This window comes from Polaromonas sp. P3_B4 (genome assembly GCF_056402835.1).
In genome coordinates this window covers 2,653,396-2,709,388 of record NZ_JBFUGQ010000001.1, presented here as the reverse complement: position 1 = coordinate 2,709,388, position 55,993 = coordinate 2,653,396, and the positions used below count along the sequence as shown (strand labels likewise).

General features: G+C 60.9%; 53 protein-coding genes (2 of these 53 running past the window's edge). 33 read left to right on the top strand and 20 right to left on the bottom strand.

The window, feature by feature from the left end:
- The 4 genes from AC1DVV_RS12845 to infA form a co-directional block, all read left to right on the top strand.
- On the top strand, positions 1-2,367 hold the 3' portion of the coding sequence (locus AC1DVV_RS12845; protein ID WP_457282272.1) for a hybrid sensor histidine kinase/response regulator. 1,164 nt of this gene lie to the left of the window's left edge; only the last 2,367 of its 3,531 coding nucleotides appear in the window; its start codon lies beyond the left edge, outside the window; the stop codon is at positions 2,365-2,367.
- Positions 2,351-3,382: a response regulator gene (locus tag AC1DVV_RS12840; protein WP_457282146.1), complete on the top strand. Its 1,032-nt coding sequence runs from the start codon at positions 2,351-2,353 to the stop codon at positions 3,380-3,382. Before AC1DVV_RS12845 ends, AC1DVV_RS12840 begins: the two co-directional genes overlap by 17 nt.
- Before the next feature lie 469 nt (positions 3,383-3,851).
- Positions 3,852-4,088: a hypothetical protein gene (locus AC1DVV_RS12835; protein ID WP_457282145.1), complete on the top strand. Its 237-nt coding sequence runs from the start codon at positions 3,852-3,854 to the stop codon at positions 4,086-4,088.
- Between the two features lie 62 nt (positions 4,089-4,150).
- Positions 4,151-4,408, top strand: a complete 258-nt coding sequence (infA, locus tag AC1DVV_RS12830) for a translation initiation factor IF-1 (RefSeq protein WP_092132708.1) — start codon at positions 4,151-4,153, stop codon at positions 4,406-4,408.
- Between the two features lie 100 nt (positions 4,409-4,508).
- On the opposite strand, the gene AC1DVV_RS12825 is transcribed toward infA, so the two are convergent.
- Both AC1DVV_RS12825 and AC1DVV_RS12820 read right to left on the bottom strand, forming a co-directional pair.
- On the bottom strand, positions 4,509-5,864 hold the full coding sequence (locus tag AC1DVV_RS12825) for a dicarboxylate/amino acid:cation symporter (RefSeq protein WP_457282144.1): 1,356 nt from the start codon (positions 5,862-5,864) through the stop codon (positions 4,509-4,511).
- 120 nt (positions 5,865-5,984) lie between these two features.
- The gene (locus AC1DVV_RS12820) at positions 5,985-6,602 is read right to left on the bottom strand and encodes a DUF502 domain-containing protein (RefSeq protein ID WP_457282143.1); all 618 of its coding nucleotides are present in this window, start codon (positions 6,600-6,602) and stop codon (positions 5,985-5,987) included.
- A 269-nt stretch (positions 6,603-6,871) separates the two neighbouring features.
- On the opposite strand from AC1DVV_RS12820, the gene AC1DVV_RS12815 reads away from it, so the two are divergent.
- The 6 genes from AC1DVV_RS12815 (at position 6,872) to AC1DVV_RS12790 (ending at position 10,101) form a co-directional block, all read left to right on the top strand.
- Positions 6,872-7,036 (top strand): hypothetical protein, encoded by a 165-nt coding sequence (locus AC1DVV_RS12815; RefSeq protein ID WP_457282142.1) that lies wholly within the window; start codon positions 6,872-6,874, stop codon positions 7,034-7,036.
- Positions 7,033-7,404 (top strand): hypothetical protein, encoded by a 372-nt coding sequence (locus tag AC1DVV_RS12810; RefSeq protein WP_457282141.1) that lies wholly within the window; start codon positions 7,033-7,035, stop codon positions 7,402-7,404. Before AC1DVV_RS12815 ends, AC1DVV_RS12810 begins: the two co-directional genes overlap by 4 nt.
- The gene (locus tag AC1DVV_RS12805; protein WP_477667666.1) at positions 7,401-7,574 is read left to right on the top strand and encodes a hypothetical protein; all 174 of its coding nucleotides are present in this window, start codon (positions 7,401-7,403) and stop codon (positions 7,572-7,574) included. The genes AC1DVV_RS12810 and AC1DVV_RS12805 overlap by 4 nt, the downstream gene beginning before the upstream one ends.
- Positions 7,575-7,855: 281 nt before the next feature.
- Positions 7,856-8,095 carry a hypothetical protein gene (locus AC1DVV_RS12800; RefSeq protein WP_457282139.1) on the top strand — a complete coding sequence of 80 codons (240 nt, stop codon included), beginning with the start codon at positions 7,856-7,858 and terminating at the stop codon, positions 8,093-8,095.
- A 116-nt stretch (positions 8,096-8,211) separates the two neighbouring features.
- Positions 8,212-9,024 carry a hypothetical protein gene (locus tag AC1DVV_RS12795; RefSeq protein ID WP_457282138.1) on the top strand — a complete coding sequence of 271 codons (813 nt, stop codon included), beginning with the start codon at positions 8,212-8,214 and terminating at the stop codon, positions 9,022-9,024.
- A 354-nt stretch (positions 9,025-9,378) separates the two neighbouring features.
- Positions 9,379-10,101, top strand: coding sequence for a hypothetical protein (locus AC1DVV_RS12790; RefSeq protein WP_457282137.1), 723 nt, complete (start codon positions 9,379-9,381; stop codon positions 10,099-10,101).
- Between the two features lie 483 nt (positions 10,102-10,584).
- On the opposite strand, the gene AC1DVV_RS12785 is transcribed toward AC1DVV_RS12790, so the two are convergent.
- Positions 10,585-12,963: an ATP-dependent DNA helicase gene (locus AC1DVV_RS12785; RefSeq protein WP_457282136.1), complete on the bottom strand. Its 2,379-nt coding sequence runs from the start codon at positions 12,961-12,963 to the stop codon at positions 10,585-10,587.
- A 250-nt stretch (positions 12,964-13,213) separates the two neighbouring features.
- Between AC1DVV_RS12785 and AC1DVV_RS12780 the strand changes: the two genes are divergently transcribed.
- Positions 13,214-14,152, top strand: a complete 939-nt coding sequence (locus tag AC1DVV_RS12780; RefSeq protein WP_457282135.1) for a DedA family protein/thiosulfate sulfurtransferase GlpE — start codon at positions 13,214-13,216, stop codon at positions 14,150-14,152.
- A gap of 366 nt (positions 14,153-14,518) precedes the next feature.
- Positions 14,519-20,074 (top strand): PAS domain S-box protein, encoded by a 5,556-nt coding sequence (locus AC1DVV_RS12775; RefSeq protein WP_477667665.1) that lies wholly within the window; start codon positions 14,519-14,521, stop codon positions 20,072-20,074.
- 109 nt (positions 20,075-20,183) lie between these two features.
- Here the strand turns inward: AC1DVV_RS12775 and AC1DVV_RS12770 are convergent, their stop codons facing one another.
- Positions 20,184-20,633: a VOC family protein gene (locus tag AC1DVV_RS12770; RefSeq protein ID WP_457282133.1), complete on the bottom strand. Its 450-nt coding sequence runs from the start codon at positions 20,631-20,633 to the stop codon at positions 20,184-20,186.
- Between the two features lie 287 nt (positions 20,634-20,920).
- Here AC1DVV_RS12770 and AC1DVV_RS12765 point away from each other — a divergent pair, with 287 nt between their 5' ends.
- Positions 20,921-21,922 carry a transporter gene (locus tag AC1DVV_RS12765; RefSeq protein ID WP_457282132.1) on the top strand — a complete coding sequence of 334 codons (1,002 nt, stop codon included), beginning with the start codon at positions 20,921-20,923 and terminating at the stop codon, positions 21,920-21,922.
- Positions 21,923-21,972: 50 nt separating this feature from the next.
- Here AC1DVV_RS12765 and AC1DVV_RS12760 read toward each other — a convergent pair whose 3' ends face one another.
- Positions 21,973-22,374 carry an EF-hand domain-containing protein gene (locus AC1DVV_RS12760; protein ID WP_457282131.1) on the bottom strand — a complete coding sequence of 134 codons (402 nt, stop codon included), beginning with the start codon at positions 22,372-22,374 and terminating at the stop codon, positions 21,973-21,975.
- A gap of 264 nt (positions 22,375-22,638) precedes the next feature.
- Here AC1DVV_RS12760 and AC1DVV_RS12755 point away from each other — a divergent pair, with 264 nt between their 5' ends.
- The 5 genes from AC1DVV_RS12755 to AC1DVV_RS12735 are packed head-to-tail and all read left to right on the top strand — an operon-like array spanning position 22,639 to position 26,290.
- Positions 22,639-23,109, top strand: coding sequence for an ArsR/SmtB family transcription factor (locus AC1DVV_RS12755; RefSeq protein ID WP_477667664.1), 471 nt, complete (start codon positions 22,639-22,641; stop codon positions 23,107-23,109).
- On the top strand, positions 22,992-23,465 hold the full coding sequence (locus AC1DVV_RS12750; protein ID WP_477667663.1) for an SRPBCC family protein: 474 nt from the start codon (positions 22,992-22,994) through the stop codon (positions 23,463-23,465). Before AC1DVV_RS12755 ends, AC1DVV_RS12750 begins: the two co-directional genes overlap by 118 nt.
- A 54-nt stretch (positions 23,466-23,519) precedes the next feature.
- On the top strand, positions 23,520-23,897 hold the full coding sequence (locus AC1DVV_RS12745; RefSeq protein ID WP_477667662.1) for a VOC family protein: 378 nt from the start codon (positions 23,520-23,522) through the stop codon (positions 23,895-23,897).
- A gap of 57 nt (positions 23,898-23,954) precedes the next feature.
- Complete coding sequence (locus AC1DVV_RS12740) at positions 23,955-24,773, top strand: DUF899 domain-containing protein (protein ID WP_477667661.1); 819 nt, start codon at positions 23,955-23,957, stop codon at positions 24,771-24,773.
- Positions 24,770-26,290 (top strand): MFS transporter, encoded by a 1,521-nt coding sequence (locus AC1DVV_RS12735; protein WP_477667685.1) that lies wholly within the window; start codon positions 24,770-24,772, stop codon positions 26,288-26,290. Before AC1DVV_RS12740 ends, AC1DVV_RS12735 begins: the two co-directional genes overlap by 4 nt.
- A gap of 31 nt (positions 26,291-26,321) precedes the next feature.
- On the opposite strand, the gene AC1DVV_RS12730 is transcribed toward AC1DVV_RS12735, so the two are convergent.
- The gene (locus AC1DVV_RS12730; protein WP_477667660.1) at positions 26,322-27,149 is read right to left on the bottom strand and encodes a hypothetical protein; all 828 of its coding nucleotides are present in this window, start codon (positions 27,147-27,149) and stop codon (positions 26,322-26,324) included.
- Positions 27,150-27,471: 322 nt separating this feature from the next.
- On the opposite strand from AC1DVV_RS12730, the gene AC1DVV_RS12725 reads away from it, so the two are divergent.
- Positions 27,472-28,917, top strand: a complete 1,446-nt coding sequence (locus AC1DVV_RS12725) for a DHA2 family efflux MFS transporter permease subunit (protein WP_477667659.1) — start codon at positions 27,472-27,474, stop codon at positions 28,915-28,917.
- A 117-nt stretch (positions 28,918-29,034) separates the two neighbouring features.
- Here AC1DVV_RS12725 and AC1DVV_RS12720 read toward each other — a convergent pair whose 3' ends face one another.
- The gene (locus AC1DVV_RS12720; protein ID WP_477702393.1) at positions 29,035-29,277 is read right to left on the bottom strand and encodes a hypothetical protein; all 243 of its coding nucleotides are present in this window, start codon (positions 29,275-29,277) and stop codon (positions 29,035-29,037) included.
- Between the two features lie 127 nt (positions 29,278-29,404).
- Here AC1DVV_RS12720 and AC1DVV_RS12715 point away from each other — a divergent pair, with 127 nt between their 5' ends.
- From AC1DVV_RS12715 to AC1DVV_RS12695, 5 genes are all read left to right on the top strand, one after another.
- Complete coding sequence (locus tag AC1DVV_RS12715) at positions 29,405-29,581, top strand: DUF3606 domain-containing protein (protein WP_477702394.1); 177 nt, start codon at positions 29,405-29,407, stop codon at positions 29,579-29,581.
- A gap of 86 nt (positions 29,582-29,667) precedes the next feature.
- Complete coding sequence (locus AC1DVV_RS12710) at positions 29,668-30,114, top strand: hypothetical protein (RefSeq protein ID WP_477702395.1); 447 nt, start codon at positions 29,668-29,670, stop codon at positions 30,112-30,114.
- Positions 30,111-30,485, top strand: coding sequence for a GFA family protein (locus tag AC1DVV_RS12705; RefSeq protein ID WP_457282121.1), 375 nt, complete (start codon positions 30,111-30,113; stop codon positions 30,483-30,485). The genes AC1DVV_RS12710 and AC1DVV_RS12705 overlap by 4 nt, the downstream gene beginning before the upstream one ends.
- An 82-nt stretch (positions 30,486-30,567) precedes the next feature.
- Positions 30,568-30,951 carry an ArsR/SmtB family transcription factor gene (locus AC1DVV_RS12700; RefSeq protein WP_457282120.1) on the top strand — a complete coding sequence of 128 codons (384 nt, stop codon included), beginning with the start codon at positions 30,568-30,570 and terminating at the stop codon, positions 30,949-30,951.
- Positions 30,938-31,450: an SRPBCC family protein gene (locus AC1DVV_RS12695; protein ID WP_477702396.1), complete on the top strand. Its 513-nt coding sequence runs from the start codon at positions 30,938-30,940 to the stop codon at positions 31,448-31,450. Before AC1DVV_RS12700 ends, AC1DVV_RS12695 begins: the two co-directional genes overlap by 14 nt.
- A 13-nt stretch (positions 31,451-31,463) precedes the next feature.
- Here the strand turns inward: AC1DVV_RS12695 and AC1DVV_RS12690 are convergent, their stop codons facing one another.
- Complete coding sequence (locus tag AC1DVV_RS12690; RefSeq protein WP_457282270.1) at positions 31,464-31,694, bottom strand: SlyX family protein; 231 nt, start codon at positions 31,692-31,694, stop codon at positions 31,464-31,466.
- A gap of 362 nt (positions 31,695-32,056) precedes the next feature.
- On the opposite strand from AC1DVV_RS12690, the gene AC1DVV_RS12685 reads away from it, so the two are divergent.
- A complete protein-coding gene (locus tag AC1DVV_RS12685) occupies positions 32,057-34,804 on the top strand; it encodes a hypothetical protein (RefSeq protein WP_477702397.1) in 2,748 nt (915 codons plus the stop codon).
- A 116-nt stretch (positions 34,805-34,920) separates the two neighbouring features.
- On the opposite strand, the gene AC1DVV_RS12680 is transcribed toward AC1DVV_RS12685, so the two are convergent.
- From AC1DVV_RS12680 to AC1DVV_RS12655, 6 genes are all read right to left on the bottom strand, one after another.
- Entirely contained in the window at positions 34,921-35,934 is a 1,014-nt protein-coding gene (locus AC1DVV_RS12680; protein ID WP_477702398.1) for a lysylphosphatidylglycerol synthase domain-containing protein, read from the bottom strand.
- 78 nt (positions 35,935-36,012) lie between these two features.
- Complete coding sequence (locus AC1DVV_RS12675) at positions 36,013-37,452, bottom strand: amidase (RefSeq protein WP_477702399.1); 1,440 nt, start codon at positions 37,450-37,452, stop codon at positions 36,013-36,015.
- Positions 37,449-38,135: an amino acid ABC transporter permease gene (locus AC1DVV_RS12670; RefSeq protein WP_477668183.1), complete on the bottom strand. Its 687-nt coding sequence runs from the start codon at positions 38,133-38,135 to the stop codon at positions 37,449-37,451. Before AC1DVV_RS12670 ends, AC1DVV_RS12675 begins: the two co-directional genes overlap by 4 nt.
- On the bottom strand, positions 38,132-38,788 hold the full coding sequence (locus AC1DVV_RS12665) for an amino acid ABC transporter permease (protein ID WP_477702400.1): 657 nt from the start codon (positions 38,786-38,788) through the stop codon (positions 38,132-38,134). Before AC1DVV_RS12665 ends, AC1DVV_RS12670 begins: the two co-directional genes overlap by 4 nt.
- Positions 38,788-39,576, bottom strand: a complete 789-nt coding sequence (locus tag AC1DVV_RS12660; RefSeq protein ID WP_477702401.1) for an amino acid ABC transporter ATP-binding protein — start codon at positions 39,574-39,576, stop codon at positions 38,788-38,790. The genes AC1DVV_RS12665 and AC1DVV_RS12660 overlap by 1 nt, the downstream gene beginning before the upstream one ends.
- A gap of 73 nt (positions 39,577-39,649) precedes the next feature.
- Entirely contained in the window at positions 39,650-40,516 is an 867-nt protein-coding gene (locus tag AC1DVV_RS12655) for a substrate-binding periplasmic protein (RefSeq protein WP_477702402.1), read from the bottom strand.
- Positions 40,517-40,618: 102 nt separating this feature from the next.
- On the opposite strand from AC1DVV_RS12655, the gene AC1DVV_RS12650 reads away from it, so the two are divergent.
- Positions 40,619-41,767: a GlxA family transcriptional regulator gene (locus AC1DVV_RS12650; RefSeq protein ID WP_477702403.1), complete on the top strand. Its 1,149-nt coding sequence runs from the start codon at positions 40,619-40,621 to the stop codon at positions 41,765-41,767.
- Here AC1DVV_RS12650 and AC1DVV_RS12645 read toward each other — a convergent pair.
- From AC1DVV_RS12645 to AC1DVV_RS12620, 6 genes are all read right to left on the bottom strand, one after another.
- Complete coding sequence (locus AC1DVV_RS12645) at positions 41,691-43,139, bottom strand: sensor histidine kinase (RefSeq protein WP_477702404.1); 1,449 nt, start codon at positions 43,137-43,139, stop codon at positions 41,691-41,693. The two genes, AC1DVV_RS12650 and AC1DVV_RS12645, sit on opposite strands and share 77 nt — an antisense overlap.
- A gap of 738 nt (positions 43,140-43,877) precedes the next feature.
- Entirely contained in the window at positions 43,878-44,546 is a 669-nt protein-coding gene (locus AC1DVV_RS12640) for an NADAR family protein (RefSeq protein WP_477702405.1), read from the bottom strand.
- A complete protein-coding gene (locus AC1DVV_RS12635; protein WP_477707201.1) occupies positions 44,524-45,696 on the bottom strand; it encodes a phosphoribosyltransferase-like protein in 1,173 nt (390 codons plus the stop codon). The genes AC1DVV_RS12640 and AC1DVV_RS12635 overlap by 23 nt, the downstream gene beginning before the upstream one ends.
- A gap of 189 nt (positions 45,697-45,885) precedes the next feature.
- On the bottom strand, positions 45,886-47,205 hold the full coding sequence (locus AC1DVV_RS12630; protein ID WP_477707200.1) for a hypothetical protein: 1,320 nt from the start codon (positions 47,203-47,205) through the stop codon (positions 45,886-45,888).
- A 147-nt stretch (positions 47,206-47,352) separates the two neighbouring features.
- Positions 47,353-47,973: a hypothetical protein gene (locus AC1DVV_RS12625; protein ID WP_477701807.1), complete on the bottom strand. Its 621-nt coding sequence runs from the start codon at positions 47,971-47,973 to the stop codon at positions 47,353-47,355.
- Positions 47,974-48,066: 93 nt separating this feature from the next.
- Entirely contained in the window at positions 48,067-48,525 is a 459-nt protein-coding gene (locus AC1DVV_RS12620) for a hypothetical protein (RefSeq protein ID WP_477707199.1), read from the bottom strand.
- A 292-nt stretch (positions 48,526-48,817) separates the two neighbouring features.
- On the opposite strand from AC1DVV_RS12620, the gene urtA reads away from it, so the two are divergent.
- The 7 genes from urtA to AC1DVV_RS12585 form a co-directional block, all read left to right on the top strand.
- Positions 48,818-50,089, top strand: coding sequence for an urea ABC transporter substrate-binding protein (urtA, locus tag AC1DVV_RS12615; RefSeq protein ID WP_457282107.1), 1,272 nt, complete (start codon positions 48,818-48,820; stop codon positions 50,087-50,089).
- A gap of 271 nt (positions 50,090-50,360) precedes the next feature.
- Positions 50,361-51,944, top strand: a complete 1,584-nt coding sequence (urtB, locus tag AC1DVV_RS12610; RefSeq protein ID WP_477701805.1) for an urea ABC transporter permease subunit UrtB — start codon at positions 50,361-50,363, stop codon at positions 51,942-51,944.
- A gap of 14 nt (positions 51,945-51,958) precedes the next feature.
- Positions 51,959-53,077 (top strand): urea ABC transporter permease subunit UrtC, encoded by a 1,119-nt coding sequence (gene urtC, locus AC1DVV_RS12605; RefSeq protein WP_477701804.1) that lies wholly within the window; start codon positions 51,959-51,961, stop codon positions 53,075-53,077.
- Positions 53,074-53,958, top strand: coding sequence for an urea ABC transporter ATP-binding protein UrtD (urtD, locus tag AC1DVV_RS12600; RefSeq protein ID WP_477701803.1), 885 nt, complete (start codon positions 53,074-53,076; stop codon positions 53,956-53,958). The genes urtC and urtD overlap by 4 nt, the downstream gene beginning before the upstream one ends.
- A 9-nt stretch (positions 53,959-53,967) precedes the next feature.
- Positions 53,968-54,660, top strand: coding sequence for an urea ABC transporter ATP-binding subunit UrtE (gene urtE / locus AC1DVV_RS12595; RefSeq protein ID WP_477701802.1), 693 nt, complete (start codon positions 53,968-53,970; stop codon positions 54,658-54,660).
- Between the two features lie 156 nt (positions 54,661-54,816).
- Positions 54,817-55,662, top strand: coding sequence for a DUF817 domain-containing protein (locus AC1DVV_RS12590; RefSeq protein WP_477666024.1), 846 nt, complete (start codon positions 54,817-54,819; stop codon positions 55,660-55,662).
- On the top strand, positions 55,649-55,993 hold the 5' portion of the coding sequence (locus AC1DVV_RS12585; RefSeq protein WP_477701801.1) for a ribosomal maturation YjgA family protein. It continues 114 nt past the right edge of the window; 345 of the gene's 459 nt are visible here — the first part of the coding sequence; the start codon lies at positions 55,649-55,651; its stop codon lies off the right edge, out of view. Before AC1DVV_RS12590 ends, AC1DVV_RS12585 begins: the two co-directional genes overlap by 14 nt.

The following is a 55,993-nucleotide window of genomic DNA, read 5'->3' as shown; positions in this document are numbered from 1 at the left end:
TTCAACACGCTCATTGCCTTCATGCTGATGGAGATGAATGTGTTCCAGGCGCTGGGCGACGTGTTGGGGCTGTATTCGAACATCGCCATCGCATGGGTGATGGCTGTCGTCGCCGACCTGGTCGTCAACAAACCGCTGGGCCTTTCTCCCAAAGGCATTGAATTCAAACGGGCCCACCTGTACGACATCAACCCGGTCGGCGTGGGCGCCATGGCGCTGGCTTCGCTCTTGTCGGTCACAGCGCATCTGGGGCTTTACGGCGAAACGGCGCGGGCTTTTTCCGCGGTGATCGCCATGGGCACCGCATTTGTGACCGCGCCCCTGATCGCGTGGGCGACCCAGGGCCGTTACTACATTGCGCGCAGCTCCGGAGCGACTGCTTCCGACGGTTCTTACAAGCGCTATGCGACGCAGCAGTGTGTCATTTGCGAACGCGCCTACGAAGGCCCGGACATGGCGCACTGTCCCGCCTACCAGGGGCCCATCTGCTCGCTGTGCTGCACGCTGGACGCGCGCTGCGGCGACCTGTGCAAGCCGCACGCCAGCCTGTCGGCGCAGTGGTCGGGTGCGCTGCGCTGGCTGCTGCCGCGCCGCACCTGGCCTTACCTTGATACGGGCCTGGGCCATTTCCTGCTGCTCATGCTCATTATCGTGCCGCTGCTGGCCAGCGTGTTCGGCCTGCTGTACCACCAGGAAATCAGCGCGCTGGCGGACATCGAGCCTTCCGAGCCGGCTTTGCGTTCAGGTTTCATGAAGGCGTACATGGCCTTGCTGGTCATTGCCGGCCTTGTGGCCTGGTGGCTGGTGCTGGCGCATAAAAGCCGCCAGGTGGCCCAGGAAGAATCGAACCGCCAGACCCATTTGTTGATGCGCGAGATCGAGTCGCACCGGCAAACAGACGAGGCGCTGCAACAGGCCAAGCTGGTGGCAGAAGAGGCCCGCCGCCATGCCGACCAGGCCAACCAGGCGAAAAGCCGCTATATCAGCGCCATCAGCCACGAATTGCGCACGCCGCTCAACAGCATCCTGGGTTACGCGCAGCTGATGGGTGAAGACAACGCCATACCGCCGCACCGCAAACAGGCTGTCAGCGTCATCAAGCGCGGGGGCGAACACCTGCTTTCGCTGATCGAGGGAACGCTCGATATTGCCCGCATCGAGGCGGGCAAGCTCACGTTGAATGTCAAGCCCATGCATTTCGCCGACTGTGTGCACGAGATGGCCGGCATGTTCGAGCTGCAGGCCGCCGCGAAGGGTCTCGGGTTCCGCTTTGAGACCAGCGGTCATCTGCCGGAGCTGGTGCGAGCCGATGAGAAACGCGTTCGGCAGATTCTCATCAATTTGCTGGGCAACGCCATCAAGTTCACGGCGCAGGGCCAGGTGATTTTCAGGTTGCGCCATGCGCGCGAGATGGCCTACATCGACATTGAAGATACCGGCCCGGGCATGGGTGAGGCGGAGCTGTCCCGGATTTTTGAGCCTTTTGCGCGAGGGGCTACAGCCGGCCAAAGCGCGGAAGGCACACCGGGCGCCGGTTTGGGCTTGACGATTGCCAAGATGCTGACCGACCTGATGGGTGGCGAGATGACGGTGGTCAGCACCCCGGGCGAAGGCTCGATTTTCCGTATCCGGCTGTTTTTGCCCGAAGTGCACATGGCCGCAGGAGCCGTCAAGGATGCCGCCACCAAACCAGCCAGGCGCCAGCCGCGCGGCTATGAAGGGGTTCGCCGCAAGCTGCTGGTGGTCGACAACGAAGAGCCCGACCGTGAACTGCTGGTGCAACTGCTTGAGCCCATGGGATTTGAATTGCGTACCGCCGCCAGCGGTCACGATTGCATGGATCTGCTGGCCAGCGGGTACCGGCCCGACGTGATCTTCATGGACCTGGCCATGCCGGGGATCGATGGCTGGGAAACCCTGCGCCGTGTGCGTGCGTCAGGGCACGAGGACATTCATCTCGCCATTGTTTCCGCCAACGCATTCGACAAGGGCGCCGAGAACGATGCCGGCATCCTTCCCGAGGATTTCATCCTCAAACCGGTGCGCCATACCGAACTGATCGACTGGCTTGAACGGCGGCTGGCCCTCAAGTGGCGCTATGACCTTGCTGCGGATGACGGCGACCCTGTGGTCCAGGCCGTGCCACCGCGTGTACTGCCCGATGCGTCTCAACTCGCGGCCCTGCTCGAGGTCGTCAATCTCGGGTTTTACCGGGGCATCATGAACAACCTGGCAGAAATTGAACGGCAGCGGCCGGAGGCCGCGGCCTTTGTGGACGAAATGCGCGTGCTGGCGCGGCAATTTCAGTTTGAAGCCATGGGCCGCCAGCTAGCCAACAAGGAGACGGGCCATGAGCAGCGTGCTTGACGACGGACCAACGCTGGATCGAAAGCTGGACCGCACACTGGACCGGGCCAACAGCGATATCGTGCTGATTGTGGACGACGTGCCCGACAACCTGTCGGTCCTGCACGATGCGCTCGATGAATCGGGCTATACCGTCCTTGTGGCCACCAGTGGCGAGGCAGCGCTGCAGCGTGCGCTGCAGGCTTTGCCCGACATCGTTTTGTTAGACGCCATGATGCCCGGGATGGACGGCTTCGAAGTTGCCAAGCGCCTGAAGGCCATGGCTGAAACGGCGCACATTCCCATTATTTTCATGACCGGTCTCACGGAAACCGAGTACCTCGTGGCGGCCCTGGAAGCCGGTGGAGTGGACTACGTTACCAAACCGATCAAGCCCAAGGAAGTGATGGCACGCATGGGCGTGCATTTGCAAGGCGCCCGCCGTGCCAGGCAGGAAGCGCGGCAGGCAGGGCAAGCACGCAATGCGCTGGACGCTTTCGGCTACGCCAGCATCACGGTGCGCATGGGCGGTGAGGCAGACGGGAAATTGATCTGGCAAACGCCGCTGGCGCGCGACCTGCTCATGCGCTATTACGGTACGTCCGCGCCGCAAACACCCGAACCTGTACTCAACTGGCTGCGCCGCCACATGGCGGAGGCCGAGCGCCAGGTTGAGCCGCCGCGCCTGGCGGTGGAGCTTGGTCCGCGGCGCCTGACCTTCCGGCTGCACCAGCAGACCGGCGACGGCGACGGCGGCGGTGACTGGTTGATCGTCATGCGCGAAATTTCCGACGACGCAGTGGTGGAAGCCATGAGCCTGAGCTTCAAGCTCACCGCCCGAGAAGCTGAAGTGCTGTATTGGGTGGTCAAGGGCAAGACCAATCGCGACATTGGAGACATCCTGGGCTCTAGCCCAGCCACGGTCAAAAAGCATCTGGAACGGGTGTATGCCAAGCTGGGTGTGGAAACCCGCACCGCTGCCGCAGGTATGGCCATGAACCGCATACGGCAGCTGCATCCCCAGTTTGAGGGCTAGAGATAGAGCCCCCACGCTTGTCGCTTCGCGTACTGCGTTGCCCCCCGAGGGGGCCGCTGCGCCTGCGGCCCGGCAAAGCCGGCTCCGCGGCCCCTGGTTGCTAAGAATGAGCGGTTTGCGATGGCCGTATCAGGTAAAAAGCGTGATTTCCGCTGGGCGGTTACAATAAGAGCTTCGGTAAAGCATCAGCTTTTTTCATCGAGGCCTTTTCCCAACAGGCTTCCTTCTCAATTGCGGCGCTTCCCAGAGCCCGAATCCACAGTGTTTTCAGTGCCCATACAGCCCTGAACCCTCTCAACACTGTTCCGTTTTTCCGGCGAGCACTATTCCCGACAGTGCCACGCATGGCTCAACCAGCCCAGCCCCTGACAAGGGCCAGGTGGGTGGACACCGAACACCCGCCGGCTTGCTCGCAAGCCGATTACTCCTTATTTATCAAGCCGGGACACATACCCGGCACGGACTTTTTATGAACGTAGATCACACCAAAATCGCGGTGGGCAAGTACCTTGTCTCACCACTGGCCAAGCAGCAAGGCGAACGCTACGCTGCATCGGTCTCCATCCGCTCAGGCAGCGGCAGCGCCACGCACGACCGCGTGATGCGCTTCAGCGGCCTTTTCGACAGTGCGGCCGCGGCCGTGCATTACGCGACGGAACATGCCCTCGGCTGGATCCACGAGCGTTCGGCGCCGGCCTGCGCATAAGCCTTGCCAGCCCTTACAACAGACATCACTGACAATTTTTCCAATTCCCTAGGAGTTACATCATGGCCAAAGAAGAACTGATTGAAATGCATGGGCTGGTAGACGAAGTGTTGCCTGATTCGCGCTTTCGCGTCACGCTCGACAACGGCCACAAGCTCGTGGCCTATACCTCCGGCAAGATGCGGAAAAACCATATTCGTATCCTTGCCGGCGACCAGGTGTCGCTGGAACTCTCGCCCTATGACTTGAGCAAGGGCCGCATCACCTTCCGCCATATCGCTGGCCGTGGCCCAGGCCCGGCGCCGCGCCAGGCTCGCTAAACCGGCGGCTCGTCGCGCCCCAAAAAAGCACAAAGCCCGGCAGGCGGAGAATCCTCCGTTTGCCGGGCTTTGTTGTTTTCCCCTGAACTGTGAACAGGCCCTAGCGCCGGCCGGTCGCCATGTGCTCGGTCTTCTTGTTGATCAGCACTTCGGGCTCCTGGGCCTCGACCCAGGTTTCATGGTTGAGCCCGGCCTGGAGCCGCTCAGTGTCCAGATCATTCGTCCATTTGGCGACCACTATCGTGGCCACGCCATTGCCGATCAGGTTGGTCAGCGCCCGCGCTTCCGACATAAAGCGGTCAATCCCCAGAATCAGCGCCAGCCCGGCCACAGGCACGGTACCCACCGCCGACAACGTGGCGGCCAGCACAATGAATCCGCTGCCGGTGATGCCTGCCGCGCCTTTCGAAGTCAGCAACAGCACCGCCAGCAGCGTGAGTTCCTGCGTGAGGGTCATGGGCGTATTGGTGGCCTGCGCGATGAACACCGCCGCCATCGTGAGATAGATCGAGGTGCCGTCCAGGTTGAACGAATAACCGGTCGGGATCACCAGGCCGACGGTGGTTTTCTTTGCGCCCAGGTTCTCCATCTTTTCCATCATGCGCGGCAGCACGGACTCGGAGGACGAGGTGCCCAGCACGATCAGCAGCTCTTCCTTGATGTATTTGATGAACTTCCAGATACTGAACCCGTGCAGGCGCGCAATGGTGCCCAACACTACGAAGATGAAGATCAGGCAGGTCGCATAAAAAGCGGCCATCAGCTTGCCGAGCGACACCAGGCTGTCCACGCCATAAGCGCCTATGGTGAAGGCCATTGCGCCGAAAGCGCCTATGGGCGCCACCTTCATGATGAAGCCGACAATGGTGAACAGCACATGCGAGGCTTTTTCGACGAAGTCGAACACCAGCGTACCGCGCCCGCCGAAACGGTGCAACGCGAAGCCGAACATCACCGCGATCAGCAGCACCTGCAGAATTTCACCCTTGGCGAAGGCATCCACCACGGTGGACGGAATGATGTTCATGATGAAGTCGGTCGTGCCGACCATTTTCCCGGGGCCGGTATAGGCCGCGATGGCCTTGGTGTCCAGCGTGGACACGTCGACATTCATGCCTTCGCCCGGCTTGAACACGTTGACCAGGACCAGCCCGATGATCAGCGCGAAGGTGCTGACGACTTCAAAGTACAGCAGCGCCAGGCCGCCGGTCTTGCCGACCTTCTTCATGTCCTCCATGCCGGCGATGCCGATCACGACGGTGCAGAAGATGATGGGTGCGATCATCATCTTGATGAGCTTGATGAAGCCGTCGCCCAGCGGCTTCATGAGCTTTCCGGCCTCAGGGTAAAAATGCCCCAGCAGCACACCGGCGATCACGGCGCAGATCACCTGGAAGTAGAGCGATTTGTAAAGGGGTGGCTTGCGGCTTGTCTTCGTTGTCGTTGTGCTTGTCATGGCCGGGTCGCATCAGCGAATGCGCGGGTTGTGGGGGACGGATTCAATATAGCCCCGCCACGCGATTTGTCCATGTGGGAAACCACAGATAACAAATCTTTACGCCGCCCCGGCGCAAGCTCAGCCGGCCGGGCTGCCGCTGCCACTACCCGCGGCCGGCGGGCGGGCCATCCACGCAATCAGTGACGAGCGCATGGCTTCTTCCACCGACATGTCGATAGGCTGCACCCACTCCGTCGGCACAAACACCGTGTAGCCACCGATCATGTAGCCCATGGGTAAATAAACCGCGACACGCTCACCCGGAAGGAATCCGGAGGGCAGGTCGGCAAAGCTGCGGCGGGTGATCAGGCCCACGATTTCCATCGCGTGCCCAGGCATGCGCAGTATCACCACGCTTTGCTCGCCCTGCTTGCCCGAAGGTGAAAAGTAGTCGGCAAAACTCTTGAGCGACGAGTAGATGCTTTTGACCACCGGCAAATTGGTAAACGGCAATTCCGCAAAAGACAGCACTTTGCGCACACTTTGCTGGGATACCAGGAAGCCAATCGCCAGGATGGTCAGGATGCCGAACGCCAAGCCCATGCCGGGCAGGTAAAAACTGCCGATAAGAGGGCGCAGGATCCACAGGGCGGCAGTTTCCATCCATGCCAGGAAGATATAGAGGAGGTATACCGTCAGTGCCACCGGCAGGATGGTGATGAGGCCACGAAAGAAATATTTATAGAGGCTTTTCATGGGCTTTTCGTTGGCTTTTCGTTAAGGCGCGCTGCGCATGGTGCATTTTTCTGGCTAGCCTGCAATATAACCATTTCGCATGACACACCTCGCCAGGGAGGGTGTCGGCTTTCTCCTACATTTTCACGGTACTAATCACTGCCGGGTGTCACAGTCTCTTGCTTAAACTGTCGCAGTGCAGCCAATGCCCAACATTCGCCAAATTACCCGCAGCTGCTTTGACGCGATAACAAAATCAATCAACCCACGGCCCCAAGCCCAGCGCTGACATGAACCCGGACCCAGGTCTTCTTCCCGCTCACATCGTGCTTGCACCTGAGCAAGCGCCGATGCTGAAAGTTACCTTTCATTCCCTTGATATTTTTCGGCTGCGCTATCAACTGCGCAACAACGTCATGCCCGGCCATCACGGCCTTTTTCTAGGATATTTATGAGCCAATCCACGCTGGTCAATGCGCAACTCAATGTCCCCTTGCGTTCCCTTGCCCTGACAGTCGAAGAACCCGCGCCAGGCGAATTTTGCTGGCGCATCCTGGAGAGCCACGCGGATCCTCGGGTGTTTGAATCGGTGTCCTGCTCCGATATCAGTTTTGCCGCATATGACACTGCATTGGCCACCGGTTACGGCGAGTTGCAGCGCCTGATCGGTCCCGACCTGCAATACGGCCCGCGCAGCGATGAGCCTCAGCAGGTCGATCTTTTCGGTGCTGCCAGTTCTGCGAAGAAAAATACGGCGGCGGGCAGCCCGGAAATCCGTGCGGCGAGAGACACCGGCATCAAACCGGGTGCGGTACCTGCGTGAAACCCGATCTGCAAGCGGAGTACGTGCGGCTCCGCGCACAGCTTGAGGCCCTGGAGGCGGCGCCGGTAAAAGATTTTCCACGCATGGATCAGCTCATCGATGAGCTTGAGAAAATTCAGCTGGCCATCAAGGCCGAACACGGCCTCAAGGGCAACAATCCCAACGAATAGTCCGCCGGATAGATATGCAGGAACGGCAGCACCGCAGCATGGCAAGTGCGGCCCCACTCAGCGCAGAACGCGCAGGGAGCATGGGCGATTCTGAATCAGGCCCAGGTGTTTATATTGGTTCGGTGCGTAGCATTTTGTGACCTCGCTTGTCCTACACGACAGGCCGTACCGGACCGACGCCGTGTCCCAGTCTCCCCTCGTAAATTGGAATTAGCTGGCAATACGGCCAGCCATTTACCAACCCTGATTGCCTGTGATGGGCATGACTTAAGGAGCAAGACATGAAGTTTTCCAAATCCCTGGCCTCTGCCGTAGCCGCCGCCGCTGTTGTGAGCACCATTGGCCTGGCATACGCCCAGACCGAAACCCCAACGGCACCAGCTGCGCCTGCAGAGTCGTCCGGCCAGACCATGCAAAACCAGGACACCACCACCCCTAGCAGTGCGGCACCTGCCACCACGACTGAAAGCAACACGGCTGGCTTCCAGACCGAGCGCCCAGCACAAGCTGACCGCAACTAAACCCAGACCGTCATGCACCTTGGTGTGACACCGCTCCGGTTTGCCATGTCTTTTAAGGCGCGGCTTCCGGAGCGTTTTCACATGGCTGCCGGATCGTCATTGTTTTAGCGCAGGCCATGCGTCGTATTTTCATGAACATGTTTGCGTCGCCCACGCCCTCGGCCGGCGATGGGCCCGGCACCAGCCGCGCAGACGTTCTTGACGGCATCAAGCAAGGCATCTTGCTGGGCTCGGCACTGCTTGTCCTGACATTGCCGCTTTTTCATGCCCGTCCGGTTTCTTCTCCGGCCCTGAACCCCATCCCTTCCAGCGCCTTGCAGCTGGCGCCGTCTTTGCGCTTTGCCGATTTTGGTGAAGAGCCTGCGTCGGATGAGGCGCGGCAGGTTGCCAATTGGGTGGTTGCCTCGGGGGACAACCGCAGGCTTTTCTTTGTCATCCTCGACAAGATAAATACCAAGGTTTTTGTTTTCGAACCCTCCGGCAAGTTGCGCAGCGCCACGCCCGTGCTGATCGGTGCGGCGGTCGGCGATGATTCCGTGACCGGTATCGGCGGGCGGCCCATTGCGCAGGTGCAGCCCCACGAACGCACCACACCGGCGGGCCGGTTTATGGGGGAGCCTGGCCGCAACACCTTGGGCGAAGATGTTGTCTGGGTGGATTACGAAGCAGCTGTTTCCATGCACCGCGTGCGAACACTGGAGCCCAAAGAGCGCCGGCTGGAAAGGCTTGCGTCTCCCGGTACCGAGGACAACCGTATTTCCTACGGGTGCATCAACATGCCGGTGGCATTTTTCGAAGATGTACTCAAGCCCGCGTTCAATGCGAGCTATGGCGTGATTTACGTTTTGCCGGAAATCAAACCACTGGCTGAGGTTTTTCCTGCCGCCCATGCGCTTGCCGCAAAACAGGGGCTTCGCCCCGCCGCCTGACACCCGCCTGTTCGCTCCTTCGATCACCTCTCGCGAAGAGTGAGTTGTAACAACCCCCTGCGTACTGTTGCGCGCTCGCATCTTCAATGCGAAAAATGCCCGCATGTGGCCGCTGTTACCAAATTCCTGAGTAGCTAAATCTGGATGCAAAAAAAGCATGAATGACAATACGGCAAACGATTTATTGCTATTAAAAGCATAGCAAAAATCCAGAGGATTTCAGGGTTTTTCCGTTGTGAACATTTGCTTGCATCGCTAACATGGTGCAACCACAGCCGGGCTCCTACCCCAAAGGTTCGAGGCCGGCTTTTTCATGTGCTCCGCACATGGCAATGAATTCAACCCAGGATCAGGATGTTGTTCAAAGGAAAGGCACTGCGCGCAAAAACCGTCTGCACGGCGGCCCTTGCCTTTCTCGCTGCGATCCCTCTGTGGGCATCTGCCATTCCCGTAGATCCGCCCTTGGTACGCGGCCCGGAACCCGTGATGGCGGTGCCGGGCGCCGGCAGTTCCGCCGACATGACACTGGTCGCGGCATCGGCCGATGCACGCTACGCCCTGCGCTGGATCATGAACGCGCGCGATAACCAGGGCCTGCCATTTGTGGTGGTCGATAAAAAGGGTGGGCGCATTTTTGTGTTTGACGCCACGGGGCAATTGCGCGGTGCATCGCCGGCATTGACCGGCCTGACAGCCGGCGACCACACGGTGCCGGGCATGGAGCAGCGCAACGTTGCCAGCCTGCGCGCAGACGAACGCACCACGCCGGCAGGCCGGTTTGTTTCCGAACCCGGCCACAACCTTCACGGCGAGGCTATTGTGTGGATCGACTACACGGCCAAGCTGGCAATCCACCGTCTTCGCCCTGCGGCTCCGGCAGAACGCCGCGCCGAGCGGCTGGCTTCTGAAACACCTGACGACAACCGCATTTCGCTGGGATGTGTCGTAGTGCCCGTCAATTTCTACGAAACCGTCGTGAATCCCGTGCTGGGAAAAAGCCATGGCGTGGTGTATGTCCTGCCTGAAACCCAGCCCGTGCAGCGCATGCTGGGCGCGCTGCAATTCAGCCAGCGCTAAATCCTTATAAACAGCTTCGCTGACGCCTCTGCGCGCGTGGATGCTGCTGGCACCTGGCCTGTGAGTTGTGGCAACCGCCAAAATGGCGGACCGTATTCCTTGCTGATTGAGGTGGTAGGGTTGCTATCATTTTCGGAGCTTCTTGCGCCCGTCCCGATTGACCTGCAGGCCGATTTTCCTTGAGTTCCGGGTGTTTCCCTGCTGGACTTCAGGCGGCCGAGCCGCACAACTACACGCGCGTCAGCGATTCCTTACTTGCAGCAAGCCTTCAGGCTGGCATGGCCGCCCCCGGACGCAATCTACATTGAAGTTGTCTTCAATTTGACAACTTTCAGGAGAATCAAATGCCTCTCATTGCCTGGTTACTGGGTGTCCCCCTTAGTGTGGTTCTTATCCTCATGCTGCTGGGCGTGTTTTAGGCCCCGCATGGTGAGCGGCCTTCATGGCCGTGCAGGCAAAAGCCCGCGGACGCGGGCTTTTGCTTTAGTGATTCAGTGGGTGGGGCTCCGACAACGCCGCGGCCGGTTCCCGCCGCCTGGCGCGTAGCCGCGCCACCTTCCACCAGCCCGGCAGCAGGCTTTGTACTTCGGGCCGGGTGAAGCGGTCGTCCATGAGATAGACCACGCCGCGGTCCGAGGTGGTGCGTATGACCCGTCCGGCCGCCTGCACGACTTTCTGCAGGCCGGGATAGAGATAGGTGTAGTCGTAGCTCTGGGCCGCGCCGAAGTTGATGCCCATGCGTTCGCGGATCTGCTCGTTCACTGCATTGACCTGCGGCAAACCCAGTGTGGCGATGAACGCGCCTATCAGCCGGTCGCCCGGCAGGTCTATGCCTTCGGCGAACGAGCCGCCCAGCACCGCAAAGCCGATGCCTTGCGAGGCTGGCGTGAAGCGTGCCAAAAAGGCGTCGCGCGCGGCTTCTTCCATGCCGCGCGTCTGTTCCCACACGGGAATATGCGGGTAGCGCCGCCGGAACAGCGTGACCAGCTTTTGCAGGTAGTCATAGCTGCTAAGGAACGTCAGGTAATTGCCGGGCCGGCCCTCATACTGCCGAGCCATCAGGTCGACGATGGGCGAAAGCGAATCGTCACGGTGTTGAAAGCGTGTGGAGACGTCGCTTACCACCGAGACCTGCAATTGCTCGGCCAGGAAGGGCGACTCCACCTCTGTCCAGACCGTGCCGGCCGGCAGGCCCAGCGTGTCGGCGTAGTAGTTTTGCGGGCTCAGCGTGGCGGAGAAGAGTGCCGTCGACTGCGCGGCGGCAAAACGCGGCGCCAGGAAGGGCGCAGGCACCACGTTGCGGATGTTGAGCACCGCGAGCTGCTGGCCGAGTACCTGGCCCAGCGCGTCGCGGCCGGCTTCCTGCTGCAGCGTCACGTCAAACAGCGAGTGTTCGCCAAAGTCTTCAGCCATACGCGAAAAGTGCAGTGCCTCGAAATAAAAATCCTGCAGTTCGCCGTCCATGCGGGTCGGGTTGGCCAGCAGGAAGTCGGTGATCTGGGTCAGCGCCTGCGCCAGGGTTTTCAGAAAAGGTACGGGTAGCTCGGGATGGACCTGGTAGGCCTCGCCCCGCGCCTGCTGCGCCTCCTGCAATTCCAGCAGGCTGCGGTTGAGCCGCTCCAGTGCGCCGCGAACGGCGCGGGGCGCGGTAGCGTGCACCTGTTGCAGCTGCGCCTGACTCAGCGTGGCTGAGTACATCTTGCGCGCGCGCTCCACCAGGTTGTGCGCTTCGTCCACCAGCACGCCTACGCGCCACTGGTTGCCCACGGCCTGGCCGTGCAGCAGCGCGCTGGTGTCGAAGTAATAGTTGTAGTCGCCCACCACCACGTCTGCCCAGGTGACCAGTTCCTGGCTCAGGTAGTAAGGGCACACATGATGGGCCAGCGCCAGTTCACGCAGTGCTGCTTTATCGAGCGGGCCTTGTGCGGCGGCATGCTGCACCGCAGCGCTGCGCGCCTGGGGTAGCCGGTCGTAAAAGCCCTTGGCCAGCGGACAGGCGTCGCCGTGGCAGGCCTTGTCCGGGTGTTCACACGCCTTGTCACGCGCCACCAGCTCCAGCACGCGTAGCGGCAGGGCCGCCGTGCTGCCTTTGATGCGGTCCAGCGCATCGAGCGCCAGCCTGCGGCCCGGCGTTTTGGCCGCCAGGAAAAACAGCTTGTCGAGTTGCTTTTTCGGCACAGCCTTGAGCAGCGGAAACACCGTGCCAATGGTTTTGCCGATGCCCGTGGGCGCCTGTGCCATCAGGCAGGTGCCGGCCTGGGCTGTCTTGTAAACCGCTTCGGCCAGTTCACGCTGACCCGGCCTGAATGCAGGGTGCGGAAATGCCAGCGTGGCCAGCGCAGCATCACGCGCCTGGCGGTGTGCCAGTTCCTGGTTGGCCCAGGCCAGAAAGCGCTCGCACTGCGTTTCAAAGTATTCTTTGAGCGACGCGGCGGAAAAATGTTCGGTCAGCGGTGTTTCCTGCGTGCTGGCCACGTCAAGGTACACCAGTGTCAGGTTGACGTCCTGCAGCTTTTTGGCTTCGCAAAGCAGCCAGCCGTAAATCTTCAGCTGTGCCCAGTGCAGGTGCCGGCGGTTGTCGGCCATGGCGTGCAGGTCGCCCCGGAAAGTCTTGACCTCTTCAAGCTGGTTGCGTTCAGGGTCGTAGCCATCGGCACGGCCGCGCACCTTCAGGGTCTTGTACTCGCCCTCCAGGCTGACTTCGGCCTGATAGGACTCTGAAGACTCTGCACGGCGCGACGCCACCATGGCGTGCCCGGCCATGCCTTCCTGTGCGGAAGGTGATGGCGTAAAGCGCAGGTCCAGGTCGCCATGCTTGGCGGTGAACTCGCACAGGGCCCGGACAGCCACAAGGTATTTCAATCGGTAGTCGCTCTCTGAGTCACATGAACAGGGGAAGGGTTCATGGTAGCGCAGGCGCCGGGCGCCGCCTCCCAAAATCAGCCCAAATAACCCGAATTGCCCGAATTGTTCTCCCCATGGAAAAAGAACATTCACCGGGCCACCATTTACTGCTGCGCTGTAGCCGTCTACATTGCATCAATGGGCAACAAAAGCGGAGCTGAACGGCTTTGCAGCCCGCAACGACCCCCGCAGAAAGTAACGCGACTCCATGGAACAGATCATTGTGTGGCTCGAGCACTACGGGCTCGCCGCCGTTTTCCTGAATGTCGGGCTGGAACAGCTCGGCTTGCCGATTCCGGCCTATCCGGTGCTGATCCTCACCGGCGCGTTGAGCTTTAACGGCCAATACTCCGCAGCAGGCCTTATCTTCACCGCCGTGCTGGCTTGCCTGGCCGCGGACAGCGTCTGGTACTGGGCCGGCCACCGCTACGGCAGCCGTGTGCTGAAAACGCTGTGCCGCATTTCGCTGTCGCCCGACTCCTGCGTGCGGCAAACCGAATCCATCTTCACGCGCTGGGGTGTCAAGTCGCTCATCCTGGCAAAGTTCATTCCCGGGTTTGCTTCGCTCGCCACAGCGCTGGCCGGACGCACCGGCATTCCCTTCGGCCGCTTTCTGGTTTTTGATGCGCTGGGCGCAACGCTTTACGCCGGTGCCGGTGTGGGGATCGGCATGATTTTTCATGACGCGGTGGCCGACGTGCTGGCCATTTTCGAGCAGATGGGACGCATCGGGCTGATGGTGCTGCTGGCTGCGTTTGCGCTCTTCCTGGCGCACAAATGGTGGCAGCGGCAGCGCTTTTACCGGCAGCTGCGCATGGCCCGCATTTCACCGCAGGAGCTGCTGCAGCTCACACAGCAGAACAAGCCTGCCGTCATCCTGGACGTGCGCACGGAACTGGCGCGCGCCGGCGGCGGCATCATTCCCGGCGCGCTGGTCTGGTCGGACCTGGACCGAACCCGGGCATCGCTTGACATCCCGCACGATGTCGCCGTGGTCGTTTATTGCGCTTGTCCCAACGATGCTTCTGCAGCCCTGGTGGCCAAGCGCCTGATGGCGGCCGGGTTCAGCAATGTCAGGCCGTTGCACGGCGGGATTGATGCCTGGCAGGCGGCGGGGCTGGCGCTGGAATACCCCCAGACTGCCTGAGTGGAGTGGTGGTAATAATTGCCAAATACCGAACCGGCAATTCATGTAATTCCGAGGACCTATTAACTGCCGTCATAGGAGGTCTTAAGTATGCAAAAACCAGGCCAATCTAATCGAAGGCACGGCCAAAAGAAATCAGGGTGTTGTCCTATAGTGCAATTAAATGCAGCATTACACACTTGCAGGGCGGCAGCTACGGAAAGCGGGTCTTGATGGAGCCGCTCACCTTTGCAAAGAAAGTCACCACCGGCGGATGAACCCCAGTTTGCCAAGCGCATTCACCGCAGTCCACCGTGAGCCTGGCCTGATGGGGGCGCCCGTGCCCCTGCCGCGTCGGCCCGGCACGGTTACAGGTCAGGTGCCGCGATGAAACGCGACGAGACGGCAGAGCAGTCCCAGCAGCGCATACAGGCCGAAGCGCTTGCGCTGGCGGCCGCCAATGATGCGCTGAAGCTTGAAATCGTGGAACAGCAGCGCCTGGTCCAGGCGCTGAAGGACGACATCAGCGGGCTGCGCAGCCTGGCCACCATCTCGGCGGACTGGTACTGGGAGCAGGACGCGGAGTATCGTTTTACCGACTTCACTGCCGAGTACAGCAACAAGTCACAAGATGAGGATCTCGACAGTTCCGTCGGCAAATGCCGCTGGGAACTGCCTGGCGCCCTGCCGGTCACCATGTCATGGGAAGACCACCGCGCCGTGCTGGCTGCACGCAAGCCCTTCCGCGATTTCGAATACATCCGCGTTCTGGACGACGGCGTCGCGCATTATTTTTCCATCAGCGGTGTGCCGGTGTTCAACAAACATCAGGAGTTCGTGGGGTACCGGGGCATCACACGCGATGTCACGGCGAGCAGGCGTGCTGAAGAAAAAGAACGCAAGGTCGCCCGCCTGCTCGATGACATCGTTGAGAACCTCCCGGTCGCTCTTCACCTGAAATCCGCCACGGACCACCGCTTCCTGGCCTGGAACCGGGCCGCAGAAGAGCTGTACGGTGTCACCAGCGCAGAAGCGCTGGGCCGCACGGTTCATGATCTCTGGCCAAAGGCCCATGCTCACAATATGTACGCGGCGGATCTGAGCCTGATTGCTTCAGGCGAGAAGCAGGAGTTCCCTGACCGGCTTACCTACACAAGACACAGGGGCGCTATTCATGTCCACATGCGCAAGGTCCCGCTGAAGGATTCCAGCGGTGCGGTGACGCATGTCCTGGTCATCGCTGAAGACATCACCCAGCAGCTGGCCGACGAAGCGCGCCTGCGCAGCAGCGAGCGCCAATTCCGCAGCCTGACCAGCCTTTCGTCCGACTGGTATTGGGAGACGGATGAAAAATTCCGGTTCACCAAGTTGTCCGGTGGCAACACGGACGAAGCGAAGCGCGCGATCAATGAGCATCTTGGCAAGACACGCTGGGAGATCGACCACAGCCCGGTCAACAAGGAGCTCTGGGCCAACCACCGGGCCCTGCTGGAACGCCACGAAGTCTTCCGCAACTTTGAATACGAACGCGAAGAAAAAGACGGCAGGCGTGTGACCTTGTGTATCAGCGGGGAGCCCATGGTGGATGCCAACGGCCGCTTCACCGGCTATCACGGCGTGGGCACCGACATTACCGCGCGGCTTGAGGCCGAGGCCAAACTGCGTCGCAGCGAAGAGCGCTTTCGCAGCCTCACCGGTCTTTCGTCCGACTGGTACTGGGAACAGGATACAAATTTCCGCAACGTCTTTGTCTCCAATGATCCGCAACGCTTCTCCCTGGGAACCCAGGTCATTGGAGAGGGGCAATGCCGATGGGACCTCCCCAATGCTGCGCCGCTTGTCGGTACATGGGACGAGCACAAGGCGGTGTTACAGGCGCATTTGCCGTTCCGCAATTTTGAATACCGGCTGACCAAGGAAGATGGCAGCGTCGTTTACCGCAGCGTCAGCGGGGAACCGGTGTTTGGCGACGAAGGAACCTTTGCGGGTTATCGGGGTGTGGGCGCCGACATCACGTCGCGCAAGGAAGTGGAGATGGCGCTGCGGGTCGGCGAGGCCCGCTTCCGGGCGGTTGTGGGTGCGCTGGCCGAAGGTGTGATCCTGCGGGACGCCCAAGGGCATATCGTTGATTGCAATGCCAGTGCAGAGCGCATCCTCGGCCTGGCCCTGGCCCAGCTCAAAGGCCAGACTTCGGTCGAGCCGGAATGGCAAAGATTCCGCGAAGACGGCACGCCAATGCCCAGGGAAGAGTGGCCCAGTGTTGTCGCCGTGCGTACCGGCCAGCCACAACTGAACCGTGTGGTGTGCCATCGCAGGCCCGACGGCAGCGAGTTCTGGGCACTGATCAACGTGCAGCCCCTGGTGGACGGGAACGGCGCTCCGTCGGGGTATGTCAGCACCATTACCGACATCAGCAAACGCCGGCAGGCTGAGCAGGAAATCGTCCGGCTGAACGTCAACCTGGAAAAGCGCGTGCTGCGCAGGACCGCCCAGCTGGAAGTCGCTACCCGGGAGATCGAGGCCTTCTCATATTCTGTGGCGCATGACTTGCGGACACCGTTGAGCACCATCGACGGATTTTGTGCGCTGCTTGAAAAAGCGGTTCCACCTGAGTCGGGGGAGCGCGCGCATCACTTCATGGGCCGCATACGCAGCAGTGTGCGCCGCATGGGTGAGCTGACCGACGGTTTGCTGTCCCTGGCCCAGTTGTCGCGGACCAGCCTGAACTGGGAGTCTGTCGACATCAGCACCGAGGCGGCCAAGATCATCAAGCAATGGACGGAAAACGATCCAGACCGGCGGGTGCGGATCACCGTCGAGCCCAACCTGTGGGGCCGGGCGGACGTTGCCTTGCTGCGTCAGGTGCTGGAGAACCTGATCGCCAATGCATGGAAGTTCACCTCGAAAAAACCGCACACCGAAATCCTGGTCGGAAAAGAAGCCGGGCCTGAGGACCAGGTGGTGTACTTTGTGCGGGACAACGGCGCCGGCTTCGACATGGCGTATGCCGACAAGCTCTTCGGCACTTTTGAGCGGCTGCATTCACCGGAAGAGTTCGCCGGCAGCGGCATCGGGCTGGCCACGGTCAAACGCATCATTACCCGTCACGGCGGAAAAATCTGGGCCAGGTCGGCGGTGGGTGAGGGCAGTACCTTTTATTTCACGCTCGGAGGCGAGCAGGCCGGGGCCATGCCGGCTGAGGGGGACGTGTTTGACGACTCAGGCGTTGCGCTGACGGACGGCGGCGCCAGTGCGTTCGAGGACGCCGGAGAAGTAAGTCCCAAGGGGGCCGGCCCCATCAGCACGGACAACGATGTCTTCACGGTCAGTGACCAACAGTTCAGCAATGCGTTTGAACATGCGGCCATCGGGATGACGCTGATCGGCATCGACTCGCGCCGGCTGAAGGTCAATACCGCTTTTTGCCAGATGCTGGGGTATTCAGAAGCGGAAATGCTGTCGCGCACCATCCATGACCTGACCCATCCCGACGACATTGCCTGGGACCTGGAGCAGCGCCGCAGGGCATTGGCCGGTGAAATCGAATCGTTCCACGTCGAAAAGCGCTACATCCACAAGTCCGGCCGCACTGTCTGGGGCTACATGAGCTGCTCCCTCGTGCGCGATGCGGACAGAAAGCCGCTTCAATTCATCGCGCAGATCCAGGACATCACCGAGCGCAAGCAGACCGAGCAGGTTCTGCGTGAAAGCGAGGAGCGCTTTCGCGCGCTCACCTCGCTGGCCTCCGACTGGTTCTGGGAGCAGGACGAAAACTTCCGCTTCGTCGAAGTTCCCGGCGAAGCCCCAAGCACCTCGGGCATTCCGAAAGCGGCCCATGGCAAGACTGCCTGGGAGCTCGACTACATCAACATCGAAGCCGGTGCGTTGGCCGAGTACAAGGCCACGATAGCCCGGCACGAGGTTTTCCGCGACCTTGAAAGTACCCGGCGCGACTCCAAGGGTCGGCTGCACTACTTCAGCATCAGCGGCGTGCCCAAATTCGACGCCAACGGAAAATTCACCGGTTACCGCGGCACGGGACGCGAAACCACCGAAATCCGTCGTGTCACCGAGGCCCTGCGCACCAGCGAAGCGCAGCTGCGCGAAATCACCGACACCGTGCCGGCCTGGATCACTTACGCCGACGCCGATCAGCGCTTGCGCTTCCATAACCGGGCCTACGAGGAAGTCTTCGGCATGACGCAAGCGCAGCTCGAAGGCAAGACCATCCGGGACATCGTGGGCGATGAGATGTACGCCCTGATCAAGCCCCGGGTGGAAGAGGTGCTGCAGGGCTACCCGGTGGTCTACGAGCGATCGCAGAAAACCGCCCGCGGCGGCACGCGCGACTACGTGATCAATTATTTCCCGCGCTACGGCGACGGCGACGACGAAGGCAAGGTGATCGGTTTCTACACGCTGGCCAATGACGTCACTGAACTCAAGCGCATTGACCGCATGAAGAGTGAATTTGTCTCGACGGTCAGTCATGAGCTGCGCACGCCGCTTACCTCGATCCGGGGCTCGCTGGGCCTGATCTCCGGTGGTGTTGCCGGCCAGCTGCCCGACGCCGTCAAGACGCTGGTGGGCATCGCGAAGACCAACTGTGAGCGCCTGATCCGGCTGATCAATGACATCCTGGACATCGAGAAGATCGAGTCCGGCAAGATGACCCTGGATTTTCAGGCCATCGAACTCAGGCCTTTGCTGGAGCAGGCGCTGGCCGCCAACGAAGGCTACGGCGCGGCGAAGAATGTGCATCTGCAGCTCGAATTTCCCGATGAAGACCTGCAGGTCAGGGTCGACAGCGACCGGCTGACGCAGGTGGTGACCAACCTGCTGTCCAACGCGATGAAGTTCTCCCCCGAAGGCGGCACGGTGGACATTCACGTGGCACGCAGCGAGACGGGCATACGCGTCGAGGTACGGGATCACGGGCCCGGTATTCCGGAGGAATTCCGCAACCGTATCTTCCAGAAATTCTCCCAGGCCGACTCCTCCGATACACGGCAAAAGGGCGGCACGGGTCTGGGCCTCAATATTTCACGGGCCATCATCGAGCGCCTGGGCGGCAGCATCGGTTTTAATACCGACGCCGGCGTCGGCACCACCTTCTTCTTTGAACTGCCCGAATGGGTGGATTCGCCGGAGCGTACTTCCGGTTTCTCGGCACTGGTCGAACAGCGGCCGCGTGTCCTGATTTGCGAGGACGACCCGGACATCTCCCGCCTGATCAGCATGATGCTCGACAAGGGCGGTTTTGACACCGAAATGGTGTACACAGCCAGGCAGGCCGTCGCGGAGCTGGCAAAAAGGCGGTATGCCGCCGTCACGATAGACCTGAAGCTGCCCGACCAGGACGGCATTGCGCTGATCAGGGCGCTGCGCGCCCAGCTGCATACACGCGACGTGCCGATCGTGGTGGTGTCGGCCTCGGCGGCCGAGGGGCGGATCCAGTTCAACGAGCAGTCCCTGACCGTATCGGACTGGCTGGAAAAACCCATCGACGAGAACATGCTCGTGCTGGGCGTGCGGCGCGCCATTGCCGGTTCGGTCGAAGCCCGCGCCGTCATCCTGCATGTTGAAGACGATCCGGACATCCAGCGCATCGCAGCGACCATTGCCCAGGGGTTTGCGACCTTCGTCTTTGCCGACACGGTGCAGGAAGCACGCGACAGGCTGAAGGAACAGCGCTTCGACCTGATCCTGCTGGACCTCAGCCTGCCGGGCGGCTCCGGCTGGGATTTGCTCAAGGACGTCGAGGCCATGGACGGTCCGCCGCCGGTGGTGATTTTCTCGGCGCTGGAGGTGGACAGGCTTCAGGCCACACGGGCAGCCGCCGTGCTGGTCAAGGCCAAAACCTCCAACACCGAGCTCCTCGAAACCTTGCGGCGCGTGCTCGGGCAAAGCAATTCTGCGGGATCGCCGACGGACGAAGCCTGAACCTGTACCGGGCCCGCGGCAGGCTACGGGGTTCCTGGCGCGCTAGTGAATAAATCCGGGATCTAGCCTTTACTGGCGGGCGCAAGCAGCTATATTTTTCATAGCAAATTCACGCAGAAGGCGTGGTCATCAACGCGGTATAGCGGCGCTGCATTTCCTCTGGCGACACGGTTTCAATGCTGTGCCCCACACTCCAGCGGTAGCCTGCCGGATCGCGAAAGCTGCCCGAGCGCTCACCATAAAACTGGTCTTGCGCCGCCATTTCCAGCGTGGCGCCGGCTTTCAGCGCACGCGCAATCACCTCATCGCAGTTGTCCACATGCAGATGCAGCGTGACGGTGGCCGGCGCGCCGGCATCCGGCGCCCGGGTGCCGTACTCCGGGAATTCTTCCGACACCATCAGCGTGGCGCCGTCAAAGTCCAGTTCGGCATGGCCGATGCGGCCATCGGGTTCTGTGAGCCGGAATTTTTCCGTGGCACCAAAAACCGAGATGTAAAACGCCATGGCCTTTGCAGCATTTTTGACATGAAGGTAGGCAAACAATTCGTGGGTGGCCATATCGTCTCCGTCGGTGATGTGAAGGAACCAGGCGAGGCCTGAGGTGCTGCCAGCCGGTCCTGAAATTATGAGGCGCATTGGAGCTCAGTGACAACCCGGCGTGCTGCGGGCATGCACCGCCCGGCCAGGCGCCTGAAGAACGCGGTCACGCCGCTGTCACCGAACCGTCATGCAAAGGCAACACACTGTATGACCGCCACTGCCCGGGGCAGGTCGCCGGATACCGGCTGCCGGTGCCTGTCGTGTCCGATTCACCCCATTTCTCGACTACTTCACGCCACTTCTGAATGGACATCACTTACGGCGCCGACAGAACCGGCCTGCTCTGCGGTTACAGGTTTGAAAACGGCGCGCCCGGCATCCCGGTAGATCTCCTGGAGGCGGCCGCCTGGCTGCAGGACGAAAGCCCCAAGGGAAAATCAGATTTCGTCTGGCTGCACTTCAACCTGAGTGACGCCGCGGCGGAGGCGAGCATCCGCAAGCATCTGCACGCGGTACCCGAGTTTTTCGAGGCTCTGCATGCGGGTTCAAGATCCACCCGCATAGAAGATGCGCACGACACACTGATTGCTGTCGTTAACGACGTGGCGTATGAATTCGCGTTTGACCCGGCTGAGATGTCCAGCCTGTGGCTGAACGTGGCGCCCCATATGGCGCTGAGCGCGCGCTCCCATCCCCTGCGTTCCATCGACCGCATGCGTGACGCCATCAAGAACGGCAAGCCGCTGGCGTCATCGGTGTCATTTCTGAACCAGCTGCTGCGCGAGCAGGGCGATGTGCTGGTGCGCATCGTGCGTGACGCCACTGTCCAGGTGGATGTGGTGGAAGACAAATTCCTGATCGGCCGGCTGCACAACCGCCGGGCTGACCTGGGCAAGCTGCGGCGGGTGCTGGTGCGGCTGCAAAGGCTGCTCGCGCCGGAGCCCGGTGCGCTTTTCCGCCTGCTGCGGCTGCCGCCGCCATGGGTCAGCGAGCACGACCTGGAGGAGCTCCGCCAGGCGACGGAAGAATTCTCATTGACCATCCGGGACATGTCCGAGCTGAAGGAGCGCATCAAGCTCCTGCAAGAAGAAATTGCCGCACAGGTCAGCGAGGAGACCAACCGCAGCGTCTTCATCCTGACGATGGTCACGGTACTGGCGCTGCCCATCAACATTGTTGCCGGCCTGCTGGGGATGAATGTGGGCGGCATCCCCCTGGCCGAGCATCCCCACGGCTTCATGGTGATCGTGGGGATCATTGGCGTTTTCACCGCCTTCGCGGCCTGGTATGTTTACCGGAAAAAATAGCTTTCACAAGCCATTTCCCGCATCACCATTTGCGCAAGCCGGCGCGTCGTTTACTGGGGTTTCGGCCCGTTCATGGCACGTTCAAATTCTTCGCGCGACAGCATGTTGTCCTTGTTGGTGTCGGCTTCGTCAAAGTGTTTGGAGACACCGCGAAAGTTGGACGCCTCATCGCGGCTGACTTTGCCGTTGTTGTCCTTGTCCATGAAACTGAACGCGCGCTCAAGGTCTCTGGCCGCGTATTTGGGAGTGGGGGAAGCCGCGGCAGCGGAGGGTTGCGATGCACCGGCCGCAGGCGCCGACGCAGCGGCGGCCGGGTCTGTAGCCTGCGCATGCCCACGTGGGGTGTACAGCATGGCTGCTGCGGCCAGGGCCAGTGCCACTGCACCCACGTAGCGGACTGCCACACGGCGGCCGGGCGTAGGGAAGGTTTGTTGCGGGCTGGACAAAATCATCGGGGTCGTGAACGGGGTCGTGAAAGGTGAATGAGGTGAATGGTTCATACCCTGATTGGATGTCAATTCACGTTTCAGTGCCAGCCAACTTGCAGGGTGTTTCGCCGCTTTACAGGGTAGGTGCAAGCCGACACATTTATTTGCACGCTCAAAAAAAAGCGCTTCACCCCGGCGGCCTGTCCACAAATCGTGCGTACATAAAGAAACAGATTTCCCGGGCCAACCGGGTTGACAAGCCCCATCATTTATCAAATACTAAGCCAAATGGTTAAGTATAAAAATGATGCGCAAGAAGAGACCCTGAACGCCGTATTTGCCGCACTGGCAGACCCGACGCGGCGCAAGGTGTTGCAGGCCCTGGAACAGGGCAACCTGTCCGTCGGCGAGCTGGCCCAGCCGCACGGCATGTCCCTGCCCGGTTTCATGAAGCACCTGCGGGTGCTGGAAGACGCCGGCCTGGTCAGCCGCGCCAAGGATGGCCGCGTCGTCAACCTGGCGATTTCACCCGAGCCCATGCAGGAGGCCGCCATGTGGCTATCCCGTTACGAGAAATTCTGGTCCGAGCGCCTTGACGCGCTGGGCCGCTACCTTTACCAGCAAGAGGAGTTGAACCCGCCATGGAAAGAAGCACAGCGCAAGGCAAACCGTCCGCCGGCCCGTCCGTCGACATCACCCGCCACTACCCCGTCGCTCCCGAAAAAGTCTGGCGCGCGTGGACCGACCCGCAAGCACTAGCGCAGTGGTTCGGCCCCGACCCGGCCGGCGTGGTGACCATTGCCGACATGGATGTGCGTGTGGGCGGCCGCTACCACATCCAGTTCGGCGTGCCGGGCGGGGAAACACACAACGTGAGCGGCACTTACCTCGAAGTCGAACCACACCGCAAGCTGGTGTTTGACTGGGGCTGGAAGAGCACACCGGAACGCGTGTCGCGGGTCACGGTCTCGCTCAAACCTTCCGGGGCCGGCACCGAGCTGGTGTTCAAGCATGAGCGCTTCTACGACCTGGCCGCACGCGACAGCCACAACGAGGGCTGGGCCGGCGCTTTCCTCAAGCTCGACAAACTGTTTGTTTCATCGGCTGTGACCTGAAAGTCACCCCAAACCACCACCTCTGTTCAGCCCCAACCCCAGGAGAGACGCACCATGCTTGCCAACCGAAACGCCATGGCCACCATCGCCGTCAAGGACCTTGCGGCGGCGAAGAAATTTTATGGAGGCACACTCGGCCTCACCCCGCTTGAGACCGCCGAGGAGGGCGTGCTCACCTACCAGAGCGGCACCGCCACTGTGGTGGTGTATGTCTCGTCTTTCGCCGGAACCAACAAGGCCACGTCCGCCACCTGGGGTGTGGGCGACGAGTTCGACAACATCCTGAAAGCGCTGAAGGCCAAAGGCGTTGTGTTTGAGCACTACGACATGCCCGGCATGACGCGGCAGGGCGATGCGCACGTAGCGGGCGACTTCAAAGGCGCCTGGTTCAAGGACCCGGACGGCAACATCCTTCACATCCTGAACCAATAGGCCACCGTTCCAGCAACTCGACCCTTCACTGAACTGACCGTATCCAGGGAGCCCGCCGTGACTTCAACCCCCGCAAACGCTGCCAACGCCGTTTTTCACTCCGTGGTATCCAAAGACGAATGGCTTGCCGCCCGCCAGCTGTTGCTGGCCCGTGAAAAAGAACTCACCGCCCACCGGGATCTGGTGAGCGCCGAGCGGCGCCGCTTGCCCTGGCTCAAGGTCGACAAGCCCTATGTGTTCGACGGCCCCGCGGGCAAGGAAACCCTTGCTGGTTTGTTCGAGGGGCGCAGCCAGCTCGTGGTCTATCACTTCATGTTCGGTCCCGGCTGGAAGGAAGGCTGCCCCAGTTGCTCCTTCCTTTCGGACCACATCGACGGCGCCTTGCCGCACCTGGCAGAGCGCGACATCACGCTGGCTGTGGTGTCGCACGCGCCGCAACCCCACCTGGCTGCGTTCCGCCGGCGCATGGGCTGGCGCTTCAAGTGGGTGTCGTCCTTCGGCAACGACTTCAACCACGACTACCACGTCTCCTTCACGCCCGAAGAGCTGGCCAGCGGAAAGTTTGACTACAACTACCGCATGAACGATGTCGACGGCGCTGGCATGCAAGAGCTGCACGGGGTCAGTGTGTTTTACCAGGATGGCCAGGGCAACATCTTTCACACCTATTCCAGCTACGCCCGCGGGGCGGACACGCTGGTGGGCGCCTACAGCTATATGGACCTCACCCCCAAAGGGCGCGATGAAGGCGGCTTGCCTTTCCCCATGGCCTGGGTGCGTCACCATGACAAATACGGCACTGGTCACGCGGGCCACGGCGCACCGGCCAGCCAGCCCGCGGCCGCGTGCTGTCACGCCGAGGCCGGCGCCGCATGACGGTGTCGCCCAAAGCCACGCGGCGCGACTGGATCGGGCTGGCCGTCATCGCGTTGCCGTGCCTCCTGTATTCGATGGATCTCACCGTGATGAACCTGGCGGTGCCGCACCTGAGCGCCGACCTCAAACCCACGGGCGCGCAACTGCTGTGGATGGTCGACATTTACGGCTTCATGATTGCCGGCTCGCTCATCACCATGGGCACGCTGGGCGACCGCATTGGCCGGCGCAGGCTGCTGCTCATGGGGGCTGCCGCGTTTGGCGCTGCGTCGGTGCTGGCGGCGTTTTCCACCACGGCTGAAATGCTGATCGCTACGCGCGCGCTGCTGGGCATTGCCGGGGCGACGCTGGCACCTTCCACACTTTCGCTGATACGCAATATGTTCCTCGACGCCGGCGAGCGCACTGTGGCCATTGGCGTATGGATCACCAGCTATTCGGTGGGGGGCGCGATAGGCCCGCTGATCGGCGGTGTGCTGCTTGAGCATTTCTGGTGGGGCTCAGTGTTCCTGGTCAGCGTGCCGGTGATGGTCTTGCTGCTGGTGTTGGGCCCGGTGCTACTGCCGGAATACCGCGACCCCGACGCCGGCCGGCTTGACCTGCTGAGCGCGGCGCAGTCGCTGGCGGCGGTGCTGGCCGTCATCTACGGCCTCAAGCGCATTGCGGAGGGCGGCCTGGGCTGGCTGGCCGTCGGCTGCATCCTCGCGGGTCTGGCGATAGGCGCGGCCTTTCTGCGCAGGCAGTGCCGGCTGGCCAGCCCGCTGATTGACCTGGCCTTGTTTCGTGTGCCGGCATTCAGCGCGGCCCTGGCCATCAACACCTTCTGCTTTTTCGGCGCGTTTGGCGCTTTTCTTTTCATCGCGCAGTATTTGCAGCTGGTGATTGGCCTGTCGCCGCTGGAAGCCGGCCTGTGGTCCGTGCCGTCGGCCTTGGGTTTTGTGGTGGGCTCCATGCTGGCACCTGTTATTGCGCGGCGCATCCGCGCCGGCCTGGCCGTCACGGGCGGGCTGGCGCTGGCGTTTGTGGGCTTTGGCGTGCTCACGCAGGTGAGTGGCGCCTCGGGCCTGGCCACGCTGGTCACCGGCAGCGTGATTTTTTCGCTGGGCCTGGCCCCGGTCGTGACCTTGGGTACCGACCTCATCGTCGGCTCCGCGCCGCCCGAGCGCGCCGGTGCGGCTGCGGCGATTTCAGAAACCAGCTCGGAGTTTGGCGGCGCACTCGGCATTGCTGTGCTGGGCAGCGTGGTGACGGGGGTCTACCGCCATGCAATGGAGGGCACTGTGCTCAGCGGTGTGCCGGCCGTAGCCGCAGAGGCAGCCCGCAGCACGCTGGGCGGCGCGGTGGCCGTGGCGGCTGAATTGCCCGGCGCCAGCGGTGCGGCCTTGCTCAGCACTTCACGCGATGCGTACGCCCAGGCCTTTCAGGTCACCGCCGGCATCAGCGCCGCACTGGTGCTGGGCACGGCCATCCTGGCCGCTGTCATGCTGCGGCCGGCCCGCACCGGTTCAGCCGCTTGACCAGCCTCGGAGCCAGCCCGTGTTGGAAACCTCAGAAGCGCACTTTCAGGAAAGCCGAGGGACCCTTGAGCTTGACGCGAAAGCGGGCGTTGCTGCTGTCGCGGTGCAGGTCGATATCGGTCAGGCCATAGTCCAGCACCACGCCCACATTCTTCAGGGGAAACCATTCCACACCCACCGCGGCGTTGTAGATCTCCCCGCGTACGCTGCCGCCGGTTTTCTTCACACCGGAGGCGTCGGCAAACAGCCGCAGGTCAGGGCTGATGGCGTGGCGAAGGCCGACTTCCAGCAGCGGCGCCACGGCGTCGTCGCTGTAGGTTTCTGCGATGGCGCCGGTGGTTCCGCCGATGGCTGCCGTGGCGCGCAAGTCCAGGCTGGCGCGGTAGTAGGCAGCGCCTGCGCCCAGGCCCAGCACGGTGTTGCCCGAACCCAGCCACCACTTGTAGGCCAGCTTGGCAAAGTCCAGCTTCACGTCCAGGTTGGCGGTGCCCGTGGTGGTCACGGTGCCGCTGCCCACATTGGTGTTGCTGACCAGCGAATCCGAGTAGCCGCGCTTGAACTGGTAGTAGTCGAGCGACAGCCCCTGGCTGTCAAACAGCAGCACGTCGGCCTTGATGCGCGGCATGGTCACACTGCTGCGGTTCACGTCGCCGGAATCCAGCCGGCCGAAACGGGTGTCCACTGCCGCGTTGAAGGTCGGGTCTGCATGAAAGGCGCCGATGGAAAGGCTGGCGCGGTCCAGTGCGGGCGAAGGGTCTGCCTGCGCCGGCAACGCAACAAGGCTGGCGCCGCCCAGCACGGCGAGGCCCGTAAGTCTGGCGGCGCGGGTTGCCCGGCCGGAGGGTGGGGTCAAAAGCATGAGGGGTTCCATGGGAAAGGTCAGCGGCCTGTGTGGGGTGCCAGGGTGCCGGGAGGGCCGCGGTGCTCCCGTTTCCTGACAGCTAAATTAGCCAACCGAATTCCCGGTTTCTATCCGCCAAATCCCGCTGCGTTTGTAGGACACGGGCACCCCGCACCGCTCCTGCGGCGTGTTCATCATAAAAATGATCTCCAGAACAATATGAACGCGCGCGACCAGCTATTGATTTGATAGCATCCGGGTTTGCGAACCAGACGAGCCTCATGAATTGATTCCGCTGATCACACCGATCAACCTTCATTGAACCGGGGAGAAACTGCAGATGACACACAACATGGAAACCCAAAAGCGCTGGTGGGCACTGGTGGTGCTCTGCCTGGGTGTGCTGATGATCGTGCTCGACACCACCATCGTGAATGTGGCGCTGCCGTCCATCCGCACCGACCTCGGTTTCACCGAAACCTCGCTCGTCTGGGTGGTGAACGCCTACATGCTGACCTTCGGCGGCTTTTTGCTGCTGGGCGGCCGGCTGGGCGATCTGTACGGTCAGCGCCGGCTGTTCCTGGCGGGGCTCACGCTGTTCACCGTGGCCTCGCTGGCCTGCGGCCTGGCCAATTCGCAGGTGCTGCTCGTGGTAGCCCGCGCGGTGCAGGGCTTGGGCGGCGCGGTGGTGTCGGCGATTTCGCTGTCGCTCATCATGAACCTCTTCACTGAACCGGCCGAGCGCGCCAAGGCCATGGGGGTCTACGGCTTTGTCTGTGCCGGCGGCGGCAGCATTGGTGTGCTGCTGGGCGGCGTGCTGACCGATTCGCTCAACTGGCACTGGATCTTTTTGGTCAACCTGCCCATAGGCGGCGCCGTGTTTGCGCTGTGCCTGTTCCTGCTGCCCGGCGGCAAGGGGCAGGCCACCGGCGCGCGGCTTGACGTGTGGGGCGCCGTCACCGTCACCACCGCGCTGATGCTGGCGGTCTACGGCATCGTCAACGGCAACGAAGCCGGGTGGCTGTCAGGCCAGACGCTCGGTTTGCTGGGCGTTGCCGCGGTGCTGATGGCGATCTTCCTGGCCATCGAGGCCAGGGTCACGACACCGCTGGTGCCGCTGGGCCTTTTCCGCCTGCGCAACGTCGCCACCGCCAACGTGGTCGGCGTACTGTGGGCCGCGGCCATGTTTGCCTGGTTCTTTATTTCGGCGTTGTATATGCAACTGGTGCTGGGCTACAGCGCCCTGCAGGTCGGCCTGGGTTTTTTGCCCGCCAACCTGATCATGGCCGCGTTCTCGCTGGGCCTGTCGGCCAAAATCGTCATGCGCTTCGGCATACGCGCGCCGCTGTCGGCCGGCCTGCTGCTGGCCGCCCTGGGCCTGGCCTTGTTCGCGCGTGCGCCGGTGGGCGGCGGCTTTGTGCTCGACGTGTTGCCCGGCATGCTGCTACTGGGGCTGGGGGCCGGCATGGCCTTCAACCCCGTGTTGCTGGCCGCCATGAGCGACGTGGACCCGGCCGAGTCGGGCATTGCCTCGGGTGTGGTCAATACCTCTTTCATGATGGGCGGCGCGCTGGGGCTGGCGGTGCTGGCCAGCCTGGCGGCGGCGCGCACCGGTTCGCTGGCCGGTGCGGGTGCCGATGCCGTGGTGGCGCTCAACGGCGGCTACCAGCTGGCGTTTGTCATCGGTGCGGTGTTTGCGGCCTGCGCCGCATTGCTGGGCGCCGTGCTGCTTCGCACGGGCGCTGCAGTGCCGGGTGCGCACCCGGCGACGGAAGCCGGCGGCTAGCCACGGCTGGTTTATGCATCAAACTGGCCTTAAGCCCAATAGGGACGGGCGCAAGCAGCTATTAATTTGGTAGCGGATTGACAGGGATGGCGGCGTGGGTCCGCCGCCCACAGGTGGTCAGTAAACCCCGAACAGGGCGCGAATCTCATCGCCGGCGGTGCGACCGTGTTTCTGGCTTTTGTACTTGTCGCCGATGTCTGCGCACTTTTCCATGATCAGCAGGGTGAACTCCTGCAGCTCCGGCGTCAGCGCGTCGCCTTGCGTCATGGCGCCGGCCAGTTTGGCCAGGTTCACGAGCTGGCGGTCGCTGATGGAGCCGATGGAAAAGTCTGAAGGCTTGAAATCCGGTGGAAGTGACATGGCGTGCACCTGGAGCTGGAGATGTCAGCCGGTGTCAGAAAGTGGACTGCCTGCGTGACGGGTTTTGTCCTACAGGGTACCCCAGACATTTCGTCCTAGCATTCGTTTTTTCCCTAGGAGATGCGTCATGGCAGACGACACAACTAAAACCGGTGTGGACCGCAGGTTCATCGCCTTGGGGCAGGACTATGAAGTTCGCGACTGGACCAAAACCCTGGGTTGCACCGAGCAGCAGCTGCGCGACGCTGTCAAGGCTGTCGGTAATTCAGCCTCCGCCGTGCGTCAGTACCTGGGTAAAAAATAGCGCCATCTCAAGGGGCGGCGGTTGGCGCCTTTCCCATCGTCATTGCGCGTGGTTCGCGCCGGTACAAGCATGAAAGAAGGCACAGCATGGCAAAAAGCAGCATTGCGGGTGGCAGCATTCCGCCCGAACAGTGGATGCGCGGAAAAGACACACAGTCACTCGGCCCGGGCGACAGTTCAGACACCGGCAGCGACACGCTAGGTGCCTACAGCGAAGAGGAACTGGCCAGCGACAGCGACGCTGCCGGTACCGGCGAGCGTGCCGGTGTCATCGGCGATGAGCGACCTGATGCCGACATCCTGCCCGACCGGACAATGGACGAGGCCGACTTCCTGGAAGAAGGGGAAGGCGCCCGTGATGAAGACCCGGAAGCAAGGGGCGAGGAGGGCGAAGCTACCTGGGCCGCAGGCGGTGCAGAGGAAATTGCCGGCGTCCTGGCCGATGAAGATGAAGAAGATGAAACGAATGAAGAAGACGACGAATACGGGGAAGTTGAAGACGGCGATGCAACAGTTCGTGGAGGTGGCGCATGACGATCACAGGAAGCTGCCACTGCGGCAAAAACGCCTTTCGCATTGACGGCGAAATCCCCGCGCAGCTGACGCGCTGCACCTGCTCGTTTTGCGCCAGGCGCGGTGCGCTGCTGGCGTACTACACGCCCGATCAGTTCCACGTCACCACCCCCACGGATGGCGATGCCATCTACCGCTGGCAGACCAAGCTGGTAGACCACCACTTCTGCGCCGAATGCGGCGTGTCCACCTATTCAGACAGCCCGGCATTCGAGATGGACGGCAGCTGGGACGGCACCACCCGCCGCATCGGCGTCAACGCCCGCCTCTTTGACGGGTTCGACGCGGCCGAAGCACCCGTGACAGTGATCGACGGCAAGAACCTCTGGTAGTTGAGCCCCAAGGCAGGCGGTTGACATCCCGTTTTGACCGCCTTAATATAGCCAAACAGCTATATAAACGATTGGCCATGTAATGACCCCAGACACCCTCAACAAGGCGTTCGCCGCCCTCGCGGACCCGACCCGCCGCGCCATCGTCGCCCGGCTTGCTTCCGGCGAAGCCACGGTCAATGAACTCGCGGCCCCCTTCGACATGACGCAGCCCTCCATTTCGAAACACCTGAAGGTGCTGGAACGGGCAGGCCTGATTTCGCGCGGACGTGCGGCGCAAACCAGGCCGTGCCGCCTGGAGGCCGCGCCCCTGAAAGAAGTCGCCAGCTGGATGGCGCTGTACCGCAATGTCTGGGAAGACAGCTTCGACAGGCTCGACGCGTTTTTGCAGCCGGACACATCCACGTCATCAGCCCAGTCAACTCAATCAACCTCTGCAAAAGGAAAGAAACATGCCCGCAAATGACAGCAAGGCAGCCATGGCTTCCCCCTTCCTGATCGACCGCGTGTTCAAGGCCCCGCGTGACCGCGTCTGGAAAGCGTGGAGCGAGGCCGGCAGCATCCAGCAATGGTGGGGGCCCAAGGGCTGCTCCATCGACCTGCTGCGTTTCGAGTTCAGGCCCGGCGGGTTTTTTCACTACGCCATGAAGTTTCCGGGCGCACCCACGATGTGGGGCCGGTTCAATTACCGTGAAATAGCCGCGGGTGAACGCATCGTGTGGCTCAACTCGTTTGCCAACGAAAACTGCGGCATTGCCCGCGCACCGTTCAGCGAAGCCTGCCCCCTGGAAATTGAAAACACCGTGACCTTCACCGAGAAAAACGGAAGCACCATCGTGGCACTGCGCGCGCAACCCTTTGGTGAGCTTGCGGCTGAACGCCAGTACTTTGAAGAGTTGAAGCCGTCGCTCACGCAAGGCTACGGCGGCACCCTCGACCAGCTCGCCGCGCATCTCGGCGTCTGAGCAGCGGGCAGGCCTAGAAGTGCGGCGGCAACTCGTCGCGCAGGCTGCGGCCCACCGTCACATCGCCGTCGCGCACCGGGCCGGCTTTCAGTTCTGCCACCTCGCGCACCAGCGCATCAATTTGCTGCTGCTGCCGCACGATGACCTTGTCGAGCTGGTCCAGCAGGTCTTCGGTAAAGCTGGCCTTGATCTCCAGCGCCGTCAGGCGCTGGTCGGTTTGGGGTGTGTCGTTCGTCGGTTCCATGCCTGTATTGGACATGAAGTGCGCGGGGCAGGGTCCCCCACGCATTCCTGCGGCCTCCACAGCAACAGTTTACGCATCCTTTTGGCCTGCAGCCCTTGATGGTATTGCGCGACAAGCTATGCTATTGATAGCAAGATGGGCACCTGTCAAGTATCACTGGCGCCACTGCCACCCCGTCTGCCGGATGGCGCCACCGCCTGCGCGTTGCTTCGATACGATTTGTGGGAATAAGAGCCTTGTCTTTCCCGCACCGCCTGCCTAAGCTCGCCTGAGTCTTTGCAGGGCGTCGCGTTTCATGACAACGCCGGAGCCGTCTTCAAAGCCCATGTGGTAGCTGTGTTGTTTGCCCAAGGAGGCGAGATATGACCGAGCCAGGCACTGGAAACCCCGTCACACCGGAACAGGCGCAAGAACAAGCGCAGGAGCGGGCGCAAGAAGAAGAGCGCCAGGCCATTGATTTCCGGCGAGGTTTTGTTTACGCCAGCGGCACGGCGCCCCAGGAGTTGTGGGGCCTGGCCTTGTCGGGCGGCGGCATCCGCAGCGCCACCTTTTGCCTTGGCGTGTTGCAGGCACTGGCAAAAGCCGGGTTCAACCTCCCGGGAGAAAGCGGGCCCGAAAGCAGCCCCAAAGACAGGCAAAAGCCCTGGCCGCTGCTCGCCCGCTTTGACTTCCTCTCCACCGTCAGCGGGGGCGGGTATACCGGCAGTTTTTTCTCGGCCCTGTTTCGCCCCCGCGATCCCCTCACGCCTGCGGCGCCCCATACACCCCCTGCGCCGCCCGCACCCGAAGTGCTGGCCACCGAAGCCTACGAAGCACTCGCGACCGACCCGCCCGGCAGGCTGAGCAAGGTCCAGACCGCGCTCACCCAGATGCCCGACCGCCCCTTGCGCTGGCTGCGTGAAAACGGGCGTTACCTGGCACCGAACAACACCGGTGACTTTCTCTACGACATCGCCATTGCCATCCGCAACCTCTGTGCGGTGCATTACGTGATCGGCGTGACCTTGCTGACCATTTTCCTTTTGATGTTTGCCCTGCGTTACGGCAGCCTGCAGATTCCATGGGAGGGGTTTCATGCGCTGGGGCTTACGCTGGAATCCATGATGCAGCCCAGGCCTCCGCTGAAGGGCGGAGACATCTGGTTCAGCCCGTGGTTCGGTGTGCTGGGCATCTGGCTCGTGCTTGCGGTCATACCGTGTGGCGCGGCCTACTGGCTCGACCAGGACACCTCGCCTTCCGGCAGCAACACAAAAAAAGCGCTGCTGTCGGCCATTCCCGCACCGGCGCTGGCGGCTGCCGGCTTGCTGGCCGCGGGTGTGCTGGCTGCCTGCGTCATCTGGAGCCGGGTAGCGCCGCCGGCCGCCGGCGCCGGGTCACTGCTTGAGGCTGTTCCGGTACCTGTTTTGCTGCTGGTGCTGATCGATGTCATCCTGGCTTTTTCCCTGGGCGTGTTTTTTGTGGCGAAGTACCTTCCGCAGCAATCACCCGGGCTGTTTCGCAACCGCATCACACGGTGGCTCTCCAGGGTGTTGACGTACTCATTCATCATTGCCGTGCTGGCGCTGATTGAAACCGCGGGGCAGACGCTGTATCTCTGGCTGGCGACAAGCCAGTCAACACCGCTGACCGTTTTCAGCGTGGCCGGCGTGGTCGCGGCCCTTGTGGCGGCCGTGAAGCAGTTTGCGCCGGTGCTGGCCCAGCCCGGAAAAGACGGCCTGCTCAGCAGGCTGCCGCTCAACACCCTGCTTGGCGCGGTCGGGCTGGCGCTGGCCCTGCTGCTGGCCGTGGCCTGGAACTGCGCGGCCGCGGCCCTGCTGTTTGGCATGCAGCCGCCGCTGCCGGGGCTCGGGCAGCTGATGATCGAATCCATGTTCACCACGGTCCGTTTTGGCGCGGACTCATCATGGGTCTGGCAATACTTCTACCCCGTCATCTCCATTGTGTTTTGCCTGACGGCTGTGGCGGTGGCGGGCTACTTTCTGGGGTTCATCAATTTGTCGAGCCTGCAGGTGATGTACGGCGCGCGCCTCACGCGTGCCTACCTGGGTGCGTCCAACAAGGCACGGTTTGAATCGGAACGGCCCAAGATGGACGTGACCGAGGCCGATGCAAGCGACGACTTCACGCGCGAGGCCTACTACCGGAACGACCACCTGGGTCCGGCCCACCTCATCAACGTGACCATCAATGCCACCACGGGCACCGGCGACCAGCTGACACAGCGGGACAGGCAGGGCTTGCCGCTGGCGGTCACGCCTGCGGGCATTACCGTGGACGGCAGGCTCTGGAATGCAAAGACCGGCAATTTTGCAGGCACGCAGGCCAAAGCCGCCAGGCGGGTGCCGCCCGAGCTGTCCATCGGCCAATGGGTGGGCGTGTCGGGCGCGGCATTTTCGACAGGGCTGGGCCGCGGCACCTCGCTGGGGCAGGCCATGCTTTTCACCATCACCAACATACGCCTGGGCTGGTGGTGGGACTCCGGCAAAAAGGACACCAAAACACCTTTTTTTCTATGGCGCAACCAGAGCTATCTGCAGTGCGAATTGCGGGCCCGCTTCCTGGGCACGGACGGCTCGCACTGGTACCTGAGCGACGGCGGGCACTTTGAGAACACCGGTGTCTTCGAGCTGTTGCGCAGGCGGGTGGAATTCATCGTCTGCTGCGATTGCGGCGCAGACCCGAACTACAGCTTTGAAGACCTTGCCAATCTCATGCGCCTGGCACGCATTGATTTCGGTGCCGAGTTCGAATGTGTCGGGCCGAGCGCGGTGCCACGGCTTGCACCCAATGCCGCCACACTCGCGCCCTATTTCGCCCGCGACGAATCTGAACTGCGCCCGGCAACCGACCCGCTGGCGCCACTCGACGAAAAGTGCGCACTGCTCTACCGCGTGCGCTATGCCAGCAGCCAGCCGGGCAAACCCTCTGAAAGTATTTTGCTGGTGCTCAAGCCGCGTTTGATCAAGGGCGCGCCCCTTGACCTGTTTGAATACCAGACCAAAAAACCATCGTTCCCGCAGCAAACCACGTTTGACCAGTTCTTTGACGAAGCGCAGTGGGAAAGCTACCGAAAGCTGGGCGTGCTGATTGGCTCGCGCATATTCAGGTAGTGCGTGTGGTGCCTGGCCGGGTCTGCCGCACGGTGGCCTCGCCGGGTTGATTTGGCATAAATTTGGCCTCCAGCCATTTCTGGTATTGCGCGAGCAGCTACGTTATTGATAGCAACTCATGGCGAATGGGCATCCGCATGGGTTGACGCATAACGCTCCAGCAGCGCATACAGCACCAGCCCGCCCGCCAGCGGCAACAGGTAGTAAAGCGCGCGGTAGGCCAGCACCGCACCCATCAGCGCCCCCTGACGCACGCTGCCCGACAGCAGCGCCAGGTAGACCGCCTCCAGCACACCCAGCCCGCCGGGGATCGGCATGATCACCCCCACGATGGACGCCGCCATCAGCACGCCCAGCACAGTGGTGTAGGGCACTTGCTGGCCCAGCAGCAAATACATGGCCGCTCCCATCAGTGCCCAGTTGCTGGCTGAAATACCCAGCTGCACCAGGGCCAGCTGCGCAGAAGGCAGCTTCAGCCGCCGCCCGCGCACCCGCCACACGTGCCCGCGCGCCAACGCGCACGCCACCACGTAGCCCAGTGCAATCAGCACCATCACCACGCCCAGCAGGCGCAGCGCCGCGGCGCCAATGTGTGCCTGGCTGGGCGGCGCAATGGCGCCGGCGGCAAAGAGGCTCCCCGCCACCAGCCCATAGCCTAGCCAGTTGGTCGCAAGGCTCAAGCCCACGATCTGCGCAATGGTGGCCTCGTCCAGCCCGGCCCGCGCATACAGCCGCGCCCGCAGCGCCACCCCGCCGACCAGCGAGCCCAGGTTCAGGTTAAAGGCATAGCTGGTGACCGCAATGGCCCAGGTCTGCAGGCGCGGCAGCTTGTGGCGCGTGTGCTGCCGGCCTATCAGGTCAAAGCAGCCATACAGCGCATGGCTGGCCGTGGCCAGGCCCAGCACGGCAAGCAGCAAAAGAGGCGAGTAGCGCCGCAGCGTCTGCCAGGCGCCTTCCCAGTCCACCTTGTGGGCATGGGAAATCAGCAAACCCAGGACGACGATGCCCAGCGCAGGAAACACCCAGCGGCGGATGCGCGGCCACAGCGACGTTGCGGCTGCCGGGGACGTGCTGTCGGAAAGGTGAGCCGCAGTGCTGGGCATGATCAGTGCATTTTCAGCAAGGCGCAAAGCGAACTCCAGCCAGGCTGGCGCTGATTTTTGTAGGCGAAAACCGACGGCGGCCCACCACGCTGCAGCGCCGCCCTTTCAGCGCTCCAGCTCAAGGCCTGCGGGATGCAGGCGGCTCCACGGCGTTGCCTTCTCAAACGCAAACGCTGCGCGCAATATCGTGGGCTCGGCGAAGGGCCGCCCGATCACTTGAATCGAAACCGGAAGTCCGCCGTCAGACAGCCCTGCCGGTATGGCGACCGAGCACAGATCCAGCAGGTTCACAAAGCGGCCGAACCTTGACAGCGGCGTGGCCAGTTCATCGACCTCGCTGACGGGAATGGCGGTAATGGCGTTGGTCGGAAATACACAAACATCCACGCCGTCCATGGCGTCCAGCATCGCGGCTTTCGCAGACTCGCGGTCGCGCAGCAGGGTGATGTACTGGGCGGCCCCGATGTCCCGGCCCAGCATGATCCGCCGCTTGATGTTCGGGTCAAACTCCAGCTCATTGCGCTCGAAAAGCGTGCCGAGATTGGCATAGCCTTCGGCGCTCATCAGGCTGCCCGCAATGCGCATGGATTGCGCCAGGCTTTGCGGAAGCGGCTTGTCCACCAGGGTCATGCCAAGCCCGGTGAACACGGAAAGCGACCTGTCGTAAGCTTTCAGCACTTCCGGGTCCACGTCTTCGCGTTCAGCTTTTGGCAGGGTCCAGACCCGCATTCCCCTGACATCTTTTTCAATCTCTTTTGAAACCGAACGCGAGGGCGAAAAGCGGGATGCCGCGTCCTGCGGGTCAGGCCCCGCCAGCACGTCCAGCAGCGTCGCGCAATCCTTCACCGTTCGTGTGATGGGGCCCACTGTGTCATGCGTGGGGCACAGGTCAATCAGGCCGTAACGGCTGATCAGGCCATGCGTCGTTTTCAGCCCCACCAGCCCGCAGAGCCCGGCCGGAATGCGAACGGAGCCGCCGGTGTCCGTACCCAGCGCTGCGCTGGCCATGCCCGCCGAAACCGCCACGGCCGAGCCGCTGCTGGAGCCGCCGGGCACACGGTGGGTTTCAAGGTCCCAGGGGTTCCAGGGTGTGCCCATGGAGGTATTGGTTCCCCAGCCGCCAAAGGCAAATTCCACCGTGTGTGTTTTCCCCAGCACGATGGCGCCGGCTGCCCTCAATCGGTCGACCACCGTCGCCGTGATGGTGGAGGTGCGCGGCGGAAGCGATCTGGAGCCCGCGGTGATGGCATGGCCTTTAATTTCAAACAGGTCTTTGACGGCAATGGTCACACCATGCAGCGGGCCGACCGTGAAGCCGGCCTGCCTGAGCTTGTCCAGGCCGCGGGCGGCCTGCAAGGCTTCATCTGCATAGAGGTCTACATAGGCGTGCAGCTTGGCGTCAAAGGCGTCTATGCGTGAGAGCTGGTTTTCGACCAGTGTTTCGCTGTTGGTCTCTCCGCTGGCCAGAGCCTCGAGCGTCTGCTCCATGGAAGCGTAGGCAAGCGGGGTGTTGGAGATATGGGAGGTATGGGCGGTGTCGGTCATGCAGCACCCATGACCCGCCGGCCGCGCGAGAGGCGCTTTTCAAGCGCGCGCGAAAGCATTGACAAGGGGAAAGCAATGGCAAAGTAGAAGGCGCCCACCAGCAGGAAGATGTGCAGGGGCAGGAAGAACTCGCTGGACATGGCCCGCGCCGTCAGCATCAGCTCGTCCGTGGCGATCAATGCGCACAGCGAGCTGTCTTTTAACAGCGCCACATAGGTGTTCAGCAGCGGTGGCAGCATAACGCGCAGCGCCTGGGGAAACACCACATGCATGAACACCTGGTGCGGCGCCAGGCCGACGGCCAGGGCTGCTTCGCGCTGCCCGCGATGAATTGACTGCAGGCCTCCGCGCAAAATCTCGGCAACATAGGCCGCGCCGTGCAGGCCCAGCCCGATCACCCCGGCCCAGAAGCCCGGCAGCGTAAGCCCGAGCGGCGGCAGCGCAAAGTAGAGCGCCAGCAGCAGCGCGAGCAAGGGCACGGTGCGCACGAACTGGATGAAAAAGTTGGCGGCAAAGCGCAGGGCCGGCCGGCCGCTGCGGATCATGGCCGCCAGGGCCGCACCCAGAAGCAGCGCCATCACAAAGCCCGCAGATGACAGCTTTGCCGTTACCTTGGCCGCCTCTGCAAGGCGGGGAGCCCAGTCGGGCCAGTATTGCAGGAAGACTGCAAAAAAGCTGTTCATCGCTTGTTCTCCATGCGGCTTTCGGCCTTGGCAAATCCCCAACTGACCGGCAACACCATGGCCGCATACAACAGCATGGCGGCAAGATAGATCAAAGTGGTTTCAAAGGTAGAGGTCACCAGGTTCCTGGCAAAAAACATGATTTCCGGCGCGGCAATTGCCGACGCAATGGACGTGTCTTTGAGCAGCTGGCTGGTGTAGTTGCCGAGGGATGGCCACGTCACCCGCAGCATTTGTGGAAGAAGAATGTGAATCAGCGCCTGCCGCGGTGTCATTCCGACGGAAAGGGCGGCCTCGCGCTGCCCGGCATGAAGGCACTTGAGCCCGGCGACAAATACATCGCACAACACCGCTGCGCCAACCAGCCCCAGGCCCAAAATCGCCGCCACCAGCGGCGAGAGCCGTATGCCCACAGCCGCCAGCCCGAAATAGATCACGAAGAGGTGGGCCAATGCCGGAACGTTGCGCATCCATTCGATGTAGGTGGCAATGACCAGCTTCAGCAAACGAAAGCGCGCGAAAGTGACTGTCACCGCCAGCAGCATTCCGCCCGCCAGCGCAATGACGAAAGCACCCAGGGCTACCACCGCGGCGGTAACCGCGCCACCCATCAGCACGGCGAGGATGCCCCCGAAAATTCCCAGCTGTTCCATCACCTGGCCAGCCCCGGGTTGTCAGCCACCTGGCCGAGAAAGCTGCGGGTGCGTTCCAGCTGCGGGTTGTTGATGACATCGACAGCGGGGCCCTGCTCAACAATGTGGCCGCCGTCCATGAAGATCACGCGGTCTGCCACGTCCCTGGCAAAGCGGATTTCGTGTGTGACCAGAATCATCGAGCGGCCCTCTTCGGCCAACTCACGAATCACGGTGAGCACCTCGCCGACCAGCTCCGGGTCAAGCGCAGAGGTTGGCTCGTCAAAAAGAATGAGCTTGGGTTGCTGGGCCAAGGCCCTGGCAATGGCCACGCGCTGCTGTTGCCCCCCGGACAAACGCTCCGGGTATTCATCGGCCTTGCTGGAAAGGTGAACCTTCTCCAGCATGGCGTCAGCGAGCTCATAGGCTTCGGGTTTCGACATGCCGCCGGCCTTGATGGAGCCCAGGGCCACGTTGTCGCGAACGTTCAGGTGCGGCCACAAATAAAACAACTGGAACACCATGCCGATCTCGCGGCGCTGCGGTGCGAGTTCACGGTCATTCATGAAGCGGAACCCGCCGTGCCGGGTTGGCACCTGGCCTATCCGTTCGCCGTCAAGCACGATGGCGCCTTCGCCTGGTTGTTCCAGAAAATTCAGGCAGCGCAGGCAGGTCGACTTTCCGGAGCCGCTGGGCCCGATCAGCGAAAGGGTTTCGCCTTTACGCAGGTCAAAGGAAATTCCCTTGAGCACTTCGAGCGGGCCGTAGCTTTTTTTCAGCCCGTCGACTCTTAACAGTGTGTTGTTCATTGGATTCAGTTTTTTGACGCAGACGAACGCATGAGAAAAACACGCGTTCGCCTGTATCCATGCTTCGAAGGGCTTACTTGCAGGCCGGCAGTTTCCAGTCGGCGGGGCGGTCTACGCCGGCACGGTAGTTCTGGCCCACAGGCACATACCAGACGTCTTGCACCAGGCCGTATTTGCCGCCGATCTTCTTGAGCTCACAGCTCTGCCAGAGCTTGGCGATTTCCGCGTTCACGGCCTTGGCGAGTTCCGGGTTGTCCTTGTTCAGGCCAAACACCACCTGGCCCAGCCCGGTGAGCAGCGGGTAGTCAGGGTTGTTGTCAACGAAGGCGTTGAACTTGAGCTTCCATTGCGGGTTGCGCGAAATGGCGTACTGCATCACGGGCGGGTCGCCGATGACGGCGTCAATACGGCCGGCCAGCAGGTCGCGCACTGCCGCGTCGGATGTGTCATACATCGTCAGTTGCAGGCCGGTGATTTTGCGAAGCTCCGGAATGAACGAAAAACCGGTGATCGTGCCGACCTTTTTGCCTTCCAGGTCCTTGAGGTGCGACCAGTTGGTCTTGCTCGACTGGGTGATGCCGTTCTTGAAGTAATGGATCGGGTCGCTCAAGGTCATGATCTTCGAGCGCTGCTCGGTCCAGCCCATGGTGCCGGCCATCACGTCGACACGTTTGGCCTGCACCGAAGCAATGGTGCCCGACCATTCCATGAGGGCGGGCTTGACCTTGAGCTTCACGGCCTCGGCCACGCGCTGCAGGATCTCGCCGTCGTAGCCAATCATGGCGCCGTCCTGGTAGCCGGTGCCCGGCATGTCGCCGGTGAAGGCGATCGTCAACGCGTCTTTTTCAACGGTTTGCAAGGCCTGGGCATTGGCAGCCGGCAGTACCGCCCCCGCGGCGAGAAGCATGCACAAGAGGCGTGCGGCGAATGTTTTTTTCATGAAAACTCCTGATGGTGGTTTAACGAAACTCTCACTGACGGGGTGGATGGTATGAAGCGCCGTCAACTTGTCATAGGAAGCTTTGGCGTGTAAATTGAACGTATGCGACATTCGGGAAAATTACCTACGAAGGGCGCTTCTGCGCCCAAAGCTGCGGCGGCAAAGCGCGCAAAGCGTGCACCCGCGAAGGCCAACAGGGCGGTCGGTGTACAGGATGAGGGCAACCAGCTGGTGGACCGGCTTGACGCGGCCAAGGCCAAAACGCCTCCCAAAACCGGTGTGGAACTGCGGGTCGGTATTTTTCTGTGCCCGCGTTTTCCCCTGTTGTCGCTGGCGGGGCTATGCGATGCGCTGCGCCACGCCGCAGACCTGGGCGACCAGAGCCGGCAGCTTCGCTGCACGTGGGCGGTGCTCAGCGCCGCCGGCGAGACCGTGGCCTCCAGCTGCGGCGTCGAAGTGGCCACGCTGCCCGCGGCTTCGTCAGACTGCAACTTTGATTACGTGGCTGTGATCGGGGGCTTGCTGCCCTTCATGAAAACGGCCGACCCTCGAGGTGTGAAGTTTCTGAACCACGCCGCAAAAGCCGGTGTGCCGTTGATCGGCATTTGCACCGGCAGCTTTGCGCTTGCGCGGCATGGGTTTATGCAAGGCCGCATGGCCTGTGTTCATCCCTTCCATGTCAATGACTGGAAGGAAGCCTTTCCCGATCTACCCTTCACCACCAACTGCGACTACATCTTTGATGGTGACCGGATCACCTGCGCGGGTGGTATCTCCATCATCGAGCTGGCCACCGAGCTGATTCGCCTGCACTGCGGGCCGGACCGCGCCGCCAAGGTTGTGCACCAGATGACGGTAACCCGCAAGTCCGCCACCTCGCACGTCGCACGCCGGCGCGCCCTGGGTTATGTCTGTGCCGACAACGACAAGCTACGGCAGGCGATTGTGCTGATGGAAAAGAACATCACCACGCCGCTTGAAATTTCCGTCATCGCCAAAATTGTGGATTCCAGCAGCCGGCAACTTGAACGGGTTTTTCTGGCAGAAACGGGCGCTTCCCCTTCGGGGTTTTACCGCAACTCGCGGCTCAAGTACGGCCGGTGGCTGCTGACCTCAACCGATTCACCGGTGAGCACCATCGCCTACGAATGCGGCTTTGCCGATGCCTCGCACTTCATCCGGCACTTTCAACAGCTGTATGGTGTTTCGCCCGGACGGTTGCGGAAGGCGTTGCCTGCGGTGGAGGTGTAGGCTCAATTACAGGCCCAGGTACAGGCCCGTGGGGGGTATTTGCGCTTTTCTCAACCTCTTCGTATCGGGGCAGCTCCACCCAGAAGACACTGCCACGTCCCCGGCGGTCCGTCATGCCCACGGGGTGCCGCAGCAGCTGGCTCAGGCGGTAGACGACCGCCAGCTCCAGCCCAAAGCCCTCGGCCATGCCCTGCTGCGGGATGCCTTCAGAGAAAGTCTGCTGGCGTTCACGCGCAACGCCCGTGCCCGTGTCCCACAGCTCTATGCGCCACTTGCCCCGGCGTGGCCGCGCGGCCAGCAACACACCGCCGCCATGCGTGTTGCGCAAGGCGTTCGACAGCAGGCAGCCCACCAGCCGCGTGAGCAGCACCGGGTCTGACACCGCCCGTCCCGCGGCGGTTCGGGTGCGCAGGCGCAAGCCTTTTTCGCGCGCCTGCGGCGTGTGCTCTTCGGCCAGCGTGTGGACCAGCGCGGCCAGGTCTACCGGCTGCAGGTGCACGCTCAGCGAAGCCGGTTCCAGCCCTGCCAGGCTGAACAGCGATTCAAACAGCTCGTCAATCTTGCGTGTCGAATCGCCAATCTTGCGCGCAATCTGCGCCGCAAACTCCGGCTCCGCCGTCAACCATTCGGCATACGGGCCCAGCGCATGCACGGGGTGGCGCAGCTCATGCGCGGCGCTGGCAATAAAGCTGCTCCGCACGGCCTCCGCCTCCGCCAGGGCCTGTTTGCGCTCCTCCAGGGCCTTGATCAGTTCCTGGCGGTCGAACTGCCGCTCCAGGCTTATGCGCTGGGCCCGGTACATGCGCCGGCCCGTCACATGGGCCACCCACAGGAAGACCAGCACCACCCCCATCTCGGCGCCGGTGTCGAGCACCGAAGGAACACCCCCCGTCAGGTCTATTCGCCAGGCCAGGGCCGCCAGCACCGAGGCACTCAAGCCGTTGCAGTACGCCGAGACGGTACGCAAGCTCGGCGGGCCCGAAGCCACCGCGACCACCGCGATGCCCCCCAGGATCATGATGCACACCAGTTGATCTTCAATGGGGGCCTGGCGGTACACCACAAACATCAGCGAGCCCCAGACCACCGCGCTCAAGGGCCAGGCCCATCCAAGGAGCGACATGAACTCCCGCAGCGCCACCCCGTCGGCCTCCGCCAGGCGGTGGCGGTAAGCATGCAGGATGGCATAACGCAGCAGCGTCATGGAGCCGGTGGCCAGGGTCCATACCCACAAGTCCCATGGCGCCACACGCCCATGCAGCATTGCCACCACCACCAGAATGATCAGCACGGCCGCATGCAGCGTAGGCCGCGCATTTTGCATAAACGTGCGGGCCAGCTGCACGCTGATCCAGGTCTCGCGTGGGGTCATCGAACGGCGCCTTCGGGGGCTGCTGGCGTGGTGGGCGTCATTGAGAGCGGATTCTTCTGTGAGCGGGGCGGGGCGTGGGCAACAACAATATCAGTGATTTCCCTTGGGTACCGGGTGGGAAGAAGAGGGCGGGAGTGGGGCTTCTACCTATCATTTGGCTTACGGAATCTGCCCCGCCTTCGCTTGGGGAGATCTTCATGAAGACCTTCTTTGCGAGGTATCGGGATTGCGGCGCGGCCGTTTGGCGTTGCGCCGTGTTCCATTGGCTTCACGGCAGCCGGGGCATGAAAGTCTGGTTTTTGTTGTCCCGCCAGCCTTGTGCTGATCTTGCCAGTGTTGGCGGCGTTGGGCGAGCCGTCTTTGGTTGTCTTTGTGCGGTGGTTACACGGGTGGAACGTGTACCTTTTTATTCATGCGTGCGTGCGGGCTCAGCGTGGGACGACTGAGGCGCTCGCCGCAGCAGCACCATCATGCCGGCAGAGCCGTTCGCCAACGACAAGATAGAAGACAACCTTACCCCGGTAGGGCCGCTGTACTAAATAGGCTCATGTTTGATCTGCTGCCCGCATGTGGTTTCAGAAGGCGGCAAGCTGGTGCTGGGTGTGTAGAGGCGGGGCAGTCGCATTGATCCCAAGCGTAGCGCCTGAGTACAACGATAAGATGCCATCCGTTTGATCTGCCTGGTGCTTGTTGTTGTGCTTCACTCAATCCAGCAGCAGTCAATGGAAACTGACACTATCAGAATAGTGACCGATTACTGTCAGGCGGAGGCTCGGGGTCAAGTTTGCGCATTTGCGGCATGACAGTGGAGATAGGTCTGTCAAAAAGCGTGAAGTCTGGAATAGGCAGTGCCTCTACCGACTGCAAGGACTCGGGTGTGTCGTCATTCAGGCGCTGACGCAAAGCCATTAGTAATCGGCCCAGGACGTTTTCTCCAACCAACTCCTCACCGTCTTCAGTAACTTTGGCACCCCAGTAGTCATCCTTCCTGGATTGCTCCACGATGTCTCGTTGTCGTGTAGCTAACAGAAGGCGTGAGAACTCTTGATAGTTCTGCGCAAGCTTTACCCTAAGACACCATCGCATGATTTTGAACTTAACCTCTTCCCAATCAGGTCGAGTCTCGCTCTGATAAGGCTTTCCCTTCATCTTTGCGGTCATGGGACTCGTTTGCTGAATGATCATTCTTTGCACGTCAGGAAGATGGGGGTAGCGGCAAGCCTGGTACAGCGCCTCACTGGTAAGAATCCGCACATCATTGACAAGGAGAGGGAATCCTCCCGCCATGTTGGAAAGTCCGCCCCAGTCTTCCTTTGTTTTATAGACGACAACGCAATCGGCTCGTCGGTACCGCCGAAGATCTCTTATGCTGGGTTCAATTTGGTTAGAAGAATTTACTAAAGACATTTCTTGCCGATGAATTTCCGTCGCGGCTTAGGAGCGGATACCACGCCAACGGCCCGGTGTGCTGCGCTGGATCACCCCACCACATAGCCAGAGGACAATTATTAGGGCAATTCCGGTAAGTGACCACCAGTCCCCCAAAACCCGCCCCAAAATAGCCAAAACCTAAGGGGCGAATTATCGGCTTCGTATTACCTTTTGCGCGAATTTTGGCCCCAGCAATCAGGAATTCAGACTCGAGGATAGTTCGTGCCGCCTCTGACGGAAAAATTCCCAGGTTGCCACCAACCGTTCTCAATTTAATCGGATAGCGAGTCGGTTCAGCGAAATAGTCCTGTACCTCTTTATAAATCGGAATCACTGAAGGGGCCAACACTTGGGAGTGCTCACTCCTGTAGACAGTATTCTCGAACCTGTAGCTTGGTATTGACCAGTAGTTAATGTCGATGGTTTTTTTTGCGGTGAACTTTGCCGCGTTCAACTTCTGCTCCAATTTAAATCGCGCAAAAGTATGCCAGCCCGCAACCACGATCTGGAGTTTCCCCGTCACGGGAGCTGCATTCAGAATCCACTCCTCCACATCATTTCCAACTCGCGTCCCTGTAAAAATGATGTCGTCGAGATAGATGAAATCTCCACCCTTGCTTGAATCGTGATTTGACTTAAATCCGAATCGTTTCAACAGGACTTCATCCAACAGTTCAATCATTGACTTTTGGCTAAAACCAACCTTCTGCAAACTGAGGACCGTGGCCTTGGACCAATAGTCCGCCGGGTTAGCCCCTGTCAGTGCGGCGTTGGTCGTGAGACGATCTATGAAAGCGACGACATGCGCCTTCGTTATAAAGGTCTGTTTAATGACGTGGTCAAATGCGCGAAGAAATTCAACTCGATTTTCCGGAGTAAATTGTGAGGCCCACCTCTCAACATGCGCGGCGTCAGGGGCTGGCAGTTCACCTGCACGATAGGTCGAGATCACATTTGCGATTGACTGAACAAGTTGCGCCTGAGTCATGCCGCGTCCCCCATTTGAATAGTTTTTAAATGTCACTATCTGATGTTCACTTGTCCATTTACCTATACGGTAATTTTCACCCCCGCTGAGGAGAACCCCGGCGAACGTGAACGCCCCAATTGATACGGGGCGTCTCATTTGAGTCATGCAACCCTATTGATTTCCCTGAAAAAGACTGTTGAATTCTGTGGTCCAGTCCGAGGGGCTCACTCCACAATCCAATCATTTCTTCTCATATTGACTTTCGCCGACGCGGTGCGAACATCGCTCGTACACGCAGTCCGGAATTGGCACGGTGGATGGACTTTACGAAACGAGCTCAGCGACCTAGCTTGTTCGACTTTGCGAGATGACAAGGGGTCGCCGTGGAATTTTGCCGAATAAGCCGGAAAACGCAGGATTCCATAAAGGACTAATCGGCTTTGGAATCCAGTAGGTTACGCCTCCCTTCGACCCATCCGCGGTGTTAAAGTCCGGCTCGCTCAGGAAACCGACGCCCACTACATGTGGGTAATCTGAACGCTCCAAAAACGAGCTGGCTTCCCAGGCTAGCGAGGAGTAAATGCTACCGTCACCTTCGTTGGTAGCGATGTTCAGAAGTGCATCACTTCCCAATCCTTCGAATGTTGCCATCAGCGCGCCGGCACGGCTGCCTGTTAATTGGCGGCCTGCCGATTCGGCAAAGGTAGTGAACATCTCGTGCAGCATGGAGTCAGGCTGAGCGCTGTCAACGATCACCAAAAGAACGCCACCGAAGTTACCTTCGGCACGATGAATAGAGAAATGGGAGTTCTTGGCACCCGTAATTCTCTCAACGGCGTCTCTCGTAAATTGCGAGACCGGATGTTCGAGGCTTCCCAGTTCGGTCAATTCGAATTGAATCAGATTGACATGCGTGCCGTCTTCTAAAGCCGCACTCTTGGCGGTCAGAATTAGCTGCTCAATGGTGGAACTCAATTTCTCCCATTTTTCCGCTGATGGCATGCGCTCGCGCACGGTAATGCGCACGGCGAGTCCGTGCTTCAGGCTCTCGGCAACTGATTGCATAAATGGCGAGCTTTGCAAGCGACCGAGAAAGTGACGTGCTTCGGCTCGGTGAATTTTTCGCCCTTTGTCGTGCGTCACCACCTTACATTCGATCTCCAGACCCGTCGGACCAAGGTCCTCGATGAGAACGTCAAAATTTTCAGTATTGCTCCCCAGCTCTGGGAAAACGACGCGACGACCTGCGATGACGAAGTGAGTCGCCACACGCGCTTCAAGCTGCATCGCTTGTAGCATTCTCGGGCTGCGCAGCGCCTCCCGTACGCGCGAGACTAGCACGCGAGTCCGCTTGGGCGATATCTTCCGCGCGGCTTCAATGAGTTGTAGCACTTGGAACGCGAAAATGAATGTCTCTACAAACACCGAGCCCTTAGTGACTTCCCACGGCAGGATCCCTCCGTTGTTCTCCGTCGCGATGGAACACTCGCTCAAAGCCATCACCACCCGATACTGGTCCAAGTAGTGGTCTCGCATGTAGGGCCACTGAACAATCTGAGACCTCACGTCTTGGGCAGGATCGAGCCATGCTCTTTCTCCGATCAACTCACAAAGTTTTGTGAAAACTGTGGGTATTTGGTCTTGGTGCAATTCAGTGGTGAGCATCGCTTGCTCCGGCGTTACAGACCATTCTCACGCTGCGCACGAAGTCTGAGAATAGAAGTGACTGGGATAGCACCGCCTGTGAATGTACCAAGGCACTCAGCGCAGAATGACATTTGCCGAAAATCTCCCTGCTTCAGGTTCGACGTTTTATCGAGATGCATCGCGCTGAGCGGAATCAAGGACGATTTTTAACTGAGGAAGTTGCGAATCCTGCACAGCATGAGTAAAGCCTTTTCGCCTGTCGCCATGGCTGCAGCGAACAAATGTTTCGAGGTAGTCCGGTAATGTCTGTGCAGGATAAAGCATGATTGAGTTTGATGGCTTCGACCTGATTACTGAGACCGTTTCTCCCTGACCCACAGGTGTAGAGGTAACTATGTAATGGTCCGTGGACATCGACATTCTGATAATCTGATTTTCTAGGCGAGCGGTCTCGGAAGCGCTTAGTGCGTCAATAGGTCCCCTTTTAGCTTGACCCAGAACAGACTTCGTTACTTCATTTCCACCAATCCTAACTACAGCAATAAGTGCGAAATCGGCGCCACACCACTTTTCGGCGGAGCCTCTACCGATGCCATTCACGGACGTACTCTTAAGTTCAAGATAGCCATGCGGCCCGTTGTATACGACCGCATCCAGTTTTCCGAGAAGTGCCGCTATGTAGTTTGGCTCCTGTTGGTATCGAGACGGTTCAAGTCGTTGGAGCGCAGTGCTCACATGCTGCGTTAACGCCACTTTTATATCGGGGTGCAGATTGAGGAGGGCCATGCCGCAGTATCGTTAAACGGCTAAGTTAGTGCAACGCTTCTGCGTGACCGGAGTTTGGTTTGCCAGACCTCGAGGCTCAAGAATGCGGCCTCACTACCGAGCCGTAAACCCAACCGGCAACAACGGCGGCCCCGTCCGGTACATATCCACGTAAATCGTGATCGTCTTGCTGCCTCCGTCAACCTGAATGTCGTACACATCCAGCAGCCCACCACCTCTGGGGAGCGACTTGTCTTCGTACTCGCAGCAGGCGCCCCGGCGCTCGTAGGTGATGGGTTCGCCTTTTGGTCCTCGCAATGAGTTGAGGTACAGAAGATGAAGCCGGGTGTCGTAGGGGCCTGTTCTGATGGCGTTTGCGGCGGAGTAACCGTAGCCAGGGTCGGTGGCGGTTTGCAACTTGATGACGCGTAAATAGGGCGCCGTTGAATCTGATCGGCCGTTGGGGATGCCTTTTCCTCCTACGCGGGTGACGGAAAGAATCCTGGGCTCGGGGTTGCTTGCGCCTGGGCCGGGTTGGGTGGTCTGGCACCCTGCGAGGATTGTGGCGGTCAAGGCAAGAGCGACCAGGTGTGAAGAGCGGGAAACCAGCGCGTTCATAGAAGAGAGTCCTCTTTTTTAGTTTGATATAGGAGAGAGGTCAGCAGACGCAGCGGCCTCCCTGTAATGCCGGCCCTCACCGGCAACCCACAGCATACCGGCCACCCCGCATACGCCACCCGGCGTATTCCCCAATCCCCCTCCGGTCCCCAGAATCGGTTCATCGCTGTGTAAAAGCCCTGGTTTCCCCGGGTTTTGGCGCAGCGAAACGCGATTCACACACCTATCTACCGGAGCGAGGATTCACATGCAACAACGTCGATTTACCCTCAAGGCGATGACCGCCGCAGTCGCACTGGCAGGCCTTGGCGCCATGCCTGCCGCTTTTGCCCAGGCGGGCGGCACCATCAAGGTTGGCATCTTGCACAGCCTGTCGGGCACCATGGCAATTTCTGAAACCACACTGAAAGACACCGTGCTGATGGCGATCGAAGAGATCAATGCCAAGGGCGGCGTGATGGGCAAGAAGCTCGAGCCTGTGGTGGTTGACCCGGCTTCCAACTGGCCCCTGTTTGCTGAAAAGACCAAGCAGCTGCTCGGCCAGGACAAAGTCTCGGTCATCTTCGGTTGCTGGACGTCTGTGTCCCGCAAGTCGGTGCTGCCGGTGGTTGAAGAAATGAACGGCCTGCTGTTCTACCCTGTGCAGTACGAAGGTGAAGAACTCTCCAAGAACGTGTTCTACACGGGTGCGGCACCCAACCAGCAGGCTATTCCTGCGGTCGATTATTTGATGAGCAAGGCCGGCGGCGGCGCCAAGCGTTGGGTTCTGCTGGGCACTGACTATGTGTACCCACGCACCACCAACAAGATTCTGCGCGCCTACCTCAAGAGCAAGGGTGTCAAAGACACCGACATCGACGAGAAATACACCCCCTTCGGCCACAGCGACTACCAGACCATCGTGGCTGACGTGAAGAAGTTCTCGCAAGGCGGCAAGACGGCTGTGGTGTCCACCATCAACGGTGACTCCAACGTGCCTTTCTACAAAGAGCTGGGCAATGCCGGCCTGAAGGCCAAAGACGTGCCAGTGGTTGCGTTCAGCGTGGGTGAAGAAGAACTGCGCGGCGTGGACACGAAGCCCCTGGTCGGCCACCTGGCTGCGTGGAACTATTTCCAGTCGATCAAGAGCCCGGCCAACACCGAGTTCATCAAGAAGTGGTCTGCCTATGCCAAAGCCAAGAAGCTCCCTGGCTCTGACAAGCCTTTGACGAACGACCCGATGGAAGCCACCTACATCGGCATCAACATGTGGAAGCAGGCTGTTGAAAAAGCCAAGTCCACCGACACCGACAAGGTCATCGCCGCCATGGCTGGCCAGACCTTCAACGCGCCTTCCGGCATCGTGAGCAAGATGGATGAGAAGAACCATCACCTGCACAAGTCGGTCTTCATCGGCGAAATCAAGGCCGACGGCCAGTTCAATGTGGTGTGGAAGACGCCTGGCCCTGTGAAGGCCAAGCCATGGAGCCCATACATTGAAGGCAATGACAAAAAACCAGACGAACCCGTCAAGAAGTAAGCCATAGAGCTACTGCGCAACCCGATCTGGGCCTTGCAGTGCTCGCCGTACCTCTGTACGGCTCCGCGCTGCAAAACCCACCTCGGGCTGCTCGCTACGCTCTCTGGACCACTTCTTCAATGGCGTGGTTCTGGTTCTTCCAGTCTTGACGCCATTGGGCGTCTACGGTCCGGTTCTTGCTCTTGGTGAGTAAGACCGGTGCCCCCTCAGGAAGTTGCAGTCTGGGCGCAACGCGGTTGCGTGCTGTGCCCAACCTACAGGTTCTTCCCCTATGCTCCGTTACCCACTTCTCCGCTTACTCCTTCTTGCTACGCTTTTGATAGCTGCTCGCGCCCATGCCTTAAGCCCTGAGGAGGTAAAAGGCATGTCAATTGGCGAGACGGAGGCGCGTGTGGAGGCCTTGGGTAAAGCCGCCGCCAAGGCGGACGAGAAGACGGCTGCGTTCATCCAGGCGCTGTCTGACGACGCGGTGAAAACCAAGGGCGACAAGGTCTTCGTCGTGAAAGACGACAAAGCCTTTGACCCGATCACCGGCGCTGAGGTGCCGCTGCCGGCTGATGCCGAAGACGTGATCAACCCCAACCTGATGCGCAGCGAGATCGACAACGCGCTGGCCGCGTTGAAGCTGTTTTCCAAAGACGAGAAGCAGCGGCGCGATGCGATCAAGACGCTGGGCGGTGACAACGACGAAGCGCGGCTGCCGCTGATTGAAAAAGCCTACGCGGCTGAAACCGTGCCCGAGCTGAAGAACCAGCTTGAGCTGATGCGCGCCGCCATCATGCTGGGCAGCACCGACAAAGCCAAGCGCCTGGAAGCCGCCGCGCAGCTGGCCGGCAGCAAGAACCCCAATACCAAGACGGTGCTGATAGAGCGCCTGGGCACTGAGGCGGACGCCGACGTGAAGGTAGCCCTGCAGGCTGCGCTGGCAAAGGTAGAGGCATCACTGGAGTGGGGCAACAAGCTGGGCGCGATTTTCAGCGGCATCAGCCTGGGCAGCATCTTGCTGCTTGTGGCGCTGGGGTTGGCCATCACTTACGGGCTGATGGGCGTCATCAATATGGCGCACGGCGAGCTGATGATGATTGGCGCCTACGCTACCTACGTGGTGCAGGGCGTGTTCCAGAAATACTTCCCGGGCGCATTTGACTGGTATCTGCTGGCTGCGGTACCGGTAGCCTTTATGGCTTCGGCGCTGATGGGTGCGGCGCTGGAGCGCAGCGTGATTCGCTTCCTGTATGGCCGCCCGCTGGAGACATTGCTGGCCACCTGGGGTATCAGCCTGATGCTGCAGCAGCTGGTGCGCTCGATTTTTGGCGCGCAAAACGTGGGTGTTGAAAACCCGGTGTGGATGAGCGGCGGTGTGCAGGTGCTGGGCAATTTGTCGCTGCCTTACAACCGGCTGGTCATCATTGTGTTTGCGGTGGCGGTGCTGCTGGGCGTGGCCTGGCTGATCAGCCGCACGCGGCTGGGCCTGTTTGTGCGCGGCGTGACGCAGAACCGGCCGATTGCCTCTTGCATGGGTGTGAACACCGCCCGCGTTGATACTTACGCCTTCGCGCTAGGCTCGGGCATTGCCGGCCTGGCGGGCTGCGCACTGAGCCAGGTGGGCAATGTGGGGCCGGACCTGGGCCAGGGCTACATCGTGGATTCGTTCATGGTCGTGGTGCTGGGCGGCGTGGGCCAGCTGGCGGGCACGGTGTATGCCGCGATGGGCCTAGGCATCCTCAACAAATTCCTGGAAGGCTGGACGGGCGCCGTGCTGGCCAAGATTGCCGTGCTGGTGTTCATCATCATCTTCATCCAGAAGCGGCCTCAGGGCATCTTCGCGATGAAGGGCCGTTCGGCTGAAGCGTAAAGACGATGACTTCCATGACCCCCATGCCTCCCATCGTCAATCTCCCAGTCAAAGGCCCGCTGCTGACACGCACCGGCTGGAGCGCCTTCATGATGGCGCTGATCGCCGTCTGCGCCATTGCGCCCATGCTCAACCTGTGGGTGCCCGAGGGCAGCGTGTTCCACATGAGCACCTACGCCGTGGCGCTGCTCGGCAAGATCATGTGCTACGCCATCTGCGCGCTGGCCATGGACTTGATATGGGGCTACACCGGCATCCTCTCGCTGGGGCACGGTGTGTTCTTTGCACTGGGCGGCTACGCCATGGGCATGTACCTCATGCGCCAGATTGGCCGCGACGGCAATTACAAAAGCGACCTGCCCGACTTCATGGTGTTCCTTGACTGGAAGACCTTGCCCTGGCACTGGACTTTCAGCGACAGCTTTGCCGCCACCCTGTTTCTGATTGTGGCGGTGCCGGGCATCATTGCGTTTGTGTTTGGCTTCTTTGCGTTTCGCTCGCGCATCAAGGGTGTGTATTTTTCCATCATTACCCAGGCCATGACGTTTGCGGCCATGCTGCTGTTCTTTCGCAATGAAACCGGTTTTGGCGGCAACAACGGCTTTACCGACTTCAAGCGTATTCTCAACATCCCGATTGCCACGCCGTCGATGCGCATGACGCTGTTCATCATGACGGGCCTCACGCTGCTGGGCTTCTTTTTGTTTGCCAAATGGCTGGTGGGCAGCAAGTTTGGCCGCGTGCTGCAGGCTATTCGCGATGCTGAAACGCGTGTGATGTTCTCGGGCTACAGCCCGCTGGGCTACAAGCTCACCATCTGGGTGATTTCGGCCATCATGTGCGGTGTGGCCGGTGCGCTGTATGTGCCGCAGGTCGGCATCATCAACCCGAGCGAGATGAGCCCGGCCAATTCGATTGAAATTGCCATCTGGGCCGCAGTGGGCGGGCGCGCCAGCCTGATCGGGCCGATTGTGGGTGCCTTTATTGTCAACGGCGCCAAGAGCTGGCTCACGGTGGCGTATCCCGAATTCTGGCTGTACTTTCTGGGGGCACTGTTCATCAGCGTCACGCTGTTCCTGCCCGATGGGGTGGTGGGCCTGGTCAAGAAGCTACGCAAAGGCGGTGCGAAATGACCCCCGACCTTCTTGAACAGGGCGCGCGCCGCATTGAAGAACGCCTGGCTGCACTCGAAGCTGGAAAGAGCAACACCGAGTCCGGTGGCCGCAGCGCCAGTGGCCGCCGCATTGCCCACGCCAGCGGTGAGGTAGACGTTACCCACGGCCGTATCCTGTACCTGGAAGATGTGAGCGTCAGCTTCGACGGCTTCAAGGCCATCAACAAGCTGAGCCTGGACATTGCACCCGGCGAGCTGCGCTGCATCATTGGCCCCAATGGCGCCGGCAAGACCACCATGATGGACATCATCACCGGCAAGACCCGGCCCGATGAAGGCACGGTGTTTTTCGGCAGCACGATTGACCTGCTGCGCCACAAGGAAGCCGAAATCGCCCAGCTGGGGATAGGCCGCAAGTTCCAGAAGCCCACGGTGTTTGAGCAGCTCACCGTGTTTGAAAACCTGGAACTCGCGCTCAAGACCAACAAGGGCGTGAAGCATTCGATGTTCTTCAAGCTCGATTCAACACAAAGCGACAGGCTGGCCGAGATCCTGGTGACGATTCACCTGGCAGACAGTGTGGGCCGCATGGCGGGAAACCTGAGCCATGGGCAAAAGCAGTGGCTGGAGATCGGCATGCTGTTGATGCAGGACCCGAAGCTGCTGTTGCTTGACGAGCCGGTGGCTGGCATGACCGATGAAGAAACGGCACGCACGGCAGAGCTGTTCTTGACACTCAAGGGCAAGCATTCGCTGATGGTGGTGGAGCATGACATGAGCTTTATCAAGACGATTTCGGAGATCGTGACTGTGCTGTGTGATGGGGCTGTGTTGGCGCAGGGGACGCTGGACCAGGTGCAGGCGGATGAGCGGGTCATCGAAGTCTACTTGGGACGTTGAGGACACACCATGCTGAACGTCAAAAACATCAACCAGTACTACGGCGGCTCCCACATCCTGCGGGACGTGAGCCTGGACGCTCACCTGGGCAAGGTTACGGTGCTGCTGGGCCGCAACGGTGTGGGCAAGACCACGCTGCTCAAATCACTGATGGGCCTGATCCCCATCAAGACCGGCACGATTGAATTCAACGGCAAACCTGTCCAGGGCAACACGCCGTATGAGCGCGCCCGCGCAGGCATCGGCTTTGTGCCGCAAGGCCGTGAAATCTTCGCACGCCTCACGGTGGAAGAAAACCTGCGCATGGGTCTGGCCTACAAAAGCGCGAGCACGCCGATTCCTGCCGAGCTGTATGAGCTGTTTCCGGTGCTCAAGCAAATGCTGAACCGGCGCGGTGGTGACTTGTCGGGTGGGCAGCAGCAACAGCTGGCCATTGCGCGTGCACTGGCGGCCAAGCCCAAGCTGTTGATTCTTGACGAGCCCACCGAAGGCATTCAGCCCAGCATCATCAAGGACATCGGCCGCGTGATCCGCATGCTGGCCGATCGCGGTGACATGGCCATCTTGCTGGTGGAGCAGTACTACGACTTCGCGCAGGAACTGGCCGACGACTACCTGGTGATGGAGCGCGGCGAATTCATTGCGCGCGGCCAGGGCAAGGACATGGAAACCAACGGCGTGCGGCAGCTGGTGGCGATTTAAGCAGGGTGCCTGTCGTCGCCTTGCGTCAAAGCCCGGTTTGTCCGGGCTTTTTTGTGCCTGCAGGCATGCCGATATTCGTATCAGTTCCGCGAACGTAGAATCGCAGCGGTCGCCGAAACAAACCGGCAAAAAACAATCAAAAAAAGGTAGATGCCGATGGCGTTGCTTGCGTTGGACAACTGGCTGATCCAGACGAAATCTCATGCGGGCCTGTCGGGCTTTCGCCGCTTTTTGGTGGAGTTTGGCTGCTTCGGCCTCAAGGAAGCCAGGGCCTGCCTCTTTGCCGGGCTGTTCTTTGCAGCGGTGTTCCTTGTGCCGCGGGCAGGCGTGGCCGGTGTTCCACGCTACGACCTGCTGCTTTTGATAGCGCTGCTGATTCAAGGCTGGATGGTGCTGGCCAAGCTGGAAACCCTGGATGAGCTGAAGGCCATCTGCCTCTTTCACGTGGTGGGGTTTGCGCTGGAGGTCTTCAAGACTTCCGGGTCCATCCAGTCCTGGAGCTACCCGGACTTTGCCTATACCAAGGTGTTTGGCGTGCCGCTGTTTTCCGGCTTCATGTATGCGGCGGTGGGCAGCTACATCATCCAGGCGTGGCGATTGTTTGACCTGCGCATCCGGCATCACCCGCCTTACTGGATGGGCGTGGTGATTGCATTGCTGATCTATGGCAACTTTTTCGCGCACCACTTTTGGGGCGACTACCGCTGGTACATCGCCGCCTGCCTGGGCGGTCTGTATGCCAGGTCCACGGTGATCTTCCGGCCCTATGACCGGGACCGGAGTATGCCCTTGCTGCTGGCTTTTTTGCTGATCGGCTTCTTTATCTGGGTGGCTGAAAACATCAGCACGTTCTTCAGCCTGTGGCACTACCCCAACCAGCTGGGCGCCTGGTCCCTTGTTCATGTGGGCAAATGGAGTTCCTGGTCACTGCTGGTGGTCATGACCTTCACCATCGTGGCCAACCTGAAGCATGTGAAGGCGCGCATCCATGTCCCCGACTGAGACAGGCGCTTCCCGCGTGAAGCTGCGCTTTGACCGCGAGGCTGCACTCTGGGCGGTCTTCATCTTCATCATTGAAGTGCTGATCGCGACTGTGTGGTCACACCACCGCTGGCTGCGGGGTTTTGTCGGCGACGTGCTGGCTGTGGTGTGGGTGTACCTTTTGCTCAAGACCGTGATCAAGGCCAACACCCGCAACCTGGCGCTGGTGGCGTTTGCGGTGGGTTGCCTGGTGGAGCTGGCCCAGTATGTGGCCAGCGTCAACGGCTGGCACGTGCAGAACCGGGTGCTGAAGATTCTGCTGGGTTCGGTGGCTGACTGGATGGACGTGCTG

Coding starts and splice junctions, on each gene's coding strand:
- AC1DVV_RS12840 (WP_457282146.1), top strand. CDS start 2,351: ATGAGCAGCGTGCTTGACGACGGACCAACGCTGGATCGAAAGCTGGAC.
- AC1DVV_RS12835 (WP_457282145.1), top strand. CDS start 3,852: ATGAACGTAGATCACACCAAAATCGCGGTGGGCAAGTACCTTGTCTCA.
- infA (WP_092132708.1), top strand. CDS start 4,151: ATGGCCAAAGAAGAACTGATTGAAATGCATGGGCTGGTAGACGAAGTG.
- AC1DVV_RS12825 (WP_457282144.1), bottom strand. CDS start 5,864: ATGACAAGCACAACGACAACGAAGACAAGCCGCAAGCCACCCCTTTAC.
- AC1DVV_RS12820 (WP_457282143.1), bottom strand. CDS start 6,602: ATGAAAAGCCTCTATAAATATTTCTTTCGTGGCCTCATCACCATCCTG.
- AC1DVV_RS12815 (WP_457282142.1), top strand. CDS start 6,872: ATGAACCCGGACCCAGGTCTTCTTCCCGCTCACATCGTGCTTGCACCT.
- AC1DVV_RS12810 (WP_457282141.1), top strand. CDS start 7,033: ATGAGCCAATCCACGCTGGTCAATGCGCAACTCAATGTCCCCTTGCGT.
- AC1DVV_RS12800 (WP_457282139.1), top strand. CDS start 7,856: ATGAAGTTTTCCAAATCCCTGGCCTCTGCCGTAGCCGCCGCCGCTGTT.
- AC1DVV_RS12795 (WP_457282138.1), top strand. CDS start 8,212: ATGCGTCGTATTTTCATGAACATGTTTGCGTCGCCCACGCCCTCGGCC.
- AC1DVV_RS12790 (WP_457282137.1), top strand. CDS start 9,379: ATGTTGTTCAAAGGAAAGGCACTGCGCGCAAAAACCGTCTGCACGGCG.
- AC1DVV_RS12780 (WP_457282135.1), top strand. CDS start 13,214: ATGGAACAGATCATTGTGTGGCTCGAGCACTACGGGCTCGCCGCCGTT.
- AC1DVV_RS12775 (WP_477667665.1), top strand. CDS start 14,519: ATGAAACGCGACGAGACGGCAGAGCAGTCCCAGCAGCGCATACAGGCC.
- AC1DVV_RS12770 (WP_457282133.1), bottom strand. CDS start 20,633: ATGGCCACCCACGAATTGTTTGCCTACCTTCATGTCAAAAATGCTGCA.
- AC1DVV_RS12765 (WP_457282132.1), top strand. CDS start 20,921: ATGGACATCACTTACGGCGCCGACAGAACCGGCCTGCTCTGCGGTTAC.
- AC1DVV_RS12760 (WP_457282131.1), bottom strand. CDS start 22,374: ATGATTTTGTCCAGCCCGCAACAAACCTTCCCTACGCCCGGCCGCCGT.
- AC1DVV_RS12755 (WP_477667664.1), top strand. CDS start 22,639: ATGGTTAAGTATAAAAATGATGCGCAAGAAGAGACCCTGAACGCCGTA.
- AC1DVV_RS12750 (WP_477667663.1), top strand. CDS start 22,992: ATGGAAAGAAGCACAGCGCAAGGCAAACCGTCCGCCGGCCCGTCCGTC.
- AC1DVV_RS12745 (WP_477667662.1), top strand. CDS start 23,520: ATGCTTGCCAACCGAAACGCCATGGCCACCATCGCCGTCAAGGACCTT.
- AC1DVV_RS12735 (WP_477667685.1), top strand. CDS start 24,770: ATGACGGTGTCGCCCAAAGCCACGCGGCGCGACTGGATCGGGCTGGCC.
- AC1DVV_RS12730 (WP_477667660.1), bottom strand. CDS start 27,149: ATGCTTTTGACCCCACCCTCCGGCCGGGCAACCCGCGCCGCCAGACTT.
- AC1DVV_RS12725 (WP_477667659.1), top strand. CDS start 27,472: ATGACACACAACATGGAAACCCAAAAGCGCTGGTGGGCACTGGTGGTG.
- AC1DVV_RS12720 (WP_477702393.1), bottom strand. CDS start 29,277: ATGTCACTTCCACCGGATTTCAAGCCTTCAGACTTTTCCATCGGCTCC.
- AC1DVV_RS12715 (WP_477702394.1), top strand. CDS start 29,405: ATGGCAGACGACACAACTAAAACCGGTGTGGACCGCAGGTTCATCGCC.
- AC1DVV_RS12710 (WP_477702395.1), top strand. CDS start 29,668: ATGGCAAAAAGCAGCATTGCGGGTGGCAGCATTCCGCCCGAACAGTGG.
- AC1DVV_RS12705 (WP_457282121.1), top strand. CDS start 30,111: ATGACGATCACAGGAAGCTGCCACTGCGGCAAAAACGCCTTTCGCATT.
- AC1DVV_RS12700 (WP_457282120.1), top strand. CDS start 30,568: ATGACCCCAGACACCCTCAACAAGGCGTTCGCCGCCCTCGCGGACCCG.
- AC1DVV_RS12695 (WP_477702396.1), top strand. CDS start 30,938: ATGCCCGCAAATGACAGCAAGGCAGCCATGGCTTCCCCCTTCCTGATC.
- AC1DVV_RS12690 (WP_457282270.1), bottom strand. CDS start 31,694: ATGGAACCGACGAACGACACACCCCAAACCGACCAGCGCCTGACGGCG.
- AC1DVV_RS12685 (WP_477702397.1), top strand. CDS start 32,057: ATGACCGAGCCAGGCACTGGAAACCCCGTCACACCGGAACAGGCGCAA.
- AC1DVV_RS12675 (WP_477702399.1), bottom strand. CDS start 37,452: ATGACCGACACCGCCCATACCTCCCATATCTCCAACACCCCGCTTGCC.
- AC1DVV_RS12670 (WP_477668183.1), bottom strand. CDS start 38,135: ATGAACAGCTTTTTTGCAGTCTTCCTGCAATACTGGCCCGACTGGGCT.
- AC1DVV_RS12665 (WP_477702400.1), bottom strand. CDS start 38,788: ATGGAACAGCTGGGAATTTTCGGGGGCATCCTCGCCGTGCTGATGGGT.
- AC1DVV_RS12660 (WP_477702401.1), bottom strand. CDS start 39,576: ATGAACAACACACTGTTAAGAGTCGACGGGCTGAAAAAAAGCTACGGC.
- AC1DVV_RS12655 (WP_477702402.1), bottom strand. CDS start 40,516: ATGAAAAAAACATTCGCCGCACGCCTCTTGTGCATGCTTCTCGCCGCG.
- AC1DVV_RS12650 (WP_477702403.1), top strand. CDS start 40,619: ATGCGACATTCGGGAAAATTACCTACGAAGGGCGCTTCTGCGCCCAAA.
- AC1DVV_RS12645 (WP_477702404.1), bottom strand. CDS start 43,139: ATGACCCCACGCGAGACCTGGATCAGCGTGCAGCTGGCCCGCACGTTT.
- AC1DVV_RS12640 (WP_477702405.1), bottom strand. CDS start 44,546: ATGTCTTTAGTAAATTCTTCTAACCAAATTGAACCCAGCATAAGAGAT.
- AC1DVV_RS12635 (WP_477707201.1), bottom strand. CDS start 45,696: ATGAGACGCCCCGTATCAATTGGGGCGTTCACGTTCGCCGGGGTTCTC.
- AC1DVV_RS12630 (WP_477707200.1), bottom strand. CDS start 47,205: ATGCTCACCACTGAATTGCACCAAGACCAAATACCCACAGTTTTCACA.
- AC1DVV_RS12625 (WP_477701807.1), bottom strand. CDS start 47,973: ATGGCCCTCCTCAATCTGCACCCCGATATAAAAGTGGCGTTAACGCAG.
- urtA (WP_457282107.1), top strand. CDS start 48,818: ATGCAACAACGTCGATTTACCCTCAAGGCGATGACCGCCGCAGTCGCA.
- urtB (WP_477701805.1), top strand. CDS start 50,361: ATGCTCCGTTACCCACTTCTCCGCTTACTCCTTCTTGCTACGCTTTTG.
- urtC (WP_477701804.1), top strand. CDS start 51,959: ATGACCCCCATGCCTCCCATCGTCAATCTCCCAGTCAAAGGCCCGCTG.
- urtD (WP_477701803.1), top strand. CDS start 53,074: ATGACCCCCGACCTTCTTGAACAGGGCGCGCGCCGCATTGAAGAACGC.
- urtE (WP_477701802.1), top strand. CDS start 53,968: ATGCTGAACGTCAAAAACATCAACCAGTACTACGGCGGCTCCCACATC.
- AC1DVV_RS12590 (WP_477666024.1), top strand. CDS start 54,817: ATGGCGTTGCTTGCGTTGGACAACTGGCTGATCCAGACGAAATCTCAT.